Origin of the sequence: Micromonospora sp. NPDC003816 (genome assembly GCF_042874705.1) — a bacterium.
Taxonomy (GTDB): Bacteria; Actinomycetota; Actinomycetes; order Mycobacteriales; family Micromonosporaceae; genus Micromonospora.
Window position 1 is genome coordinate 341,110 of sequence record NZ_JBIANP010000002.1, and the last position, 55,530, is coordinate 396,639.

Below are 55,530 nucleotides of genomic sequence, written 5' to 3' on the forward strand. Positions count from 1 at the left end.
GGTGTTGCGTGCCTGAATTTGCGGAAGGAGCGGAAGTGACGCATGACGCGAAGCGGGCGGCACGGGTGACGCTGCTGGCCCGCCGTCGGGCGTACACCGCCGCCGAGCGGGAGAGCGCCGCCGGAGCCGTCCAGGCCGCACTCGTCGACCTGGTACGCCGACTACGGCCGACCCGGGTGGCCGCGTACGCGCCGGCGGGCGGTGAGCCGGGCGGCCCGGACCTGCCGGCGGTGCTCGCCGACGCGTTGCCGCCCGGCGCCGAGCTGCTGCTGCCGGTGCTCCGCGACGACCTGGACCTGGACTGGGCCCGCTGGGCGGGAGCCGACGCGATGGTCGCCGCCGGTCGGGGCATCCGCGAGCCGGACACCCCTCGGCTGGGTCTCGACGCGATCGCCACGGCCGAAGTGGTCGTGGTGCCCGCCCTGGCCGTCGACCGCCGGGGCGTACGCCTGGGTCGGGGTGGCGGCTCGTACGACCGGGCGCTGGCCCGGGTGCCGGCGACCGCCCTCACGGTGACGCCGCTGTACGACGGCGAGCTGCTCGACGAGGTCCCGGCCGAGCCCCACGACCGTCCGGTACGCGCGGCGCTCACCCCGAGCGGCGGCCTGCTCCCGCTCTCGGGTGTCGCGCCACACACTTCCGCTGGACGAACCGGCCCCCGATGACGCACCATTGGCACTCGAATACGTCGAGTGCCAACCGGCCGTGTCAGACCCGGAGGAGAACGTGCCCACGTACCAGTACGCCTGCACCACGTGCGGTCACCAGCTCGAGGCGGTGCAGTCCTTCTCCGACGAGCCGCTGACCGACTGCCCGGCGTGCGAGGGGCGGCTGCGGAAGGTCTTCAACTCCGTCGGCATCGTCTTCAAGGGCTCCGGTTTCTACCGCACCGACTCCCGCTCGAACGGCTCGGCGAGCACCGACACCACGTCGAGCCCGAGCAAGTCGGGTACGTCCGAGTCGTCGTCCTCCTCGACCGGCTCGACCTCCTCGTCGAGCAGCACGTCGGGTGGCAGCACCGGCTCGTCGGGCAACTCCTCCGGCGGCGGCACGAGCAAGGCTCCGGCGGCGGCCAGCACCCCCTGACCGGGCCCCGACCGGGTACGCGTCGCCCCGCCTCGTCGATCGCGACGGTCGCCGGGCGACGGCCCGGCGCGGTCCCGGCTCGGCAGGGCGTTTCAGTCCCAGTGCGGCGGGCGTTCGGCGAGCAGCCGGTCGTCGTTGCCGCCGGTCCGCTCGCCCCACCCGCGATCGGTGTCGTCGGCGCTCTGTTCCGGCAGCACCACGAAGTCGTCGTCGCTCAGGTCGACCGCGCGATCGTCGTCGCGCCGCCCACCGGGATTCCCACTCGTCACGAGCGCCAAGGCTAACGCAACCACCGGACCGCTCCCGAACCGCCGACCACGGACTGTGCGGGCTGACCGAGCACGGCGTACGGGGTCACGGCGCGGCCGACGGCGTGGCACACCGGTCGTTGGTAGCGTCGGACGGCGTGACGACGCCCCACCCCGGCCCGGCCTCCGACGATCCCTGGCGCCGGCCCGTCACCGGGGACGGGCCCACGCCCGACACCGGTGCGGAGTCCGCCACCCGTGCCCGGCCGGAGTCCCCGCCCGACCCCCGGCCGGAGTCCCCACCCGGTGCCGGCGGGTTGCCCGCACCGGGCGCCCCCGTGCCACGCCGACCCGCGTCCGACGATCCCTGGCGTCCGCCGACGGCCCCCGCCGACGACGTCGCGACCGGTCCGGGCGCCGGCTCCCCGGGTGGTCACCGACCGGCCGGGTACGGCGGGCCACCGCCCACCACCGCGCCGCCGCCCGGATGGCGTCCGCCGGTGCATCTCCAGGCGGCACCGCCACGGCGGCTACCGGCACAGGACATGACGGCGCTGGACACGCAGGAGCAGCGGGCGCAGCGGGTGACCTGGGTGATCGGCGGGATCGCGGGCGCCGTCCTCGTGGTGGTGGTCTGCCTGCTCTGCTCGCGGGCGTTCCTCTGAACGAGGCGGGCCGTCAGTCGAAGGTGTTGCCCCAGACCATCTCGGAACCCGAGTGACCGGTGAGCCAGACGTAGACGAGCGCGGCCACACCCGCCCCGATCACCAGCACCGACAGCACCGGCGTCGACCAGGTCGGCAGCTTCGGCGCCCGGGGGTGGCTGCTGGTCGCGACCAGCAGCAGGATCGTCACCACGGCGAGACCCAGCGTGATCAGGAACAGCACGTCACCGTAGGCGGCGTGCGCGTTCATCTGGTCGATGATCTCGCCGGAGAAGCCTCTGGCGATCTGCCGTTCCTGCAGGGCCTCGCCGGACTGCTTGCCGACGAACGCCGTGATCGGCGCGGCGATCGCGAGGACCGCCACCGCCCAGTCCAGGCGGGAACGGAATCTCGGCAGCGCGATGTACGCGGCGGCGAGCAACACCAGCAGTGGTACGAAGACCACGACCGCATGCACGACGAGCACGTGCATGGGCAGGCCCAGCGCCTTCTCGAACATCCGCACCTCCGGCGGTAGGTGATCGTGACCTGTCAGCGTACGGGCCGGGGTGGGCCCCGCCCAGTGCGCTTCTGCTTGACACGGCCCATCGGCGCCCAGGGTTCACCGACACGTCACCCGGAAGGGCTGGCTGTGGCCCGAGCCACCGAACCCGCCGGTCTGTTGTCCGGTCGGTGCGAGCGTGCTGTCATTGACACATGTCCAGGGGTGAGGATCTGCTGCGGTCGCACGGCCTGCGGGTCACCCGGCCACGCCTCGCCGTACTCGACGTCTTGGCGGACGGCGGTCACCTTGACGTCGACGAGATCACCCGACGGGTACGCGAGCGGATCGACTCGGTCTCCACACAGGCGGTCTACGACGTGCTGGGGGCGCTCTCCCGCGCCGGGCTGTCCCGCCGGATCGCACCGGCCGGCAGTCCCGCCCGTTACGAGGCCCGGGTCGGTGACAACCACCACCACATGGTGTGCCGTGGCTGCGGCGAGATCGCCGACGTGGACTGCGCCGTCGGCGAGGCCCCCTGCCTGGATCCGCGGGTCGCGGTCGGCTTCCACGTCGACGAGGCCGAAGTCACCTTCTGGGGGCTCTGTCCCGGTTGCCAGGCCCGCCGCTCCGCCGACTCCTGAACGTTTCGGCAGGCCGTGGCACCCTTGGTGGGTGGATTCCACTGACACCGGCCTGTTCGGTCCCGACTCGGTCACCTGGAAACTGCACGCGGAGCCGATCCTGCTCCTCGCCGGGCTGCGCTCGCTCTACCTCCAGGCACTGCACCCCCGGGCGATGGCCGGGGTCGCCCAGAACAGCAACTACCGCCGGGACGCCTGGGGCCGGCTGATCCGCACCGCCACCTACGTCGGCACCACCGTCTACGGCACCACGGCCGAGGCGGAGGAGGCCGGGCTACGGCTGCGTCGGCTGCACGCCCGGATGACGGCCGTCGACCCGGCCACCGGGGAGCGGTTCCGGGTCGACGAGCCGGACCTGCTGCGCTGGGTGCACGTCACCGAGGTGGAGTCGTTCCTCGACACCGCGCGCCGGGCCGGCGTACCACTGGACGACGCCGAGGTGGACGGCTACTACACCGAGCAGCGCCGGTCCGCCGCACTGGTCGGGCTGGATCCGGAGACGGTGCCGGGCACCGCCGCCGAGGTGGCCGAGTACTACCGCCGGGTTCGCCCGGAGTTGCGCATGACCAAGGAGGCCGCCGAGACGGCCCTGTTCCTGACCGCGCCGCCGCTGCCGTGGAAACTCAGCCTGCCCGCCCGGTTCGGGCTCAACCTCGGGCCGCTGAGGTGGGCGTACTTCGGCGTGGCCGGCACCGCGCTGGCGCTGCTGCCCGGCTGGGCCCGGCGACTGTACGGCGGGCTGGGCCTGCCGACCACCGCCCTGTCGGCGGACGTGACGGTACGCGCGCTCCGGCTCGCCCTCACCGCCCTGCCACGCGACTGGCGGGAAGGACCGATGCGGCGCGCCGCCGAGGAACGGGCGGCCCGGGTGGCAGCCCTGTCCGGCTGACCGGACGGCTGCTCCCCTGGCTCGCTCGGCGAGATCCTGGCGGGACGGCTCGGCGCGGCTCAGCCCGGCGCGGCTCCGGCTCAGCGCGGCTCAGTCAGGCTCAGCCCGGCTCGGCCGGCGGCGCGGTGGGACGGTCGACGGCCGCCCAGGGCTCCTTGCCCGGCTGCTCGGCACCGGCCGGGCAGGTACGCCGGAAGTCGCACCAGGAGCAGCGCGGGCCGGGCGTGGTCGGGAAGGCGGTGTCCGGGTCGCCGCCGTCGGTGACCGACCGCTCGGCGGCCATGATGTCCTGGGCGGTCTGCTCGGCCCGGGTCACCTGCCGGGCCAGCGAGTCGACGGTGTGCTTGTGCGCGGCGACCGTGCCACTGGGCAGGTGGTGCAGTTCGACCCGACGGCACGGGCGACGGAACACCCGCTCGGCCGCGTACGCGTAGAGCGCCAACGCCTGCGAGCCCCGGGCGTCGTCGGCGTCCAGCCCGGTGCGGCCGGTCTTGTAGTCGACGATGACCAGCTCGGGGCCGTCCGGGCCGGGTCGGGAGTCGATCCGGTCGGTGCGCCCGTTGAACGCCAGCACCCCGGTCTTGGTGGCCACCACCCGCTCCACGCCGAGCGGCTCGTCAGCCGGGTCGAGCCCGCCGACGTACGTCTCCAGCCAACCCAGTGCCCGCCGGTAGACGTCCCGTTCCTGCGCGTCGTCGCGGTAGCCGTCCCGCACCCAGGTGCCCTTGAGCAGGGTGGGCAGCACCTCCGGGCGGCGCCGGTCGACGGGCAGCGCATACCAGTTCTTCAGGGCGGTGTGCACGCTGGCGCCGAGGGAGTTGTGCGCCCACGGCGGCCCCTTGGGCGGGGCGGGACGGTCGACGTAGGAGTAGCGGTAGCGCCGGGGACAGTCCGCGTACGCACCGAGTTTGCTCGGGGTGCAGACGAACAGCCGCTCCGGCATGCCCTCGAATCCGAGCTGCTCGGGCTGCGCGTCGCGGGGCCGGGGGGCACGGCCACCGGCGGCGGGTCGTCCTGCGGGGGAGGCTCGTCGCACGTTACCGATCCTGCCATCCACCTCCGACAGTCGCAGCGGCGGCGCTCAGCGCGACCGGCGACAGGGTCGGCCGATCTCAACCGGCGCCGCTGTACTGGGCCACGAACGCGGCGATCGCGTCCGCGATGAGCTGCACGGCGATCGCGGCCAGCAGCAGGCCGGCGATCCGGGTGAGCACCTCGATGCCGCCCGGGCGTAGCACCTTGACGATCCCGCCGGAGAAGCGCAGCACCACCCAGACCGCGAGCATCACCGCGACGATCGCGGCGGCGATGGCGGTGTAGTCGGCCGTCCGGTCCGCCCGCTGGACGAAGAGCATGGTCGCCACGATCGCGCCGGGACCGGCCAGCAGCGGCGTACCCAGGGGCACCAGGGCGATGTTGGAGGTGGCCTGCTTGGTCGGGTCGTCGGTCTTGCCGGTGAGCAGCTCCAACGCCACCAGGATCAGCAGCAGCCCACCGGCCGCCTGCAACGCCGGCAGGTCGACGTGCAGGTAGGCGAGCAGGGTCTGGCCGGCGACCGCGAAGACCACGATCACGCCGAGCGCCAGCGCGACCGCCTGCCAGGCAGCCCGGTTGCGCTCGCGGGCCGACAGCGGACCGGTCAACGCCAGGAAGATCGGCATCATGCCGGGCGGGTCGACGATCACCAGCAGGGTCACGAAGACCTCGCCGAAGAGCTTGAGATCCACCCGGTCACCGTAGCGGCGGTCGGCGGGGCGGAACGCGAGGTCAGCCCGAAGCGACCTCGGTCACCCCGGACGCGGCGGCGACGAGACGCTCGTACGCCTCGGGCGCGGTGGTGAAGGCGCCGAGCCGGACGGTCTTGTGCGTGCCGTGGAAGTCCGACGACCCGGTCACCAGCAGGCCCAGGTCGGCGGCGAGTCCACGGACGTGGGCCCGCTCGGCGGGCGAGTGGTCCTCGTGGTCGGCCTCCAGACCGGCCAGGCCGATCGCCGCCAGTTCGGCGATCAGCGTGTCCGGCACGACCGGGCCACGTCGACTGGCGCGGGGGTGGGCGAAGACCGGCACCCCGCCGGCCGCCCGGACCAGCCGGACCGCGTGGAAGACGTCGATGTCCTCCTTCGGCAGGCGGTACCGCTCGCCCAGCCACTCCGGTCCGAACGCCGCACTGGTGGTGGCGACCAGCCCGGCCCGGATCAGCGCCTGGGCGATGTGTGGTCGCCCGACGGTCCCACCGCCCGCCGTGGCGAGGATCTCCGGCCATCGCACGTCGACACCGTCGGCACGCAGCAGTTCCACGGTCCGTTCGCCACGGGCCAGCCGGGCGGCCCGCATCCGGGTCAGCTCGGCGACCAGCTCCGGATGGTCCGGGTCGAACAGGTACGCCAGCAGATGCAGCGACATCGGTGGCTGCTCGCCGTACCACCGGCAGGACAGCTCCGCACCGCGGATCAGGCGCAGTCCGGGCGGCAGCGCCCGCAGGGCCGGCGCCCAGCCGGCGGTGGTGTCGTGGTCGGTGATCGCCACCACGTCCAGCCCGGCCTCGGCAGCGGCCCGGACCAGCTCGGCGGGAGCGAGCGTGCCGTCGCTGGCCGTGGAGTGCGTGTGCAGGTCGATCCGGTGGGTCATCGCCCGACGCTACCGGGCCGGCGGTCAGCCACCGGTCACCACCACCAGCGGCTCGTCGTCGCGCAGACCGGGGACGGTGACCCGGACGGCGGACCGACCGGCGCGGACCCGCTCGGCGTCCACCCGGACCAGGGCACCGGTCGCGTCGGCGTAGTGCGCCACGTCCGGCAGGTTCCAGGACACCGCTCCGGTCATCGCCGGTCCGGCCGGCCGGACCGGGACGGTCGGATCGAGTCGGGTCGAATCGAGTCGGGTCAGGTCGACCAGCAGCGCCCGGTCCTGCTCGCCGACGCGCCCGTTGACCAGCAGCCACCGCCCGTCCGGGGAGACCGCACCGAGGCCGGCTCCCTCGATCGTGGGGCCGCAGGCCGGCGGCTCGGGTGGGCGAAGGGCCACCGGATCGAGCAGGGTCAGGCAGGCGTCCTCGGGCGTCTCGGCGGACACCTCGCCGACCAGGCGTCCGTCCGGCAGTGCGCCGAAGATCCGCTGGCTGGTCCGGTCCGTGCCCTCGTCGAGTGGGCCCGGCCGCAGCGGCCAGAGCACGTGCCCGGGAAGGTCGGGGTCGAGTCGCACCAGCACCGCGCCGTCGACGAACCGCAGCGGTACGGCCGTGGTCGGCGCGTCGGCGCGTACGGTGCCGGCCAGTTCGCCGTCCACGATGCGGGCGGCGGCCAGCACCCGGTCCTGCTTCCAGGCGACCTGCCGGCCGTCCCGGTCGAGGACGATCTCGTCGGCGCCCGCCAGCAGCACCCGGGCGGTCCCGTCGGCCGCCACCGCCCAGAGCGATCGCCCGGCCAGCGACGGTTCGCCGACCGCCAGCCAGCCCCGCCCGTCGGTGAGACGGTGTGCGCGCTCCACCGCACCGATCCCGATCAGGGTCACCCGGCGGCCCTGCGCGGTGGCGATCGTCCGGTTCACCAGCAGATCGACCTCGGCCAGCGGAGTCTCGGTGCGCGGGCCGGGCGCCGGGAGGACGGTGCGGTACGTGTCCGGTGCCGGGTACGGATCCGCGATCACGACCGTGCCGCCGGGCGGCGGGTGGTCGTCGCGTAGGTGCATCGCACTGACGCTGACCAGCACGATCGCGGACGCGGCCAGGCTCATTCCGGCCACCGTGCGGCGACGTTGGATGCGGTGGGCCCGGCGGAGCACGGCACCCGCCGGGTCGTGCGGGGCGCGCGGGGTCGCCACCTGCCGGGAGAACGTCTCCCGGACGGCGCGCTCCAACTCGTCCTGCGACATGTTGACGAGACGTTCCGGCGCCCCGCTCTGGTTGTCACGACCTCCGGAAACGGTGTTCACCGGTGCTCTCCGACCAGGGCGTCGTCCGGCTGCCGCGGCGCCGCCGCCTCGGGCGGTGACCCGGGTCGTAGGGCCGGAACCTGCGGGTCTCCTCGGCCGGTAGAAGGCGGCGCGTCGGCCGGAGGTGGTACGTCGGACCCGGCGGCCGGGCGGAGCCTGGCGGTGGGCGTGGCCCTGGTGGTGGGCGTGGACCGGGTGGTCGGGCGACCGGCCCGGCGGGCCGCCGGCGTGGGTGTGGCCGCTGATGAGGCCGGGGGCGTCGGTGCGCCGGGGAGGGTGATCGCCTCCTCCGCGCCGAGTCGCCGTCGCAGGGTGGCCAGGGCGCGGGAGGACTGGCTCTTGACGGTGCCCGGCGAGATCTCCAGCAGGGCGGCGGTCTGCGCCTCGGACATGTCCTCGTAGTAGCGCAGCACCAGCACCGCGCGCTGCCGGGCGGGCAGTGCGCGCAGGTGCCGCCAGAGCACGTCACGGTCGAGTTGCTGCTCGATCGCGTCGGCGGCGGCGCGCTCCGGCAGCACCTCGGTCGGTCGCTCGCCGTGCCAGCGACGCCGCCACCAACTCGTCGACGTGTTGACCATGACGCGCCGGGCGTACGGCTCGATGGCCTCGATACCACCGAGGCGCTTCCAGGCCAGGTACGTCTTGGTCAGCGCGGTCTGGAGCAGGTCCTCGGCGGTGCCCCAGTCACCGGTGAGCAGGTACGCGGTGCGCAGCAGCGCGGCGGAACGGGCCGTGACGAAGTCGCGGAACTCGTCCTCCAACGGATTGCTACCGCCCACACGCCACCCCCGAACTGATCCTGCTCGGCAGCCTGCCACGGCCCGGGGTAGCGGGTCGAGGGCGAAAGGTGCGCAGTGGCTCCGATGTTCGGTCGGAAAGTTTCAGGCGCCGTCGTCGGCCTTGGCCTCGTCCTGCTCCTTGCCCAACCGCGCCTCGACTGCCTGCGGCTCGTACATCTCCTCGACCACACGCAGGTAGAGCTCGTTGGGGTTGGGCAGGTTCTTGACCTCGCGCAGCGCCTGCTCCTGACCGGCCGACTCCAGCACGAAGGTGCCGTAGTTGAGCGCCCGCCCGGCCGGCGTCTGCTCGTACTTCATGTCGGTGACCCGGACCAGCGGCATCATCGCGACCCGCCGGGTGATGATGCCGTTGACGACCATCACCCGTTTGTTGGTCAGGATGAACCTGTCGTACCACCAGTCGGCGACCTTCCAGGCCACCCAGCCCATCACACCGAACCAGAGGAGTACGGCGATCGTGGTGAGCGCGCCGACGTTCTGCCCGGCCAGGAAGCCGGAGAGGTAGCCGAGCACGAAGGTGGCGGCGATCCCGATCAGGATCGGGGTGACGAGATGGATCCAGTGCCGCTTCCACTCGCCCCGGTAACGCTCGGTCGGGAAGAGATAGCGGGCGACCAGCGAGCTGGGTTCGTCCTCCAGCGGCAGCACCCGTCGGGGTGTCATGCCGCTGGCGTCGGAGCGCAGCCCCGCCAGTTCCTCCTCGGAGATCTGCGGGGGCTGGTAGCCGCCCTCGGGATCGCGTACCCAGGCCCGCTCGGAGCGCGTCTCCCCGGAGTAGGCCGGGCCGTCGCCGTAGCCGGCGTCGTCGGAGAAGGCGGGCCCGTCGGAGAGCCGCGCACCGGACCCGAAGCCCGGACCGTCGTCAGGATCGATCCGGGGTATCGGCTCGGTGTCGCGTTCCCGGCGCGCCCGGTCCGGGTCGTCGGGGTCGAAGGGTGGGCCGGAGGGGCTTCCCATCGGAGGCTAGGCGACCAGGCTGGTGAAGAAGTCGCCGAAGCCCTGGGCGATGTCCATGATCCCGCCGCCCAGAGACTTGAACACGTCTGCGGCAGAATTTGGCCGGTAGGCTACGAAGAAGATCAAGAAAGCGATACCGGCCCAGGTGAGGACCTTCTTGACCATGGGGGCCATCCTCTCGCACGGCGCCGGGTTCCGATTACCTCAGCGGCACCCAGAGTATCAGCGTGGTGTCGTACCGTGAATATCTGCGTCCGTTCTCCGACATTCCGGGGGGCCGTCAGGCCTTCCCGTGCAGGTACGGAGATGGTGCGCCGTACACGAGTTCGGGCGGCGTCCACTCGACCAGATCGTGCAGGAGCACGTCCTCGGCGAGCAGATGCCCCGCACTCGCCGGCCAGGCTATCGCATACAGCCACATTCCCCGAGCTTCGCCGGCGTACGCGCTTCGATCTGTCAGGGAACTCACGAGCCACAGTGGAGTGGGATGACCGGCCACCCGAATCCCCGCGCGCCCGACATGACCGGGATGCCCGGGACCGGGCTCGGTCAACGCCTCGGCCAACTCCGGACCGGCGTCCGGGCCGGGGACTCCCGCGTACCGCGCGCCCAGCCCGACGCCCGGCTCCTCGGCCACGAAGACCAGATCGGCCGGTCCACCGCCGAGCGGCGCCGGGCCGGCACAGGCGACGGCGGTGGCACGTACCCCGATCCGGTCGTCGCCGGCCCACGCCACGCCGGTGGTGGTCCAGCCGGGAGGCAGCGGCCACGGGCACCACAGCGGGACCGGCGGTTGCGCCGGTTGTGCCGCCGACTGGATCCGCTCCACCACGCTGGCCACGATCTCCGCACCGATGTTCTCGGGTACGTGCAGCGGCGCCACCGGCCCGCAGTCCGGGCAGCGCGACTCGGCGTGCATCAGGTCCGGCGCCCGCACGGACCCCCCACATCTGGGACAACTCACCGCAACAGTCACCACTCCACCGTCGCCCCGTCCGGGCGAGCCGTCAAGCGGAGCGGCGCCTTTACCCCGGCGTGGCGGCAGTTCAGCCCGGCGGCGGACCGGCGTGCGCGCGGATCCAGGCGTGCATGGCGATCCCGCTGGCCACGCCCGCGTTGATCGACCGGGTCGAGCCGTACTGGGCGATGGAGAAGAGCTGGTCGCAGGCGGCCCGCGCGGCGTCGGAGAGGCCGGGACCCTCCTGACCGAACAGCAGCACGCAACGCCGGGGCAGCGTGGTGGTCTCCATCGGACGCGAGCCCGGCAGGTTGTCGATCCCGACCAGCGACAGGTCCTGCCCGGCCGCCCAGTCGGCGAACTGCTCGATCGTCTCGTGGTGCCGTACGTGCTGGTAGCGGTCGGTCACCATCGCCCCGCGCCGGTTCCACCGGCGGCGGCCGACGATGTGCACCTCGGCGGCGAGGAAGGCGTTCGCGTTGCGGACCACCGTGCCGATGTTGAAGTCGTGCTGCCAGTTCTCGATCGCCACGTGGAAGTCGTGTCGCCGCTCGTCCAGATCGGCGACCACCGCCTCGCGACGCCAGTACCGGTACCGGTCGACCACGTTGCGCCGGTCGCCCTCGGCAAGCAGTTCCGGGTCGTAGCGGGGGTCGTCCGGCGGGTGGCCGGGCCACGGGCCCACGCCGACGTCGAGCTGCTCACCGGTCACGACCACGCAGGGTACGCGCGCCGCCGCGCCAGTTTCGGCGCGCCCCTGGCGCCCGGCCGAGGAGCGGGGTTCAGCGCAGGGCGAGTGCGCCACCGAGCCGGTCGAGGAAACGACGGTCGGCCGGAGCCAGCTCCGCGCCCGGCACCACCGCCGACGCGGTACGGCACACCCGGGCACCCACCGACTGGACCCACTGCCGGTACGCCGCCGAGTCGGCCGGGTCGGCCCGCCGCTCCAGCACCCGCACCGCCGTCCGGCACGCCGCGAGCAGGTCCGCCGGATCGTCAGGCTCCGCGCCGGACTCCGACGCACCGTCGTGGCGCGCGTAGACGGTGGCCACCACCGCCCGGATGAGATCGCTGTCGAAGACCCGGCCGGCCGCGACCGCGTCCAGTCCGGCGAGACCGGCGGCCACCGACGAGTACGCGCGTCCCGGGCCGGGCCGGGCGGCGACCACGATCACGCGGCCGGGCAGCCCGGTGAGCAGTTCCCACTCGGTGGCGGAATAGCCCGCGACGATCGTGACCTGCGCACTGCGCTCGCTCATGGCGGGACCTCCGGCTCGAGCATATGTGCCGGGTCGGGCCGGAGGCGGAAAGAAGGGCCGTTCTGCGGTGGCCACACCGGTCGGACTCAGCGGTCACAACCGGGGCCGGACGCAATGAGCGGCGGGGCCCTCCCCGGCACCCGCCGCCCACGCTCTGATGCTTCAAGATTCTGCCGTACGACCCTTCGACTGCACAGAGACCGAGGTCACATTTATCTTTTCGTTACATTACCCAACGTGACCAAACATCCGCCCAGAAGCGATCTCCGCAGGTCGAATCGGTCCTCGTCAACGCCAAAGTTACCGTGTCGTAGCAGTTACTGGGCCTGATCTCCTTGGAACCGCTCCCATCACAACCGGTCACGCAATTGCGACGTGCATTTGCGATCTGCGGACGCACCACAAGACCGATGACGATCGATGTGGACAAAGGCTCCCAAGGCGACCTGGACCGGGTTTTGGTGGCACCCCGGCGGGAATGCGTCGGGGTACGGTCGGGTTCCACCAGGGGTAGACGTTCCGCGTGATCGGAGAGATAGACATGGCAACCGTCGAGCTGACCACGGCTAACTTCGACCAGGTGACCGAGAGCGACGGCATCGTGCTGGTCGACTTCTGGGCCGAATGGTGCGGTCCGTGCAAGCGGTTCGCCCCGGTCTACGAGCGCTCCTCGGACAAGCACACCGAGATCACCTTCGGCAAGGTGGACACCGAGGCGCAGCAGGGCCTCGCCGCCAAGTTCGACATCCGTTCGATCCCGACCATCATGGCCATCCGCGACGGCGTGATCGTCTTCTCACAGCCCGGCGCACTGCCCGAGTCGGCCCTGGAGAACCTCATCGAGCAGGTCCAGGCGCTCGACATGGACGACGTCCGCAAGAAGCTCGCCGAGCACAACCACTGACCTCCCCCACCGACGGCCGGGCCCGACAACCGGGGGCCCGGCCGTCGGTGCGTGTGCCCGCCACCACCGGCCCGGCCCGTCACACTTGCGACACAGGCCGGTCGACGGGAGCCGTACCAGGGCTTCCGTGCCGTATCTTCGGCATCCGATGGACGCGTTGACGAACCACGGCCGCGCGATCCGGGTGGCGGCCACCGCACTCGGCCTGACCCTCCTGCTCGCCGGGACGGCCTGGGGCGACGACGACCACTTCCCGTTCGGGCCCTTCCGGATGTACTCCACCTCGGACCCGGCCGACGCCGACGCCCCGGACACCCGGGTGGAGGGCGTGGACCAGACCGGCAGCGTGGTCGACCTCGGCGAACGGGCGACCGGCATCCGCCGCGCCGAGATCGAGGGCCAGCAGGCCCAGTTCGTCGCCGACCCGAGCCGACTGCGCGAGGTCGCCGAGGCGTACGCGCGGCGTCAGCCCGACGCGCCCCGGCTGACCGAGGTCCGGATCGTGATCCGCTGGCACGACATCACCGACCGCCGGCCCACCGGACTGTGGTCCGACGAGACGGTCGTGCGCTGGCAGGTGAACCCGTGATCCGCTGGCTGACCGAGGCGGTGCCCCGCGGCCGGGTCGCCGCCTTCCGCACCCTGATCTACCTCTTCGTCGCCGCCGACCTGGTCGTCTTCACTCCGTGGGTACGCGCCAAGGTGGACGTGCCCGGCGACATGTACCAACCACTGTTCGTCGGCCGCCTGCTGCCGCTGCCCACACCCGAGCCCGCGCTGGTCGGCGTCGTCTTCTGGGCCCTGCTGCTGCTCGCCCTGGCCGCCGCCAGCGGACGGGCGCCCCGGCTACTCGGGTGGACGGTCTTCGCCCTCTACTTCCAGTGGATGATCGTCGCGATGAGCTACGGGAAGGTGGACCACGACCGGTTCGCCCTGCTCGTCGCGCTCGCGGTGCTACCGACCGCAGGCCGCGCCCGACACGGGGACGCCACGCCCACCGAGGCCGGCGGCTGGGCCCTGCGGGTCACCCAGATCGCCGTGATCTGCACCTACTTCCTCGCCGCCCTGGCCAAGTTCCGCTTCGGCGGCCTGGACTGGGCGACCGGCTCGGTGCTGGCCAAGGCGATCATCCGCCGGGGCACCGACCTCGCCGACCTGCTCGCCCAGGTGCCCCACCTGCTGCTCGTCGCCCAGTTCGGCATCCTCGCCTTCGAGCTGCTCAGCCCGGCGATCTTCGTGATCCCGGCCCGGTGGCGGCACGCCACAGTCGGCTTCTTCTACTCGTTCCACCTGGTCACCATCGCGACCATCACCATCTCGTTCGCACCGCACCTGGTCGCCATGACCAGCTTCCTGCCGCTGGAGAAGGTCCGTCCGGTGGTCCTGGCCCGACGACTGCTGACCCGTCGGACCTCGGGCGACCGCGCCACACCGGACGTGGGGATCGGCGCTCAGCCCGCCGACGGACCGTAGAGGCGGTCGCGCGTCTCCTGCGGCAGCGAACAGGCGGCCGTACCGCCCGGCATCCGGTGCCGGTTGCGGGCCACCCAGCGGTACGCCGGCCAGGCGACGGCACGTACCGGCGGGAACCGCAGCCCGGCCCCGGCGATCCGCCAGAGTCGGCCGCTGCCGGCCAGCAGCGCGGCGATGGCGTCCGGACCGGCGGCCCGGTGCCCGTCGACGCCGACCCACTGCACCGCCTCCTCGCACTCGGCCTCGGTCAACCCGAGCCGGTCGAGGTCGGCGAACTGCCAGGGCAGCACCGTGGCGCCGGTCGGAATCCGGCGCTCGATGAACTCGGCGCAGCGGGTGCAGAACGCGCAGTCCCCGTCGTAGACGAAGGTCGACCTCTCCATACCTGCCATCCTCCCCCGCCACCGGCCCGTGCACACCACGGTGTCCGGCGTGCCACTTGCAGCGGTGTCGTACGTGTGTTCGAATAGCGGTCATGCGCTGGGAGAACCTCGCCGCTCCCCCGGACGAGGGAGATCCTGGAAGGGCAGCGCCAGCGACGCCACCCCTGCCGCTGGCGCTGCCCGACGCGATCGTGCGCACCTTCGACACCCCCGACTTCGCCGGCATGACCTTCTACGAGGTACGCGCCAAGTCCATCCTGAACAAGGTCCCGGGCACCTCCCGCGTCCCGTTCGAGTGGACGATCAATCCATACCGGGGATGCAGCCATGCCTGCGTCTATTGCCTCTCGGGCGACACCCCGATCCTGATGGCTGACGGACGCACCAGCGAGCTACGCGAGCTGGAGGTCGGCGATCACATCTACGGAACAGAACGAAGGGGCGCTTACCGCCGCTACGTGGTGACCACCGTGCTGGCCAAGTGGTCGACGACCAAGCCCGCGTACCGAGTCACTCTCGAGGACGGAACAACACTGATCGCGAGCGGTGACCACCGCTTTCTGACCGAACGGGGTTGGAAACACGTCATCGGCGCCATGAACGGTCACCGCCGACGTTCCTACCTGACGACGAACAACCGCCTGATCGGCACAGGCCACTTCGCGACCGGCCCGAAGGGAAACGATGGATATCGGCGTGGCTACCTCTGCGGGATGATCCGCGGCGACGGCAACCTGGGCACCTACCGATACCCGTACGGGGCAGTGCACCGGTTTCGGCTTGCTTTGGTCGATGAGGAAGCGCTGCGCCGGACGCACCGATACCTGTCTGCCTTCGGAGTGGAGACCACCTGGTTCTCCTTCGCGCCGGCACGGACGAACCGCAGAGCGATGAAGGCGATCCGCACTTCCAGAGCGGCCGATGTCGACGCCGTCAGAGCGCTAATCGTCTGGCCGGACCAGCCCGACGACGACTGGTACCGCGGTTTTCTCGCAGGCATCTTCGACGCCGAAGGTAGTTGCAGCCAGGGTGTGTTGCGGATCTCCAACAAGGATGACGACATCCTCAGCTGGACGGCGGCGGCGCTACGTCATCTGGGTCTCCACTTCGTTCTCGAAGATCACGGACTACCCAACCGGGTTCGCAACCTGCGGTTGACAGGAGGTCTGGCCAAACGGCTACGCTTCTTCCACCTGACCGATCCCGCAATCACCCGCAAGCGGTCGATGGATGGCACTGCGGTGAAATGCAGCGCGCGGCTCAAGGTCGCAACGATCGAAGCTCTTGGGCTCGACCTGCCGCTTTGGGACATCACCACGGGAACCGGCGATTTCATCGCCAACGGAGTGGTGAGCCACAACTGTTTCGCGCGGAAGACCCACACCTATCTCGACTTCGACGCCGGGGCGGACTTCGACCGGCAGGTGGTCGTCAAGGTCAACGCCGGGGAGCTGGTCCGGCGGGAGGTGGCGGCGCCGCGCTGGCGGGGCGCGCACCTGGCGATGGGCACCAACGTCGACTGCTACCAGCGGGCCGAGGGCCGCTACCGCCTCATGCCGCCGATCATCAAGGCGCTGCGCGACTTCGCGAACCCGTTCTCGATCCTCACCAAGGGCACGCTGATCCTGCGGGACCTGCCCTTGTTGCGGCAGGCGGCCGAGGTCACCCGGGTCGGCGTGTCGTTCTCGGTGGGTTTCGTCGACGAGCGGCTGTGGCGGTCGGCCGAGCCCGGCACGCCGAGCCCTCGGCGGCGGCTCGACGCCGTACGCCAGCTCGCCGACGCAGGCTTCGCGGTGGGCGTGCTGATGGCGCCGATCCTGCCCGGCCTCAGCGACTCCGACGAGTCGATCGACGCCACCGTGGCCGCGATCGCCGCCGCCGGTGCGGCCAGCGTGACGCCGCTCCCGCTGCACCTGCGTCCCGGTGCCCGCGAGTGGTACGCGCACTGGCTCGCCCGGGAGCATCCCGCCCTGGTGCCCCGCTACCGGGAGCTGTACCGGGCCGGCGCGTACGCCCCGCAGTCGTACCAACGGGAGCTGACCGCACGGGTGCGCATCGCCGCCCGGCGGCACGGGCTGTACCGGCCGGATCCGGGTGAGCACCGTCAGGTGACCACGCCCGCCCCGGCCGCCCCCGAACAGCTCAGCCTGCTCTGAGGGCCCTCCGGGCGCGGATAGAGTCGGCTGGTGCGTACCGCTCAGCAGATCCTCGCCGACTCCGCCGTGATCGCCGTCGTGGGCGCGTCCCGCGACCCGAGCAAGGCCGCGCACGCCATACCGGCCGAGATGCAGCGGTACGGGTGGCGGATCGTCCCGGTCAACCCGACCGCCGACGAGTTGTTCGGTGAACCGGTCTACCGCTCCCTGGCCGACATCCCGCACCCGGTCGACCTGGTCGACGTGTTCCGCCCGGCGGAGGACGCCGTCGAGGTGGTCCGCCAGGCGGTGGCGATCGGTGCCCCGGCGGTCTGGTTGCAGCTCGGCATCGTCTCCGCGCAGGCGCGGGAGATCGCGGAGCAGGCCGGCATCGACTACGTCGAGGACCGCTGCCTGGTCGTCGAGCGCGCCGCCGCCGGCCTGACCCGGCGCGACTGAACCGGCGCGACTGAACCGGCGCGACTGAACCGGCGCGACTGAACCGGCGCGGTCTTGCTGCCGCCGGTGCAGCTCAGCCGATACGGCCGGTCAGATGCGCCCGAGGGGTCCAATGCGGGCAGGGCGCCCCTCGGCGGAGCCGGGTGGCGATCCGGCGACCGGCGTGTCATACCTGCACGGGCCCTATCGAGCTGAGAGCGAAGACGGATCACGCTGCCCGCATCGTGTCGGCCGAGAGCAACGACGGCACAGACGGTTCAGCTCGACAGTCGCCCCGGAGCACACGGACGCCACCGACAGCCGGAGGCGACGACGGCGCAGACGGTTCAGCTCGACAGCCGCCGCCGAGGAGGGTCGGGCAGCTGGGCGGGGCCTTCCTGACAACCGTGGGGACAGGGTCCGTCACTGCGGGTAACGTCGAGGAACGTGAGCCAGCCACCGGAGCCGGATCAGCCGCCGTCGCCCTACGAGCCGCCGCCGGGCGGTCACCAGCCACCGCACGCACAGCCGTACGGCGACCGGTACGGCCCGACCGGTGATCAGTACGGCCTGCCCGAGGGTGACCCGTACGGTCGGCCCTCGGGAGAGCAGTACGGGCAGCCTGCGTACGGACAGCCGTCGTACGAGCATCCGGGGCAGCCGCCGCACGGGCAGCAGTGGGGTCAGCAGCCGCCGTACGCGCCGCAGGGCCCGTACGGGCAGTACGGGCCGCCGTCACCCCAGCCTGGCAGCGGAGGCGGCGGCACGAACGTACTCGCCATCCTGTCGCTGGTCTTCGCGTTCGTCTTCGCCCCGGCCGGCATCGCCCTCGGTCACCTGGCCAAGCGCCAGTTCCGCACCAGCGGCGAGGACGGCGCTCAGCTCGCCACCTGGGGGCTGGCGCTCAGCTACGTCTTCACCGGCCTCTACCTGGTGGCCTGCTGCGGCTGGTTGGCGCTGGTCGTCTGGGCCGGATCGAGCGGCACGAACACCTGACCACGGTCAGCGGAACTGCGACTCCCGCACGCTGTTGCCACCGTCGACCACCAGCATCTGCCCGGTGATGTACGACGCCGCCGGTGAGCAGAGGAAGGTGATCGCCGCGGCCACCTCGTCGGGGGTGCCGGGGCGGCCCACCGGAGTCCCCAGGCCCTGCTTGATCTCGGCCATCGTGGAGGCGGCGGTGTAGATGGTGCCGGGCGCGACCGCGTTGACGGTCACCCCGTCGGCGATCATCTCCATGGCCAGAGCCCGGGTCAGGCCCACCACCCCGGCCTTCGCCGCCGCGTACGCCGCCTCGGTGGGCAGGGCGTTGACCGGCCCGGCGGTGGCCGCCAGGTTGACGATGCGACCCCAGCCGCGTTCGGCCATCCCGCCGATGAAGGCCCGACTGCACAGGAACGCGGTGGTCAGGTTCCGGTCGATCTCGGCACGCCACTCCTCGTAGCTGAGCTGGGCGACCGGCCGGAGCACCTCCGGGCTCGCCCGGCTGGCCAGCCCGGCGTTGTTGACCAGGACCTCCACGTCGCCGAGCTGCTCGGCGACGGCGTCGGCCAGCGCGCCGACCTCCGACTCGTCGGTGAGGTCGGCGACGAACCCGGTGACCCCGAGTTCACCGGCCCGCTCGTGGATGCGGCGGGTGGTCGAGACGATCGCCACCCGGGCGCCGAGGTCGGTCAGTCGGCGGGCGGTGGCGTACCCGATCCCGTCCGCGCTACCTGCCCCCGTCACCAGGGCGACCTTGCCGTCCAGTCGCATGGTCACCGGCTCGGGCAACGATGCCGGGGCGTCGTCCTCCGCCGCGCTCGGTGTGGTCACCGGGCGGGGGCGGCGGGCCACTCCCGGGCGGCTGACGTCCCGCCTCGGTCTGCTGCCGGAACGGTCCGCCGCGCGCGCGTCAATCCCCATGCCGCGATCCTGCCTGCTGCCGCCGTGCCGGGCAACGCGCACCCGCTGCCGGGCGCGTCGCGCCCTACCCCGCGATGGCTACCCTGGCTGCCACCACATCGCGACGGAAGTGAGCCCGATGACACAGCCCCCACCGGCCGGTGGCTGGCCCGACCCCGCGTCGGCCGGTCAGCCTTCCAGTCCGCCGGCCGATCCGCTCCTGTCGGTCCCCTCCCAGCCCGCCGGGTACGACCCGTACCAGCCGGCCGATCCCTACCCGCCGATCGACTCGTACGCCGCGAAGTCTGATTTTCCGCCGGCTCCCGCGCCGTACCCGCCGCCCGGTTACCCGCCGCCGGTCCAACCCGGCTACGGCTACGGCTACGGCTACCCGCAGCGGAGCACCAACTCGCTGGCCCTGGTGGGCCTGATCCTCTCGTTGATCGGGATCGGCTCGTGCATCACCGCTCCGATCGGCGCGATCATGGGGCATGTCGCCATCCGCCAGATCCGGGAGACCGGCGAGGAGGGCGAGGGGATGGCGAAGGCGGCCATCATCGTCGGTTGGATCATCACCGCCTTCTTCGCGCTGGTGGTACTCGTCTACGTGGCGATCTTCGTCATCTGGGCCACCGCCGTGACCACCGTCTGAACAGGTGGGCCCGCCCCGGCCGGGATTCGGGGCGGGCGGCCGGTCCGGCGGTCGTCACGTCGGTGGGAAAGTCGAGGTTCGGCGGGACCGGCGATCACGGTAATCTCGTGCCGTGACCGGGGTGGATGGACCTGCGGATGACGTCACCGGCCGTCGACTCGTGCTGGTGACCGGAGCGAGTTCCGGCATCGGGCTGGCGGCGGCGATCGACCTGGCGCGCCGGGGTGACCGGCTCGTGCTCGTCGGGCGGGACCCGGCCCGGCTGCGGGCGGCCGCCGACGAGGTACGCGAGGCGTCCGGCGAGCGTCCCGAGACGTTCCGCGCCGACTTCGCGGCCCTGGACGACGTACGCCGGTTGGCCGAGCAGGTGCGGGCCGCGTACGACCGAATCGACGTGTTGGCCAACAACGCGGGTGCGATCGTGCTCCAGCCGATCACCACGGTCGACGGTTTCGAGCTGTCCATCCAGGCCAACCATCTGGCGCCGTTCCTGCTCAGCAACCTGTTGGCCGACCGGGTCGGGCGGATGGTGGTGACCGCCTCGGGCGCGCACCGTAGTGGTTCGTTGGATCCGGACGACCTGAACCGGCCGCTGCGGCGGTACCGCCCGATGGGCGCGTACGGGACCAGCAAGCAGGCCAACATCCTGTTCACGGCCGAGGCGGCCCGGCGGTGGCCGGCCGTCGACTCGTACTGCTTCCATCCCGGCGTGGTGCGAACCCGGTTCGGCAGCGACAGCCGGTTGGTGGCCCTGGGGATGCGGTTGTTGCCGCTGCGCGGCCCGGTGAAGGGGGCGCAGACGCTGGTGTGGCTGGCCAACCAGGATCGGGCCCGCCTGGTCGGCGGCGGTTACTACTTCGACTGCCGACCGCGTCGTCCGCTGCGCAAGGCGTCCGATCCGCAGCTCGCGGCCCGGCTCTGGGCGGCCAGCGCGGCGGCGGTCGGCCTCCCCTCCTAGCGGGTGACCCGGCGGGCGGACCGGGCGCTGGCCAGCACCACCACGGCGACACCGACCAACAGCAGCAGCAGGCCGGGCACGCTCGACGCGGCGGGCAACTGCCCCAGCCAGGCCCAGCCGATGAGGGCGGCGCCGGGTGCCTCCAGCAGGATCAGCACGCTGACCGTGGTGGCCGGGATCCGCCGCAGCGCGTAGCTGAACATCGAGTGACCGAGCAGTTGGGCCCCGGCGACAAGCGCGATCACGGCCAGCCAGGTGCCGGTGTCGAAGCCGCCCAACGGCACGCGGCCGACCAGGCAGATCACCAACAGGACGAGTCCGCACACCGCGTAGCAGATGGTGGTGTAGGTGGCGGTGCTGACGGTGACCCGGGCACGCTCGCCGAGCGCGGTGTAGACCGCTCCGAACAGGCCACCGGCGAGGGCGAGCAGGTCGCCGGCGAAGGCGGTGCCGGAGACGGTGAAGTCGGCGCCGGTGGCGAGGACCGCGCCGAGCACCGCCACTCCGATGCCGGCCCAGACGCCCAGCGGCAGTCGGCGGCCCTGGAGGCGGGCGATCAGCCCCTGCCAGACCGGTTGGGTGGCGACCAGTGCGGTCGCGGCGGCGACCGTGGTGAGCTTCGCGCTCGGCATCCAGGTGGCGAAGTGCGCGGCCAGAGCGACCCCGGAGAGTACGCAGAAGACGCCCTGACGCCGGTTCGCGCCGGTCAGCAGGGAGCGGAACTCGGCCCGCCGGCGGGTGAGCGCGTACGGGCTCAGCACGGCGACCGAGAGCACGTTGCGCCAGAAGGCGATGGCGAGTGCGGGCGCGGCGGCGAACGCGATCAGCGGCGCGGACGAGGAGACCGCCACCACGGCGACGGCGAGTGCGCCGGTGGTCAGCAGGTCGACCGGGGGACGGTGTGGTTCGGGTGGCACGAGACGCAATCCTCACACGACCGCGATGACCACTTTCCGTCAGCGGTCCGTTACGATCATGCGCAGCCCGTCGGGACCCCCCTCACCCCGTCCGGAGGCGCTCCCCCATGCCCAGGTTCCAGGCGGTGCTGTTCGACTTCTTCGGCACGCTGACCCGTCCGGTCCAGCGCGGTCCCGGTCACCGCGTCACCGCCCAGTTGCTCGGTTGTCCGCCGGACATCTTCGTCGAGCTGCTCGACCGCACGTTCTACGAGCGCGCCGCCGGGCGCTTCGGCAGTGCCGAGGCGACCCTGCGCTGGCTGTGCGAGCAGGCCGGCGTACGGCCGACCGAGGAGGCGCTGCGGGCGGCGGCCACGGCCCGGTTGGACGCCGTACGGGGCGACACCCGGTTGCGGGACGAGGCCGTCCCGACGTTGCGGGCGCTGCGGGACCGGGGCATCCGGACCGGTGTGATCAGCGACTGTACGCACGAACTGCCGGTGCTCCTGCCGGAGTTGGCCGTCGCGCCGCTGCTGGACGTGCGGATCTACTCGGTGCAGGTGGGGCGCTGCAAGCCGGACGCGGCGTTGTACCTGGCGGCGTGCGCGCGGCTGGGCCTGCGTCCGGAGGAGTGCCTGTACGTGGGCGACGGCGGCAGCCAGGAGCTGACGGGCGCGCGGCGGGCCGGGCTGAGCGCGGCCCGGCTGGCCGCCCCGGACCTGGTCGATCATCTGGTCTTCAACGTCGACACCGAGTGGACCGGTCGGGCGTTGGGCGCCCTCGGTGAGGTCGTCGAGTTGGTCGAGTCGACGGAGGTCGACCGGCGGCAGCGGCTACCAGCCGGGCGGGCCGCAGCGGTGACGGTGCCGTAGCAGGGCGGCGCCGCGGTCAGCGTCGCCGGACGCGGTGCAGCCGGAACGGCTTGCGGACGGCGCGGACGGCCGGCGTGGGTCTGGGCGGCTCGGCGAGCGAGTCGGCGGGCAGGTCGGCACCGTGGACGGGCGTACCGCCGGGGGAGAGCCGGACCAGGGCGCAGTCGTCGGCGGCCCAGCGGGCGACCAGGTCGGCGGTGCTGCCCGTGGCGTTCAGCCGCTTCGCTCCGACCAGCGGAGCCAGGGTGTCCCACTCGTCGGTGCCGGGCCGCACCCGGGTCACCCGGGCCGGCCAGGTGACGATCGCGCCGCCGTGGTCGCCCCGGAGCGTCACCCGGGCCTCGTCGACCTCGGCCAACCCGGGGGCGGACTGCTCCCCCGGCCCGCTGACCACGAACAGGGCGCTCTCCAGGGGTACGCACCACAGGGCGAGCGACGGTCCACCCGCCACCGCGACCCAGGCCACCGAGGCCTTCTTCATCGCCTCGTCGACCAGGGGGGTGCTCTCACGCTCGTCGGTCACCACCACATCCTCCCGTACGTGTGCCCGGTCGGTCAGCCGACGAACGGCGGCACCAGGATCTCGCCCCGGGCCACCGGCATGACGTGACCGGCCACGCTGGCGCCCAGCGCCGTGCCACCGGCGGCGGTCACCGTGCAGCTCAGCGTCGACGGGCGGCCCATCTCGACGCCCTGTCGGACGGTGTACGTGGAACGGCCCTCGCCGGGCAGCAGGCCACTGGCGACCAGCCACACGCCCAGGCCGAGAGCGGCCGACCCGGTCGCCGGGTCCTCGGGTACGCCGAGGCCGGGGACGAAGACGCGGGCCTGTGCGGTTTGCGCGTCGGCGTTCCAGGAGAAGACGCTCACGTGTTCGATTCCGTACCGCCGGGCCGCCACCGGATTGACCTCGGCCCTCGCCAGCGCGTCGGGGCGCACCGGCAGGAACGGGAACTCCAGCCCGCAGCCGGCCACCCGGGGTGCCGGGCCGAAGTGGTCGCCGGCCGCCAGTCCGGCCACCTCCAGCAGCGGCTCCGGGTCGAACTCGGGCCCGAGGGTGGGGGTGCCGCCGGTCAGCGTGGCGCCGCCGTCGGTCACCTCGATCGGGAGCACCCCGGCACCGCACTCCTGGCTGACCTGACCCGTTCCGAACAGGCCCCGCCGGCTGGCGGTCACCGCCGCTCCCACGCTGGGGTGGCCGGCGAACGGCAACTCCTCGGTCGGGGTGAAGATCCGGGCCCGGTAGGTGGCCCCGACCTGGGTCGCGGGCAGCACGAAGACCGTCTCGGAGAGGTTGAACTCCCGGGCCAGCGACTGCATCTGTTCGGTGGCCAACCCGTCGGCCCCGAAGACCACCGCGAGCGGGTTCCCCGCGTACGGACGGTCGGTGAAGACGTCCACGATCTCGTAAGCCAAGGTCGACATGTTGGTAAAGACTAGGCCCTCCGGGCTGTCCGGAAGTGACAGCCGGGCGCTGACTTCCGCGTACGCCCTAGGCTGGTGCCCGTGAGCACGCCGACTCGGGTCTACCTCGCCCGTCTCGCCGGAGTCGCCGTCTTCGATCCGAACGGTGACCAGGTGGGCCGGGTACGCGACGCGGTGGGACGCCTCCGCGCCGGTCAGCGACCGCCCGAGGTGGTGGGCCTGGTCGCCGAGATCCCGATGCGGCGGCGCATCTTCCTCTCCATCAACCGGATCATCTCGATCGACGCGGACGCGGTGGTGCTGGGCAGTGGCACGTTGAACCTGCGCCGCTTCGAGAAGCGCCCGAACGAGTTGCTGGTGCTCCAGGAGCTGCTCGACCGTCGGGTGCAGCTCGGCCCGGAGAACCGGGCGGCGACGGTGGTGGACGTGGCGATGGAGTGCAGCCGGGCCGGGGAATGGTCGCTGACCCGGGTGGCGGCCCGGGAGCAGACCGGCCGGCTGGCCCGCCGGGGCAACCTCCAGCAGGTCGAGTGGGAGAAGGTTCGCGGGCTCAGCGGCCTCGCCGAGCCCGGGGGGACCGCCAACCTGCTGGCGGTGCTGGAGGACATGCGCCCGGCGGACCTGGCCAACGCGTTGCAGGACCTGCCGGACGCCCGCCGCAACGAGGTCGCGGCGGCGCTGGACGACCCCCGGCTGGCCGACGTGCTGAGCGAGCTGCCCGAGCGCGACCAGGTGGAGATCCTCACCGCGCTGGGCCGGGAGCGCGCCGCCGACGTGCTGGAGGAGATGGATCCGGACGACGCCGCCGACCTGCTGGGTGAGCTGCCGCCGCCGGAGCAGGACGTGCTGCTCGACCTGATGGAGCCGGACGAGGCCGATCCGGTGCGGCAACTGCTCAAGTACACCCCGGGCACGGCCGGCAGCGTGATGACCTCGGAGCCGGTCATCCTGCCGCCGGATGCGACGGTGGCGGAGGCTTTGGCCCGGATCCGGGAGCCGCAGCTCTCCCCGGCGGTCGCCGCGCAGGTGTTCGTGTCCCGCGCGCCGATGGCCACACCGACCGGCCGCTACCTGGGCATGGTGCACTTCCAGCGGTTGCTCCGCGAGCCGCCGGCCGACCTGCTCGGCGGGGTGGTGGTCAACGACATCGACCCGTTGCGCCCGGCCACGCCGCTGCCGGAGATCACCCGCCGGATGGCCACCTACGACCTGGTCGCGATGCCGGTGATCGACCTGAACAACCGGCTGGTGGGTGCCGTCACGGTCGACGACGTGCTGGACCACCTGCTGCCTGCGGACTGGCGGGACCGGGACGCCGTGCCGAGCCCTGCACCGGATGCCGCGAACGGTGCGGCGTCCACCGACGTGAGCACGGAGCGAGTCGATGACTGAGCAGCGGCGGACCGAGCGGCTGGACCTGCCCCGGGAACCGCGCGGCCTGAGGTTGCCCCGGGTCGACCAGGAGACCTTCGGTCGCTGGTCGGAGGCGATCGCCCGGGGCATGGGTACGGCGAACTTCATCGTCTACATGACGCTCTTCATCACCCTGTGGTTCGTCTGGAACACGCTCGCCCCGACGACCCTGCGCTTCGACCCGTACACCTTCACGTTCCTCACCCTGGTCCTCTCCATCCAGGCGTCGTACGCGGCGCCGCTGATCCTGCTGGCCCAGAATCGCCAGGCCGACCGGGACCGGGTGGCGTTGGACGAGGATCGGCGCCGGGCGGGCATGCAGAAGGCCGACACGGAGTACCTGGCCCGGGAGATCGCGGCGTTGCGGATCGCGATGGGTGAGGTGGCGACCCGGGACTTCCTCCGTTCCGAGCTGGCCCGGATGGCCGAGGAACTGGACGAGGCGGCGCAGCGGCGCCTGCGGTTGGAGCGGCGGCTCCGGGAGGGTGCGGCGGCGCGGGGGGACGACGCCGACCCGCTGGACGAGCCCCGTGACGAGATGGACGGGGACCTCCCCGGGGACGGCCGGCGCGGCAGCGGCAGCCCCCGACACTCCTGACCCTGGTCATCGACTGGCTCACACCGTCGCCGCTGGCGCCGGTGGCGGATCACGACCGACGTAGCATTGCGGGCATGTCAGCTCCCGTCAGCACCGTCCACGACGCCGTCCAGGCCGCCCTGGCCACCGTCAACGACCCGGAGATCCGCCGGCCGATCACCGAACTCGGCATGGTCAAGTCCGCCGACATCGGCGACGACGGTGTGGTCCGGGTCGCGCTGCTGCTCACGGTGGCCGGGTGCCCGTTGAAGGACAAGCTGCGGGCGGACATCACCGCCGCGGTGAGCGCGGTGAGCGGGGTCACCGGCGTCGAGATCGACTTCGGTGTGATGAGCGCCGAGCAGCGCAAGGAGCTCCAGGCCACGCTGCGCGGCGGCGGGGCGTCCGAGGAGCCGGTCATCCCGTTCGCGCAGCCCGGCTCCCGCACCCGGGTGTACGCGGTGGCCAGCGGCAAGGGCGGCGTGGGCAAGTCCAGCGTGACGGTGAACCTGGCGGCGGCACTGGCCGCCCGGGGTCTCTCCGTCGGCGTGGTGGACGCGGACATCTACGGACACTCGGTGCCCCGGATGCTCGGCGCGGACGGCCGTCCCACCCGGGTCGAGGACATGATCATGCCGCCGGAGTCGCACGGCGTGAAGGTGATCTCGATCGGCATGTTCACCGCCGGCAACGCCGCGGTCGTGTGGCGCGGGCCGATGCTGCACCGCGCGTTGCAGCAGTTCCTCGCCGACGTGTACTGGGGCGACCTGGACGTGCTCCTGCTCGACCTGCCCCCGGGCACCGGCGATGTCGCCATCTCGCTGGCCCAGTTGCTGCCCAACGCCGAGATCCTGGTGGTCACCACGCCGCAGGCCGCTGCCGCCGAGGTGGCCGAGCGGGCCGGCGCGATCGCGTTGCAGACCCACCAGCGGGTGGTCGGTGTGATCGAGAACATGTCGTGGCTGGAGCTGCCGGACGGGTCCCGGATGGAGGTCTTCGGCGCCGGTGGCGGCCAGACCGTCGCCGACTCGCTGACCCAGACCATCGGCGCGCAGGTGCCGCTGCTGGGTCAGGTGCCGCTCGACACCCGGGTCCGCGAGGCCGGCGACGAGGGGAACCCGATCGTGCTGTCCGCGCCGGACTCTCCGGCGGCGAAGGCGTTGGGCCAGGTCGCCGACCGGCTCGCGCTACGCCGGGAGTCGCTGCTGGGCAAGCCGCTCGGTCTCACTCCGGCCGGTCGTTGACCGACTGTGAGGCGCGCCGTCAGGTGATCTCGTCGTAGCTGGCGGCGCGCGGGGCCGGTGGGGACGCCGCCGGGGCGGTGGCGCGGGCTGCCGACGGCGTGGCGGCGGGGGTTCGCGGGTCGGCGGAGGTGGCGACGTCCTTGAGGTCGTTGTGCACGCCGGTGACGTCCGCCCGGAGGTTGTCGTAGACGCCCTGCAACGGTTTGCGGATCGCCTGCTCGTCCTCTTCGCTGAGCAGATGCTTGCGGATGAACGCCTTGGGGTGCAGATCCTCGAGCTGGATGTCGGTGCCCAGTTCCTTGCTGAGGTCGGTGGTGGCGTTACGCGCCATGTTCCGCAGGTTGCGCACCATCCGCAGGCCGTCGCTGATCACCTGCGGCAGCCGGTCGCCGAAGATCAGCAGCGCCAGCAGCAGCAGCGCGCCGACCTCCCACACGTTCAGGTTCTCGAACACCCCGTCCTCCTCCCCCGGCTACCGCAGCCAGAGTACGCACGTCGGGGGCCCGGCCAGAAGGGGTTCTGCGAGGTCACTTCGCATCCGCCGCCAGCGTGACGGAGGCGTTCTGCCGGTCGCTTCCCCGCCGGTACTCGACGGTCACCACCGAGCCGGGGGCGTACTTGCGGACCAGGGCGATCAGGTCGGTCGGCTCGGTCATCGGTCGGCCGTCGAGCCGCAGGATCACGTCACCGGCCCGGAGTCCGGCGCCGGCCGCCGGCCCCGCCGGTTCCACCGCGGCGAGACGGACACCCGATCCGCCGGCGTTGGCGCCCGGTCCGCCCACCTGGGCGCCGATCACCGTACGCCGGGCCTTGCCGGTGCCGATGATCTCCTGGGTGATCCGCTTGGCCTGGTTGATCGGGATGGCGAAGGCGAGACCGATGTTGCCGGCCTCCTGGCCGTCCGCGACCAGGGACTTGATGGTCGAGTTGACGCCGATCACCCGCCCCGCCGCGTCGACCAGCGGGCCGCCCGAGTTGCCGTGGTTGACTGCGGCGTCGGTCTGGATCGCGGCGTAGTAGCGCGTCGGGCCGCCCGGCTCGCCGGCCTGCATGGTCCGGTCCAGCGCGCTGACGATGCCCGAGGTGACCGTGTTCGCCAGCGACAGGGGCGACCCGAAGGCCAGCACCGGGTCGCCGACCGCCAGGGCGTCGGAGTCGCCGAACTCGACCGGGCGCAGTCCGGTACGTGAGACCTTGATCACGGCGATGTCGGACTCCGGGTCCTGACCCACCACGGTCGCCGAGTCGGTGCTGCCGTCGTTGAAGACCACCGACGCCTTGCCGCTGCCGCCGGCCACGACGTGATCGTTGGTGATCACGTGGCCGTCGGTGCTGACGATGAACCCGGAGCCCTCGCTGGTGCCGCCCACCCCGGCCACCCGGACGGTGACCACGCTGGGCAGGACCCGCTCGGCCACCCCGGCCAGCGACTCCGGCGGGCGTTGGGCGAGCGTGGGGGCGGTCCCGGGGGCGGCGCCGAGCACCGGCCCGGCCGCGCCGCCACGGACCGCGAAGGCGTACCCGAGGGCACCGCCGAGCGTGCCGGCGAGCAACGCGGCGAGCAGGGGAACCAGCAGCATCTGGTGCAGTTTCGAGCGTCCGGGCGCGTCCGGGTCGGTGACCCGTTCCGGCTCGGCGCCGACGACCGGTGCCGCCGGCACCACCACCGCCGTCGGAGCGTACGGGTCCCGCCACGGGTCGCTCAGCGCGTCGGACCACCACGGCGAGGCACCCGGTGGGCCTCCCTCGCGCGCCGACGAGCCTGCCGGCGGAGTTCCGGGCACCGGCTGTCCCGCCGGTACGCCGCTCGCGCCGGGCTGGCGCCAGTCCCAGCCGTCGGTCACTCGGTGCCTCCCAGTCCGTCCCCCGGTGTCCCGCGATCCGGCGATCGGACGCCGCTCCGATGCCGTCGACGGGATACCGCTTCCAGGATTGCACGGATGTGCCGCGTGGGGTCAGCGGTTGTCACTGCGGGTGGACGCCCGGCTGCGCCGGTGGCGGGCCGCCTCTAGAGTCACAGTGCCCACCCGCCCTGCGCATCATGCTCGCCGCCCGGAGGTGTCCCATCGCCACCGTCGCCGGTTCCGGTAGTCCGACGAACCCGGCTCTCCAGTTCGCCGAGTCGTACGTCACCGAGGACCTCGTGCTGCGTACCGCCCGCAGCCTCGCCCGGGAGGTCGGACTCGACGCGGTCACCCCCGGAGCGGGCGCCGCGTTGCGCCTGCTCGCCGCCGCCGGGAATGCGCGGGCGGTGGTCGAGATCGGCACCGGCACCGGGGTCAGCGGGGTCTGGCTGCTGCGGGGCATGCGGGTCGACGGGGTGCTCACCACGATCGACGTCGAGGTGGAGCACCAGCGCATCGCCCGCCGGATCTTCACCGAGGCGGGCTTCGTCGCCGGCCGGACCCGCATCATCACCGGACGCGCGCTGGACGTGCTGCCGAGGCTCGCCGACGGGGCGTACGACCTGGTCTTCGTCGACGCCGAGGCGACCGGCTTCACCGCCTGCGTGGAGGCCGCGCTGCGGCTGCTCCGGCCCGGTGGCGTGCTGGTCCTCAACGGCACGCTGGCCGGGGGCCGGATCGGTGACCCGGCGGCCCGGGACGCGGAGACGGTGACCGTGCGCGAGACGATCAAGGCCATCCGCGAGTCGGAGAACTGGATCCCGGCGATGCTGCCGGTGGGCCACGGGCTACTGGCCGCGGTGCGCTGCTGAACCGGGCGCACCACGGCCGGGCCGCCGGTCAGGAGAGGGTCGCCAGCCAGCGCAGCAGGCCGCGTACGCCCCAGCCGGTGGCGCCCCGGGTCAGCTCCGCGTCGTCCCGGTCGCACCAGGACGGCGCCGACATGTCGATGTGCAGCCACTGCTGGCGCAGTTCGCCGGTGAACTCGCGCAGGTAGAGCGCGGCCAGCACGGATCCGGGCCCCTGCGTCGGTGCGCTGTGCAGGTCGGCTAAGTCGCTGCCGAGGTGCTCGACGTAGTCGGTGCCCAGCGGCATCCGCCAGGCGGACTCGCCGGCCGCGTCGATGGCCGCCAGCAGGTCCCCGGCCAACCGGTCGTTGTCGCTGTAGAGCGCGCCGATGCGGGTGCCGAGCGCGACCGCGTTCGCCCCGGTCAGCGTGGCCAGGTCGATCAGCAGGTCGGGCTTGAGCTCCTGCACGGCGTACGCCAGCGCGTCGGCGAGGACCAGCCGCCCCTCGGCGTCGGAGTTGGTGGTCTCGCTGGTCAGGCCGCCGTAGTGCCGGATGACGTCGCCGGGACGGAACGCCGAGCCGCTGACCATGTTCTCGGCCAGCGGGGCGAGCGTGGTGATCCGGACCGGCAGCTTCAGGGCTGCCGCGCCCAGGGTCGCCGCGACGACGGCCGCCGCCCCGGCCATGTCCTTGCGCATCAGCTTCATCGCCGGCACGGGCTTGATCGAGATGCCGCCGGTGTCGAAGGTGATGCCCTTGCCGACCAGCACCACGTGGGTCCGGGCGTCGGCCGGGTGCCAGTCCATCTCGACCAGGCGGGGACCGCTGGCCGAGCCGCCGCCCACCGCGACGATCCCGCCGAATCCCTCGGCGGCCAACTGCTCCGGCTCGCGTACCCGCACCCGGAGTCCGGGCAGGTCGGCGGCGGCGTCGGTGACCTGGGCGGCGAACCACTCCGGGTTCTTGACCGAGGAGGGGGTGTTGGTGAGGTCGCGGGCCAGCCGGGTCATCTCGGCGGTCGTCCGGGCCGTGGCGACGGCCTGTGCGTACGCGTCGGGTTCGGCGACCGCCAGGTCGACCCCGGTCAGCGTCGGGGCGTCCGGGTCGTCGCCGAGGCGGAACCGGTACGAACCGAGCAGCAGGCCCTCGACCAGCCCACGCACCGACTCGGGTGCCAACTCCGCCGGCAACGCCACTGTGACATGAGTCTCATCTCGCGTTGCCCGGACCAGTCCGGCACCCGCCGCCCGCCACGCCGCCTCGTCCGCCTCGCCCACACCGAGCAGCAGCAGCCGGGCGGGGGTGCCACCCGGTCGCACCTGGGCGTGCACCTGACCGGCGCGGCCGGTGACCCGGGCCGGCCCGACCAGCGCGGCGGCCTCGTCGGCGATCCCAGTGGGCAGCGTCGCCCCGGCGGGCACCGGCTCGGCCGACGTGGCGTCGCCGGGAGCGGGTCGGACGGGCAGGACCAGGACGTCGAGCCGGTCCGGCTCGGCGGTCAGACGGATGGCGAGCACGCGGAGCCGTACCTCCTGAGGACGATCGCGGGGCGGCTGCCCGGCGAGATGGTGTGAAGGCCCTGAGCCACCGGCTCAGCCGGTGGCTCAGGGTGTGACGAACCGTCCGCGGCGGCGAGCGTCGCCGACGCACCGGCCTCTTTCAGCCGGCGGCCGCCTTCAACGCGTCACCGAGCGCCGTCGCCTCGTCGGGAGTCATCTCGACGACGAGCCGGCCACCGCCCTCCAGCGGGACCCGCATGACGATGCCCCGGCCCTCCTTGGTGACTTCCAGCGGACCGTCGCCCGTCCGCGGCTTCATCGCCGCCATGTTGTCTCCCCTCAGACCTACACCAGGGTCGGTGGGTTGCCCCACAGCCACTTCGCCATGACCACCCGCGATGTGCACGGGAGGTGTCGACCAACGATTTTCCCTGATGAACACCGCCGGACCCAAACCGAAGCAGCATTGATGTAACAGCATCTAGCTTATCGCGAGATGGCCTGTCACAATGTGCGGTCATGCAGGCACGGTCGGCACTCTTCGACCTGTACGGCGACCACCTCCGGCCTCGGGGCGGCCGCGCACCCGTTGCCGCCCTGGTAAAGCTGCTGGCGCCGCTCGGGATCGCCCCACCCGCCGTACGGACGGCGGTCTCCCGCATGGTCCGTCAAGGCTGGCTCGAACCGGTCAAACTGACCTCCGGTCCGGGCTATTCGATCACACCCAAGGCGGCCCGACGACTGGACGAGGCGGCCTCCCGGATCTACCGCACCGGTCGGGTCACCTGGGACGGGCGGTTCGACCTGCTCGTGCTCGACGCGCCGACGGCCCGACGCGACCGCCAACGCCTCGCCGCCAACCTGCGGTACCTCGGCTACGGCACGCTCGACGAGCAGACCTGGGTGGCCACCCGTCCGGCCGAGGACGTCGACCTGCTGCTCAGCGAGGCGGGCGTCCGGTTCGAGCGGTTCAGCGCGGCGCACGCCGCCGGGACGCCGGGCGCGATGGGCCTGGTCCGTCGGGCCTGGGACCTCGCCGAGATCGGCCGGGCGTACGAGCAGTTCGTCACCGAGCAGCGAGCCCTGCTGAGCGGAGTCTCCGCACGTAGCGGCGACGAGGAGGCGTACGCGGCCCGGTTCCGGCTGGTGCACGCGTGGCGTACCTTCCTGTTCCGGGACCCGCAGCTGCCACCGGCGCTGCTCCCCGAACGCTGGCCCGGCACCGCCGCGGCCGGCTTCTTCGACCGGCACGCGGCCCGGCTCCGGCCGGCCGCCGACCGGTACGTCGAACAGTGCCTCGACGGAGGACACCGGATCGCCCGACAGAAGGGTCGCCACACGTGACAGAGCCGCTACTCGTCGACCGCACCGACGCCGTCGCCACGCTCACCCTGAACCGCCCGACGGCGATGAACGCGCTCGACGTGGCGCTCAAGGAGGCGCTCCGGGACACGCTCGCCGAGCTGGAGGCCGACCGCAGCATCCGGGCGGTGGTGCTCGCCGGGGCCGGCGGGAACTTCTGTGCCGGCCAGGACCTGCGCGAGCACGTGACCACCCTCGAAGAGGGCGCGGGGCGGCCGTTGGACACCGTGGCGGTGCACTACAACCCGATCGCCGCCCGGCTCGCCAACCTGACCAAGCCGGTCGTGGCGGCGGTACGCGGCATGGCTGCCGGCGCGGGCGCCTCGCTGACGTTCCTCGCCGACTTCCGTGTCGGCGGGCCGTCGACCAGCTTCCTGATGGCGTTCGCCAAGGTCGGGCTCGCCGCCGACACCGGCGCGTCCTGGACGCTGCCCCGGCTGGTCGGCCACGCCAAGGCCGTCGAGCTGCTGATGCTGGCCGAGCCGGTACGCGCCGACGAGGCAGCCCGGCTGGGCCTGCTCACCCGGCTGCTGGACGACGACGAGCAGGTGCTCCCCACCGCCCAGGAACTCGCCACCCGGCTCGCCGCCGGCCCGACCGTGGCCTACGCGGCGATCAAGCGCCAACTCTCCGTCGCCGACGCCGGCACCCTGACCGACGCGCTGGCCGCCGAGGCGAAGGCGCAGGCGATCTGCGGCGGCACCGCCGACCACCGGGCGGCCACCGTGGCGTTCGTCAACAAGCAGAAGCCGGTCTTCGAGGGACGCTGACCCGAGCGGGTCAGTCGTCCTCCTCCGGGTCCTGGTTCGCCTCGGCACCGAGCACGAAGGCCTGCATGGCCAACTCGTCACCGGAGGGCGAGACGAAGGCGGGCAGCTCCCGGGGGCCCAGCTCCTGCACGTACGCCCAGAACAGCCGGACCGCCTCGGCCGGCGAGTCCGCCTCGATCGGCAGGTCCAGGCTGACCAGCCAGGTCTGCCGCTGCGGCGCCGGGCCGAGCCGGTCGGCCAACTCGCGGAACGTGACCGGGTCGAGCGCGGTGACCGGCCCGTCGAGGGCCAGCGTCTCCGCCGGCACCGGCTCGTCGAAGGCCCGCCGGGTGTACGTGACCACCAGCGCGTCGGGCCCCCGGTCGGACTGCGGGTCCTCCGGGTCGTCGGGAACGGGACCGGTCGGCACCGCGACCCGACCCAGCGCCACCAGTCGGGGCGGCTCGTCGGCCAGCACCGCGACCTGGTCGCCCGGGCCGGGCAGGAGGCGGTCGTCCAGGCCGGTCAGCTCCAGCGTGTCGTGGTGCACGAGGCGCTCGGCGTCGTACCTGCCGGGCGGCAGCAGCACCGCCCAGGCTCCGGGGCCCTCCGCGTGGCTCGCGCCGCTGCGCCGGTGCGCGGTGTCGGTCGTCATGTCCTCATCTCATCACGTTCGCCCGGGTCGCCACGACGTGGCAGCCCGCCAGGTGATCGTCGACCATTCCGGTGGCCTGCATCAGCGCGTACGCCGTGGTCGGGCCGACGAACCGGAAGCCCCGCCGCTTGAGCGCCTTGGCCATGGCGGCGGAGGCGTCGGTCGACGCCGGCACCCCGGTCGACGCGGTGGGACGGTCCCGGTCGGCGGCCGGCGCGAACGACCAGAGCAGCGCGGACAACCCCTCCGGCAGGTCCAGCGCGGCCCGGGCGTTCGCGATCGCCGCCTCGATCTTGGCGCGGTTGCGGACGATGCCCGCGTCGGCCAACAGCCGCGCCACGTCGGCCTCGCCGTACCCGGCGACCGCCTCGATCCGGAAGTCGTCGAAGGCCGTCCGGAACGCCGGACGCTTCCGCAGGATCGTCAACCAGGACAGCCCGGACTGGAACGCCTCCAGCGTCATCCGTTCGAAGAGCGCATCGTCGCCACGCAGCGGGCGACCCCACTCCGTGTCGTGGTAGACCGCGTAGTCGGGCGTACTCGCCCCCCAGGCGCAGCGGGCCAGCCCGTCGGCACCGATCACCAGTTCAGTCACGGCCCCGAGGCTACGTCGCGGGTGTGACCGTCGCGGGTGTGACCGTCGCGGCCCGGAGGATCGGCCGCAGCGAGGTACTGATTGACCCTCGGGAGCAGGTAGCACATGTGCTACAGTGCCCGTATGCATGAGGTCGGGCTGCGGGAGATGCGGCAGAACGCCAGCGACCTGGTGCGTCGGGCGCAGGCGGGCGAACGTGTGACGATCACCGTCGCTGGCCGACCGGCAGCCGTGCTCGGCCCGGTCAGTCCTCGCACCTGGCGCGAGTGGGACGACCTCGCCGGCGTGTTCGACCAGCCCACGGACCCAGGGTGGGCGGGCGATCGGGACCTGCTCGACGACGCCATCACCGATCCATGGGTCGAGCGGTGAGTCGCGGCATCCTCGACACCAGCATCCTCATCGCCACCGACGTGACCCCGATTCCCGGCGAGCTGGCCATCAGCATCGCCAGCCTCGCCGAACTCCAGTTGGGTGTCCTGGTCGCGAAGACCGCCGAGGCGAGGGCGCTCCGGTTGGCACGGTTGAGTGCCATCCAACGTCGATTTGATCCACTTCCCATCGACGAAGTGATCGCCGATAGCTACGCGCGGCTGGCCGCACGTGTCGTCGAGACCGGCCGCCAGCCGCGAGCGAGGGTGATGAACCTGCTCATCGCGGCAACTGCACACGCCCATGACGCCGCCGTGTACACCCGCAACGCCGAGGATCTCGCAGGGCTCGAAGACCTCATCACGATCCACACGATCTGATCCACGCGCCGCCCACTGACGAGGAAGCTCGTGGTGCTCGCGGGTCTGCCCAAAACGGAACAGATCGAGCGCCCACCCCGCCGCCGGACACCGTGAGGCGGCTCAGCGTTCGGCGGGATGCACCGGGTCAGGGTATGCGGCCCTGCTCGACCTGACGGGCGAACCTGCGCAGCGCCTGGGTGAGGCTGAACTTCGAGCCGGGCCAGAGCACCGGCCAGGCCGCCCGACCGGCGGTGCCGCCGGGCAGGTGGAACCACTCGTGCCAGACCACCTGGGTCCGCCCGCCCGCCAACGGGGTGCAGCGCAGCACGCCGGGACCGCGCAGCAGGGTGCCGCAGTGCACCACGCCGATCTCGTACGGCGCGTCCACCCGGACGACCCGCATCTTGTCCCGCAGCACCGCCGGGCCGAGCGCGGTGACCGCCTCGACCAGGCTGCCCTCGCCGCCGTCGCCCTCGACCACCCGTACGCGGGTGAACGGGATCCAGTCGGACTGCCGTTCCCAGGCGAGCAGGGCCGCGAAGACCTTCTCGGCCGGGGCGTCGACGATCACGGTCGCGGTGACCTCACCTGCGCCCGGCTGGGCCGCCTGGCGCAGATCGTCCTGCCCCTCCGGATCGCTCACGCCGACTCCGAGCGGACCACGGGTCCGCGTGGCTCGGATTCCGGCGCGTCGTCGTCCGACGTGCGGCCCTCTGCCTCGACCGACGACGCGCCCTGACGGTCGCCGGTCGGCGTAGCGCCCTGGCCGTCGGTCGCGGCGTCGTCCCGGCCGTCGGTCGGCGCGGTCGCCGCTGCGGTGGTCGTCGGCGGCGCGGTAGGGGCGGTCGGCGCGGGGGCGGCCGGCGGCGCGTCCTCGGCGGTCGGTCCCGCGAAGGTGGCGGTGCGGGGCGCGGCGGTGCCGGACGTGGCGGCGGTGCCACCGGGTGAGGGGGCGCTCGCCGGAGTGACGGAGATGTCGGACGGTGCCGCCGAGACGGTGACGTCGGAGACGGGCGGGGTGGAGGTGTCGGAGACCGCCGAGCTGGTGTCGGCGGCCGGGCCGGTGGCCAGGCCTGCGGACTGCTCTCGGGCGCGCCGCAGGGCGTCGGCCTCGGCCGTCCGCCCGTCACGCAACGCGGTCACCTCTGCCTCCAGCACCCCGATCAGCTCGGTCTTGTAACCGATGTCGTACGCCGCCCGGCGCAGCGCCTGGTCGACCTGGGCCATTCGATATCCGCGCAACGCGGTGTCGAAACGCACCTCGCTCACATCCGACTCGCGCAGCGGACGGTCACCGGGCAGCGGCACCGCCCGCCCGTCCGCCTCGACCGGCACCAGGCCGGGATCCCGGCCGGTGACCAGCACCGTCACCCCGAACACCACCGCCGCGACGGCGACCGCCACGACCAGCAGGAGCAGAAGCTGACCCATACCACTGATCGTGGCATGTCGACGGCCCCGGAGCGACCCCACCCGGCGCGCCGTACCGGACGATGCCCGTGACCTGGCACCGGATAGCGTCGTGGAGGTCGGCCGGGTGACCCTCCGGCGGCGTGCGGCGATCAAGGAGGCGGCGTGGCCGGGGAGCTGCGGCTCGGTGGACGGACGTTCGGCCCCGACGAGCTGGTGGTGATGGCGATCGTCAACCGCACCCCGGACTCCTTCTTCGACCGGGGCGCGACGTTCGAGGCGGACAGTGCGCTGCGGGCGGTGGCCCGCGCCGTGGACGAGGGCGCGCAGATCGTCGACATCGGCGGGGTGAAGGCGGGGCCGGGTGCCGAGGTGGACGTGGCCGAGGAGATCCGGCGGACGGTGGACACCATCGCCGCCGTCCGGGCCGCCTTCCCGGACGTGGTGATCTCCATCGACACCTGGCGGGCCGAGGTGGCGGTGGAGGCGGTGGCCGCCGGGGCGGACCTGCTCAACGACACCTGGTCGGGTGCGGACCCGGCGCTGGCCCGGGTCGCCGCGGCGACCGGGGCCGGGCTGGTCTGCTCGCACGCCGGTGGGTTGAGTCCGCGGACCAGGCCGCACCGGGCGGCCTTCGACGACGTGGTGGTCGACGTCGTGTCGACGGTGACCGGGCTCGCCGAGCGGGCGGTGTCCCTCGGGGTACGCCCCGACGGCATCCTGATCGACCCGGCGCACGACTTCGGCAAGAACACCCGGCACTCGTTGGAGATCACCCGACGGCTCGGTGAGCTGGCCGAGACCGGGTGGCCGCTGCTGGTGGCCCTGTCGAACAAGGACTTCGTCGGCGAGACGCTGGACCTGCCGGTCGCCGAGCGGCTGGAGGGGACGCTCGCCGCCACGGCGGTCTCCGCCTGGCTGGGTGCCCGGGTATTCCGGGCCCACCAGGTCCTTCAGACCCGCCGCGTACTCGACATGGTGGCGTCCATCCGGGGTACCCGCCCGCCCACGCTCACCCGGCGTGGGCTGGCCTGACCGCGATCAGGTCCAGTCGAGGATCCGGCGACGCCAGGCGTAGAGCAGGCCGAGCGCGAGGACGGCCACGAAGATCGCCATCTCCACGACCGTGACCAGGCCGAAGCCGGGCCGGTCGAAGACCACCGCCCAGGGGAAGAGGAACACCGCCTCGACCGCGAAGAGCACGTACAGGTAGGCGTAGACGTAGTACCGGATCTGCATCTGCGCCCAGTCGCCGCCGACCGGGTCGACACCGCACTCGTAGTTGGCCCGTTTGCCGGGCGGGTCCGCCGGGCGGGCCGGGCGCAGCACCCGGTTGGCCGAGAAGGCGACGACGAGGAAGAGGACGCCGGCGAGCAGCAACAGCCCGAGCGTCGCGTACGAGCCCAGGTAACCGGTCACGATCGGTCAGCCTACCGGCGGGAGGCGTCGGCGGGCCGGGTCAATCCCTGGTGGTCCGCCCGGATTGGGCGGTGATCTGGATTACGGCGTGCCGGGCGAAACCCCCCAAGGGGTCGCATAAACCCCCACATTCCAGTCCCAGTCGGCGGACCTCCGGGGCAGGCGGGGGCTCGATCCGACGTAGGCTCTGGGTGAGGAATGACAGGCGGGCCGGACCTTCGCGGACGGCCGGTGCAGCGGCGCGTCAAGGAGGTCTCGTGGCCGGGCAAGGCGAGGTCACCATCCCACTCAGCCGAGCGGGCCACGCACGACGGAGCGGGGTACGGCCGTGAGCAAGCAGATACGCCAACTGGAGCGGGTGGTCATCCGGTTCGCCGGCGACTCCGGCGACGGCATGCAGCTGACCGGTGACCGGTTCACCTCGGAGACCGCGCAGTTGGGCAACGACATCTCCACGCTGCCCAACTTCCCGGCCGAGATCCGGGCACCCGCCGGCACCCTGCCGGGCGTGTCGAGCTTCCAGGTGCACTTCGCCGAGTACGACATCCTCACGCCCGGCGACGCGCCGAACGTGCTGGTGGCGATGAACCCGGCGGCGCTCAAGGCCAACCTCGCCGACCTGCCGCGCGGGGCCGACATCATCGTCAACACCGACGAGTTCACCAAGCGCAACCTGGCCAAGGTCGGGTACGCCAGCAGCCCGCTCGACGACGACAGCCTCGACGCGTACGCGGTGCACCCGGTGGCGTTGACCTCGATGACGATCGGCGCGCTGGCCGATCAGGACGTGTCCAAGAAGGACGCCGAGCGGGCCAAGAACATGTTCGCTCTCGGGCTGCTGAGCTGGATGTACTCCCGCCCGTACTCCTCGACGCTGCGGTTCCTGGAGCGCAAGTTCGCCAAGCGCCCCGAACTGGTCGCCGCCAACATCGCCGCCTTCAAGGCGGGCTGGAACTTCGGCGAGACCACCGAGGACTTCGCCGTCCGGTACGAGGTCAAGCCGGCCAAGATGCCGTCCGGGACGTACCGCAACATCACCGGCAACGCCGCGCTCTCGCTCGGTCTCGTCGCCGCCGGGGTCCGCTCCGGCCTGCCGGTGTTCCTGGGGGCGTATCCGATCACCCCGGCCTCGGACATCCTGCACGAGCTGAGCAAGCACAAGCGGTTCGGCGTCACCACCATGCAGGCCGAGGACGAGATCGCGGCGATCGGCGCGGCGCTGGGCGCCTCGTACGGCGGCGCGCTCGGGGTGACCACCACCAGCGGTCCCGGTGTCGCGCTGAAGGGCGAGACGATCTCGCTCGCGGTGGCACTGGAGCTGCCGCTGGTCATCGTCGACGTGCAGCGGGCCGGGCCGTCCACCGGTATGCCGACCAAGACCGAGCAGGCCGACCTGAACATGGCGTTGTTCGGACGCCACGGCGAGGCGCCGGTCGCGGTGATCGCGCCGAAGTCCCCGTCGGACTGCTTCCACGCGGCCCTGGAGGCGGCGCGGATCGCGTTGACCTACCGCACGCCGGTGATCCTGTTGTCGGACAACTACGTCGCCAACGGCTCCGAGCCGTGGCTGCTGCCCGAGGTGGATTCCCTGCCCGACCTGCGGGTCGAGTTCGCCACCGCGCCGAACGGTGAGGACGGCACCACCTTCCTGCCCTACCTCCGCGATCCGCAGACGCTGGCCCGCCCGTGGGCGGTGCCCGGCACCCCGGGCCTGGAGCACCGGATCGGCGGGCTGGAGAAGGCCGACAAGACCGGCGACATCTCGTACGACCCGACGAACCACGACTTCATGGTGCGGACCCGGGCGGCCCGGATCGAGACCATCCCGGTTCCGGACGTCGAGGTCGAGGACCCGGACGGCGACGCCCGGGTGCTGGTGCTCGGTTGGGGCTCCACGTACGGCCCGATCGGTGCCGCCTGCCGCGCGCTGCGTCAGCGCGGGCTGCCGGTGGCCCAGGCGCACCTGCGCCACCTCGCGCCGATGCCGGCGAACCTGGGCACGGTGCTCGGCGCGTACGACCGGGTGGTCATCCCCGAGATGAATCTCGGCCAGCTCGCCCACGTGATCCGGGCCCGCTACCTGGTCGACGCGATCGGCTACAACCAGGTCCGCGGCCTGCCGTTCACCGCCGCCGAGCTGGAGTCGATGCTGGAAGAGGTCCTGAAGAATGTCTGAGCCCGTCGCGCTGAAGCTCACCGCCAAGGACTTCAAGTCCGACCAGGAGGTGCGCTGGTGCCCCGGCTGCGGTGACTACGCGATCCTCGCGGCAGTCCAGCAGTTCATGCCGGAGCTGAACATCCCCCGGGAGAACATCGTCTTCGTCTCGGGCATCGGCTGCTCGTCGCGCTTCCCGTACTACATGAACACCTACGGGATGCACTCGATCCACGGGCGCGCCCCGGCGATCGCCAGTGGCCTGTCGGTCTCCCGTCCGGACCTGTCGGTCTGGGTGGTCACCGGTGACGGTGACGCGCTCTCCATCGGCGGCAACCACCTGATCCACGCGCTGCGCCGCAACGTCAACCTCAAGATCCTGCTGTTCAACAACCGGATCTACGGTCTGACCAAGGGGCAGTACTCGCCGACCTCCGAGGTCGGCAAGATCACGAAGTCGACGCCGGTCGGGTCGGCGGACGCGCCGTTCAACCCGCTGTCGCTGGCGCTCGGCGCGGAGGCGACCTTCGTCGGCCGCACCATCGACTCGGACCGCAAGCACCTCCAGTCGGTGCTGCGGGCTGCGGCCGAGCACGAGGGTTCGGCCTTCGTGGAGATCTACCAGAACTGCAACATCTTCAACGACGGCGCGTTCGAGCAGCTCAAGGACCCGGGCGTCCGGGACGACCACCTGATCCGGCTGGAGCACGGTCAGCCGATCACGTTCGGCAAGGACGGGCAGTTCTGCGTGGTGCACCCGCCGCGCGGCTTCGGCCTGGAGGTCCGCGAGACGGCGTCCACCCCGGCGGAGGACATCGTGGTGCACGACGCCACGGTCGACGACCCGGCGTACGCCTTCGCGCTGTCCCGGCTTCCCGGCTTCGACCTGCGCAACACCCCGATCGGGGTGTTCCGGTCGGTGCGCCGGCCGTCGTACGACAGCGTGGTCCAGGCGCAACTGGACGAGGCCCGTGCCTCGGTCACCGAGACTCCGGAGCAGCAGCTCGCCGGCCTGCTGGGCAGCGGCGACACCTGGACGATCCTCTGACCCACCGCTTCAGTCGAAACTGCCGGGCCGCTCCCTGAGGGGGCGGCCCGGCAGTTTTCCGTACCAGGTCAGACCGTGGCCGGTACCCAGAGCTCGTCGATGCTCCGCTGCGCCACCGCGAGGCTCTCCTCGTGCAGCGGGATCAGCTCGGACATGGCCGGGACGCTGGACGCCAGGGTCAGCTCGCAGCCGATGAACCTCGGCTCCAGGCCGGTCATCGACAGGCCGTGCGGCAGCCAGGGCGCGGCGTGGTCCCAGCCCTCGCGCGGGGTGCCGGAGCCGTAGCCGCCGCCCCGGGAGGCCAGCACGATGAACTCCCGGCCGCCGAGCAGCCCGGCGCCGGTGGCCGGATCGTACGACAGGCCGGGCGCGATCAGCAGGTCCACCCAGCTCTTCACGCTGCTCGGCGCGCCGTAGTTGTAGAGCGGCAGGCCGAGCAGCACGGTGTCGGCGGCCTGCACCTCGGCGACCACCTGCTCGGTCAGCTCCCAGATCCGGTGCTGCTCCGGGGTGCGCTGGTCGGGCGGCGTGTGCCGGGCCGTCTCGGCGGCCTCGTCGAGGTGCGGCAGCGGCTCCTTGCCGAGGTTGCGATAGGTGATCGTGCCGCCGGGATGCGCGGCCTGCCACGCGGCGGCGGCGCGGGCGGTGAGCCGGCGGCTGACCGACTGCTCTCCCCGGATGCTCGAGTCGATGTGCAACAGGTGCGGCATTGGCTAACCCCTCACAGATGGTTTGTGTAGCACCAACTATTTATAGCAGGCCAATGTTTCGCCGTGGGGGGTAAACTCGGTCACATGACTGCCGGGCCGGCCGAGCACAGGGAGCGCCGTTCCGGCGCCCTGCTCGAATTCCTGGCCCGCCGGATGCGGCTGCGCTCGGAGTCGGTGCTGGCACCGCTCGGTCTGCGCCCCCGGCACCTGGTCGCGCTCACCGTGCTGCGGGAGGCCGGCGAGATGAGTCAGCAGGCGTTGGCGGGCAGCCTGCAACTCGACGGCACGAACGTGGTGGGGCTGCTCAACGACCTGGAAACGGCGGAGCTCGTCGAGCGTCGCCGCTCCCCCGAGGACCGCCGTCGACACGTGGTCAGCCTCACCGAGCACGGGACCAGGCGGCTCAACGAGGCCGAGTGCGCCCTGGCCGGAGCCGAGGACGACGTGCTCGCCGCACTCGACCCCGCCGAGCGGGACACGCTCTACGACCTGCTGCGGCGGGCCAGCAGCGGCGGGCCGGCGACCTGCACGGAGGCCATCCGGGACAACCCCGACGTCCTCTGCTGACCCGGGTCGGCGATCAGGGCAGGGTGTTGGCGGTGGGACGGTCGTCGCGTACGTGGACCAGCATGTCGCCGGTCTCCACCACCGCACCCGCCTGGTCGGCCAGGGTGACCACCTTGCCGCGCCGCACCAGGGCGATCACCAGGGACTCCAGTTCGCGCGGGTTCCGGCCCACCTCGTTGCGCTCCGCCGACCGCATGGCCAGCGCCATCCCCTGACCGGGCGTCAGCAGGTCCTCGACCACGTCGATCAACGGCGGCGCGGAGGTCGACAGGCCCAGCAGACGCCCGGCGGTCGCCGACGAGACGATGACGTGGTGCGCCCCGCTCTGCTTGAGCAGCGGCGCGTTCTCCGCCTCCCGCGCGGCGGCGATGATCCGGACCTGACCGGCGGTGAGCTGCCGTACGGTCAGGGCCACCAGCACCGAGGCGTCGTCGCTGTCGGTCGCGATGATCACCGCCTTGGCGGTCCGCACATGCGCCTGGTTGAGCACCGAGGATCGGGTGGCGGAGCCCTCGATGGCGACCAGCCCGTTCGTGGTGGCCTGCCGCAGCGCCGCGCCGTTGCGTTCCACCACGACGATCCGGGACTTCTCGAACCCGTTCTCCAGCAGCGCCGAGACCGCACTACGGCCCTTGGTGCCGTAGCCGCAGATGATGACGTGATCCTTCACTTTTCTCTCCCACCGGTGCAGGCGGCGGCCGGTCCGGTACTGCTCGGTCAGGACTTCGAGGGTGGTGCCGACCAGGATGATCAGGAACAGCACCCGGGCCGGCGTGATGAACAGGACGTTGATCAGCCGCGCCGAGTCGCTGACCGGGGTGATGTCGCCGTACCCGGTGGTGGAGAGCGAGACGACCACGTAGTAGAAGCAGTCGAGGAGCGTGATGCCGTCCTCGTTGACGTCCCGGTACCCGTCGCGGTCGAGGTAGACCACCGTCACCACGGCGAGCACCAGTCCGACGGCGGCGGCCAGCCGCATACTCAACGCGCTGAGCGGGCCCCGCCGCTGCGCGGGAAAGTGGATCACCGCGGGGCCTGGCCAGACTCGGTCGACTGCACGCCCACAAGATAGCCCCTGCCCGCCGATTCGCACGGCGGGGTGGCGCAGCGAGGGGCGGCGCGGCGGGCGGCGGCCCGGCATGATGGGAACGGTCAGCGCAGACCGGCGAGAGTGAGGTCCCGGCATGACGTTGCTGCGACGGGTGATCGGTGCGGTCCTGCGCCGCCAGCGCCAACGACAGCGCCGCACGCTGCGCGAGGTGGCCGAGGCCGCCGGCGTGTCGGTGCCCTATCTCTCCGAGGTCGAGCGGGGGCGCAAGGAAGCCTCCTCCGAGGTGCTCGGCGCCGTCTCCCGGGCGCTCGGCCTTCCGCTCTCCGACCTGCTCGGAGAGGTACGCGACGAGCTGCGCCGGGTCGAGCGGCCCGCCCCGACCACCCCCCAGGGCAGTTACGTCCCGGCCGTCCGGGGTGGCGGCCCCACCGCCTCCGTCCCGCGCGGCACGGACGGCTTCGCCCACCCGGTCGCGCAGTTCGGCGGCATCGGGTTCGGCAGCACCCTGATCGACACCGCGTCCCTCGGCACCGGCCTGGCCGGCGGGTTCCAGGGCAGCGGCGGGTCGGCGACGGTCGGCGGGTACACGCGGCTGGGCGGCGACTTCGCCCCCGGTGGCGCCGCCGGTGGCGGTGTCGTTGCTGGCGGTGTCGTCGCCGGTGGTGTCGCTGCCGGACCGGCCGGCGGATTCGGCTTCAATGGCGGTCTTCGCATCATCGTTTTCGGCGACACCGCCGAGGCCGACGCGGGAGCCGACGGCCCTGACCAGGCCACGGCCGAACCGGCAGGACGTCACCTGCAACCACTGTCGAGCTGATCCGCCCACGCCCTCAGGCTCGTCGGCGCGGCACCGACGAGGTCGCCGTCTGTCCCGCCCCGGCTGCTCGCCGGGGACCTGGTGGCGGCCGGGGCGTGGTCACGGCCGGGCCGACCAGCAGGACGGTGACCGCCGGAGCCGTTCTGCCGTGGGCGGATCTGCCCCGGGCAGAAGTGCTGGGGAACGGCCACCCGACCGGCGCACGCTGGACGGGCCGGTTCCCGGGCGGCGGAGGTCGCCACCGGCGGGTGGAGGTGGACGAGATGGTCACGATGCTGGACGACGGTCAGCGGTCCTTCGGCGACCAGGTGTACGAGCGGCTGCTGCGGGAGCGGATCGTCTTTCTCGGCAGCGAGGTGACCGACGAGGTCGCCAACCGGATCAACGCCCAGATGCTGCTGCTCGCGGCGGAGGACCCGGACCGGGACATCCAGCTGTACATCAACTCGCCGGGCGGCTCGGTGAGCGCGGGACTGGCGATCTACGACACAATGCGCTTCGTCCGCAACGACGTGGCGACGCTGGCGCTGGGCCTGGCCGCCTCGATGGGCCAGTTCCTGCTCTGCGCGGGTGCCGCCGGCAAGCGGTACGCGCTGCCGCACACCCGGGTGGTGATGCATCAGCCGCACGGCGGCTTCGGCGGCACGGTCAGCGACATCACCATCCAGGCGGAGAACATGCTGCACGTCAAGCGGACCATGCTGGAGTTGATCGCCCAGCACAGCGGGCGTCCGCTGGACGAGATCCAACGTGACTGGGACCGGGACCGCTGGTTCACCGCCGACGAGGCCCGCGAGTACGGCCTGATCGACCAGGTGGTCCGCGCCGCCACCGACCTCCCGACGCCGCTGACCGCCGGCTAGCGACCACGCCGACCGGCGGAAAGGGTGACTACGCCTGCTGGCGGGCGTCGTAGCGGGCGCGGGCGGCCTCCACCTCGGCGAGGTGGTCCGTCGCCCAGGATTCCAGGCCGGCGACCAGTGACCGCAGGTCCCGCCCCAGGTCGGTGAGCTCGTAGTCGACGCGGGGCGGGACGGTGGCGTGCACGGTGCGGGTGACCAGGCCGTCGCGTTCCAGGCCGCGCAGGGTCTGGGTGAGCATCTTCTGGCTCACCCCGTCGATCCGCTGGGCCAGCTTGCCGTACCGTTTGGGGCCGTTCGCGAGGGTCAGCACCACCAGGACGCTCCACCGGTCCCCGATCCGGTCGAGGACCTGTCGGCTGCCGCACTTCCGGTCGTACAGGTCGGGTTTCACGCTATTACTCTCCATCAGGATGTGGCGCACTTCAAGGTGCCTACTCTCCAACGGGAAGTGGTCGGGCGATCTTCCGGTTGCCTCCGACGTCAGGCAGTTTCCGTGGAGGGAGCAGGATCCATGTCCATCGTCGTCACCGGTGCCACCGGGCACCTCGGCCGGCTCATCGTCACCTCGCTGCTGGATCGGGGCGTACCGGCCGGGCAGATCGTGGCGCTCGGCCGGGAGACCGCCCGCCTCGCCGACCTGGCCGGGCGTGGCGTCACCGTCCGGCAGGCGGACTACGACGATCCCGAGTCGCTGCGGACCGCGTTCGCCGGTGCCGAGAAGCTGATGTTCGTCTCCGGCAGCGAGGTGGGCCGACGGGTGGCGCAGCACCGCAACGTGGTCACCGCTGCCAGGGAGGCCGAGGTCGGGCTGGTCGTCTACACCAGCATCCCGAAGGCCGACACGTCCAGCCTGATCCTCGCCACCGAGCACCGCGCCACCGAGCAGGAGATCGTCGCCTCCGGGCTGCCGTACGTCCTGCTGCGCAACAGCTGGTACCTGGAGAACTATCTCCCGCAGGTGCCGACGTACCTGGAGCACGGGGTGGCGGGTGCGGCGGGTGAGGGCCGGATCAGCGCCGCCGCCCGCGCGGACTTCGCGGAGGCCGCCGCCGTGGTGCTGACCGGCGAGGGACACACCAACCGGGTGTACGAGCTGGGTGGTCCGGCGTTCACCCTGGGCGAGCTGGCCGCCGAGGTGTCCCGGCAGAGCGGCCGGGAGGTGGGTTACCTGGACCTGCCGGTGGAGAAGTACGTGGAGGTGCTGGTCGGCGCCGGACTGCCGCAGGGGTTCGCGGAGGTGCTGGCCGACGGCGACCGGGGTGCCGCCGAGGGTGAGCTGTACGTCGAGGGCGACGACCTGGCCAGGCTGATCGGACGGCCGCCGGTGACCCTCGCCGAGGCGATCCGCACCGCGCTCTGACCCACGGACGGCCCGTCGCCGCCGTCGGTGGCGGCGGGCCGCCGACCTTCAGTGGCCCGTCGTGGCAGCGGGCGTTGTCACAGGGGCGGGTTAGCGTCCACGGTATGACGCAGGCAACGGGGGAACGAGTGACGTCGGGTCGGACGGTGGCGCAGAAGATGGGCGTCAAGCCGGGCAGCCGGGCCTATCTGGACGCGGCGCCCGCCTCGGCGGTCGAGGCGCTGCGGCTGCCCGAGCTGGCGGTCGCCGACATCCTGGCCGGGGAGTTCGACTACCTGCACCTCTTCGTCACCACGCAGGAGGAGATGCGGCACCGTTTCCCGGTGCTGCGGGAGCACCTGCGCCGGGGCGGAATGCTCTGGCTCTCCTGGCCGAAGGGCGGCCGACTCGGCTCCGACCTGGAGCTCAAGAGCGTGATCCGGATCGGCTACGACTTCGGGCTGGTCGAGAGCACCTGCCTGCGGGTGGACGAGGTGTGGGCGGGCCTGAAGTTCACCCACCCCAAGCCGGGCAAGGTCTACCGCAACAGTTACGGCACCCCGCCCGGCTCCTGACGGCGCTCAACAGTTGGCCAAGGTGTAGGTCAGCACCACCAGTAGTGCCGCGTGGTGTGGCGCCGGGCCGTCCACGTGGCCCGGAATGCCGTTCGCGCCGACCTCCCCGAGGAGTTCGTCGAGTCTGTCCACCCAGTACATGCGGTGCGTGGGGTTGGCCTCGCAGCAGGCCACGTCCTCCAGGGCATTTCTCCAAGCGTCGACGAAGCCAGGCTCCCGGGCTTCCTGTGGGGTCATCCCCAGCACGATGGAAACGGCACCGAACACGGTGGCGTTCCAGCGTCCGTCGTCGACCTGGTCCGGTTGTTCGCCGACGATGCCGGCGGCCAGTGCAGCGGCCAGTTCGCGGGCCCTACCGTCGGTGTACATCAGGCGAAGCAGGCGGTCGTCCCAGGGTTTGCGGTGCAACGGCTTCGGCTTCGGTTCGAGGTAGTCGAGGGCGAAGGAGACCGTCATCGGGCCCCGCACGGTGGTGCGGGGCTCCATCTCGAACGTCTGGATCGGTTCGGTCGGCTGATAGCGGGACTCGGTCGGGTCGATCGCCCCGTTCGCCGCCTCGACCAGTTCGAGCACCGCCTTGTGGGCGGAAAGCAGTCGGTTGTCCGGGTCCCGCGCCTGGAGGTGAGCGAGCTCGTCGGCGACGTACGGGTGCCGCAGGTCTGCGACGTTCTCGCGGAGGTACTCCTCGGCGGTGGGCCAGTCGGGCTGCCCCAGCCACTTGGAGAGGATCACCGATCCGGACCGCGCGACCGGGCCTGTGGTGATCTGACCGGCGGTGGTGAGAAGCGTCGGGACGAACGCCGACGTCGACCAGGGTTGCGCACCGTCCGGCCCGGTGACCTGCCAACCGGCGTCCGCGGCGGTGCTCTCTGGACTGATCAGCGCAAGGTCGTAGCGGTTCACCAGTGCGGTCAGGGCCGCGGCGGGCGCGGTGGCGACCACGATCGGCTGGAGTTGCCGTTCACCGAGCTTGATCAGCGTCATGCCGAGCACGGTCAGCACGGCGCTTCGTTCGTCGACTCGGGCACCGACCTCGACCACCACCACCGGACGCCGCACCGCGCGGGCCGCCCGCGCCACCGCCTCGGCGACCGGTCGCTGCCGCCACCTGTCGACGTCGCCCACGACCAGCAATCCACCGTCGTACGCGGCACCCCGGGGTGCGTCGATCCGTGGCGGTCCGAACGGCACCGGGTGCCGCTGTGGCGCATCGTGCACGCCCGACGGGTAGCCGATCACCAGCAGCGCCATCATCGACGCGTCGGCCGACGCGTCGAGCAACTCCGGCGGAGGCTTGGGTTCCGACTCCCTCCCCGGCTCCGGCTGCCGGAACCGGACGAACGCACCCGCAGGCTCGACCATGGGAGCACCGACGACGTCGGCGGTGAGCGTGCCCAACCGCACGTCCCCGTCTCCGGGCAGGATGTGGGCGGTCCCGACCGACACCGTCACGTCGGTGCGGCGCGCCTCCTGCACTCGCTCCCCGAAGCGGGACAGGGCCTTGAGCTCCGCTTCGGTGCCCTCCGCGTCGCCGGGCAGGAAGAGCACCAACAGCAACGCGCCCTCGTACCTGGCGTTGCTGCGCGCCAACTCGCGGGTGAAGTTCCGGGGGCCGTACCGTCCGTTGCGGGTGACCACCTCGCCCGTCTGTGGATCCAGCGTGGCGTAGACCGACCACACCCCTGGCCGGAAGTCGGGCATCCGCCGCACCGCGTGGTACGTGTCCAGGGTGTCCGCAGGGTGCGGGTAGTAGATCTTCGAGTCGAACTCGTACCGTGACTCGATCCGTCCCCGGCTGCTGTACACGCTCGACCTGACCGGTTCGCGCACCTGGTCGGCGATGAGCCGGGCCACATCGCGCAACCACCGGTCCAGATGATCAAGCGGGCCGAGACGGCCTGACGAGTACCGGCCGGAGAGACCGTCCAACGCCCAGGTGCCGGTCTGCGGATCCCGACGCAGGTTCCCGGCCACCCCGGCCCGGGTCAGTCTCGCGGTGCCGTCGCCCTCGAACCGCGCGGCCAGCGAGGGATGTCCGGGACCGTCGAGCATGTCCCGGACATCGGCCAGGGTGACGGTCGGGTCGACCTTCCGCATCGACGTGAGCAGGTCGTCGAGCTGCGCCGGCGACATCGCGTCGGTCGCGGTCTCCGAGCCGACGAACACCAGGAGGTCGCGGGCGTCCTCACCCTCCTGGGCCTCGGCGTACGACCCGCGTTCCAGGACGAGGAAGAGCCAGTCGTGGTCCGGACGCCCGGCCCAGACCTCGGGTGTGAAGTCGGCCAGCGGCATCCACAACGGGTTGAGCCGGACGTCGAGCCCGTCCGTTTTCTCGCCCCGCACCACACTGCTCTGCGGCGCCTGCTCGATCTCCGGCACCACGCCGGCTCCGACGTTCTCCGGCCGGTCGTACCACCGTGAGGCGGTCGGATCGACGGGTCCGTCGGTGGGAAGCACCACCGGCGCCGGGTCCGCCGCGCGGTGCTGCACGAGGAACCAGCCGTCGCCCGCCTCCTCGACGAACCGGGCCCAGGACAGTCGCTCGGTCGACGTGTCGCCGCGAGCAGGCCGATAGACGAGCAGGTCACCGTTGCGTAGTCGGGTGGCTGCCTGCGCCTGCCCGGAGACACCGACGAAGATGACGCCGTCGCCTCGTTGCAACGCGCGAAGTCTGTCGTCCACCGTGGTCGCCCGTGGCGAATCGGCGGCGAGCAGCGAGCGCAGCCGGTAGGGCACGTCCATCATCACCATCTGATGCTCGTGCAGCTGGGTGGCGTGTTCGGCAGCGACCTGGAGGTCCGGCTGCCCCAGGGCCGACGGATCGATCCCGTCGACCGGTCCGCCGGCCATCAGCCAGCGCAGGGCGAGCAGCGGCGACGCGTCGCCGAGCGGCCACCAGCCCTCCGGAGGCGAGGCGAAACGACCGAGCCGGACCGCGCCGTCGCCGTCCACGAACAGGCTCGGGGGCGGCAGGTCGTCGCCAGGAGGAGGTACGGGCCGCAGCGCCAGCGCGGTGCGTCCCCCGCCCGAGGGCGGCAGGTCCGCCACGAGCCGCAGGCCGACCGTGGCCGCACCCGACACCAGGTCAGCGCCGAGCGGTACCGCGGTGCCGCCGGTGGCGGGGAAGTACCAGAACTCCGAGGGCTGCGCCTCGTGGAGATCGACCGTGCCGTCGGGGCGTCGATCCGCCCGCACCGCCGACACCCGTCCCTGCGGGTCGAGTGCGATGTCGTCGAGGGGCGCGATCACCGGCTGCCGCAACCGGTCGCGGACGCGAGCGGCCAGCAGGCCGTGCGTGCCGTCGCCACGGGCGGCTCCCCCCACCAGCAGGACCAGCGGTGCCGAGGTGTCGGCGGCCTGCGACGCCCAGCGGTCGATCAGGTCGGTTCCGGTGAACCGGGCGGTCACGTCCCGGGGGCGCCGACCGTCGAGCACCACCGGGACACGCGCCACGTCCGTGGTCGGGTCGTACTCGGCGAGCAGTGCCGGCGACGAGCCGAAGGCCGCCGGCTGACCCCACGAGCCGGTCGGTCGGTACGACTGGAAGACGTCGCCGTCGACCCGGCGCACGAACAGTGTCGCGCCGCCGCCCGGGTACGTGCGGGCGTCCTCGTCGCCCAGCACGACCAGGTCGACTCCCAGTGCGACGGCGAATACCGCGACGACCTCGTCGAGGATGGCGGAGTTCCACATCCGGGGCGCACCGATCGCCGCGACCAGCAGCGCGGCGGCATCCCGGGCCGGGTTCGCCCCGGGCGAGCCCGCGCGCACCAGCGCCCCCGCCGCGTCGGAGTCCGGGGTGAGCAGGGTGAGGAACCGGTACAGGCGGGCCGTGTCCTCGTCGGCCATCGCGACCAACCGGGTGCGCAGCGACGGCTCGCCGAGGGACGGCTCGTTCAGGCCCAGTGCCCCGGCGAGCAGCGCGACCGCCTCGTCCGCCAGGCTGCCGATGATCAGCTCGCCGATGGACCGGATCGTGAACCGGTGCGGATCGGCGCGGACGACCTGTCCGGCGTGCTGGAGCAGGGTGGCTTCGTCCCGTACGTGCGCCGGCAGCTCCAGGCCCTGGGCGCGGGCGCTGTCGAGCACCGCCCGGGTCAGACTGCCGGGCTCGGTGCCCAGGTCCCGGGCACCCAGGTGGTATTCCCACTCGTCGACGACGGTGGGTTCGCCGTCGGCCAGCAGCCTGGTCGTGAGCGGCTCCACGCGACTCGCGGGCACGAGAGACGCGGACTGCCGTTCCCGCCAGATGACCGCCATCATGATCACGGCGCGTAGCGACGGATCCGCCACCCGCGCGAAGGAAGCGAGGGGCAGCGGTGGCACCGCGCTGACCCGGCGGTCCAGCCGGCTGCGGTCGTAGGGGGCGAACTCGTATCCGAGGTGGGCCAGCAGATCGGGATGACGAGCCAGCCCGCCCGGCAGCCCGTGGATCGCGGCCAACGCGCCGAAGACCGGTCCTGCGGTGTCCACCTCCGCCACCCGGACGACGTCGCCGGCCGGGTTCTGGAAGGCCACGGAGACCATCGTGGTCCCGGCGCCGTGCAGTCGGCTCAGTTCGGCGTTGACGGACCGCCGGTCGGGCTCGCGTTCCAGATCCCAGCCGCGGGACTCCGGCTCCGCACCGGTGGCCCCGGGCAGGTCGACGTCGATCCGGACCCCGGTCAGTGCGACGTCCGTCCACATGAGGTTCCGCTGGTCGAACCGGCTGTCGGCGGCGTACTCGACGAGTTCTTTCAGCCGACTGAACATCGCCCCGACGTCGCGGCCGTACCCGACGGTGATGCTCCGGAACTCGACGTCCAGTTTGAGGGCCATCGACAGGGCCGTGAGCACCCGCTCCGCGTCGTCGACCGACAGCGCCGAGAGGTCTTCGAGGGTCCAGCCGGCGTCCCGCGCGCCCCAGAGGACCTCAGCGACGTCGCCGTCGAAGTCCTGGATGCCGTCCAACCGGGCGACCCACTCCCGGAGCCGGGTCGCCGTCACCTCGGGCGTTTCAGGGGCCGACGGTAGCTCGGCGGTACCGCGTGCCGCCGCACCGTCCGCGCCGGACTGGAGGTGGCCCGCCGCCATGGTGATGAACTCCAGCGCCACGTCCAGCGTGACCTCGGCCAGTTCCGCGACCGTGAGGGCGTCCTCGATGGGCGTACCCACGAGCTGGTACTGCTCCCTGAGGTGGAGCAACTTGAGTTCCTCCGCGTCGCTGACGCCCAGCAGACGACGGGTGAGCGAGTCGCGCGGCGGCACCCCGCCCACGTGCTCACGCAGCAGGGCGGCCAGTTCGTTCAGCACCACGTGCCGAGGACCACCACGGTCGACGTGGACCGCGATCTCGCCACGGATCGGTGCCAGGTCGCGCGCGTCCACCCGACCCCGGTTCGCGAGCAGGAACACCCAGGACCCGTACGGGTCGTCCGACAGCTCCACCGGCACCCGGCCGACCCGTACGCTGTGTCCCAGCACCAGCAGGTAGCTCAGGTCGAGCGCGTCCGCCAGGGATTCGATCTCGTGTCGGCCCCAGGAACCGCCGGGCGTCCTCCCGTCGTGGTAGTCACGGATCTTCTCGACGACCCGCGCGAGGTCGTCGAACCTCGCCGTGCCGATCCCGTCCAGGTCCGACGGGTCCATGCCCAGCACGTCGGCGGTCCACTGCCGGTCCGCAGAGTCCAGTTCGCGCCCGGTCACCGGCTGGTTGGCGTCGAAACCGAGGTCGGTCATGAAGGCCAGGTGCCGGCTCGGCTCCTCGATGACCGTTCCTGCCCGTTGCGCCATGTCACTGAGAACGCCCCGGATCCAGGCCGCATCGGAATGCGCCGCCACCCCACCTGCCCGCAGGAAGGGTTGCAACAGCCGCACCGGCACCTGCAGATCCAGGGCCGACTGGTAGACCGCCTCGTACGGCGGCTGCACACCCCATGCCCGGAGCCGGTCCGGGGTCCGCTCGGACAGATGTTCCTGCGCCCTGGCCTGCCGGTAGACCAGCCCCGACGGCACCTGCTCCTCGACTGCCAGCGAGTACACCATCTCGGGGTCCAGCCACGAACGCTCGCGTCGGTCACCCTCGATGTCGTGCTGATGGACAGCGAACAGCGTGGCCCAGGACGCGGCCAGCAGGTTGTCCACGAACTGCGCGGGCGGGAGATCGTCGGCACCGGGCGGAGCTTCCGCCGTCGCCGACACCTCCGCTGCCGACATACCGCCGGTCAATCGGTCCCACGTCCGCATCGCCGTGGCGAGTTGTCGAGCCGCCTCGACCACCTGGTCTGCCACCGCGGCCGTGATCAGCGACGCCGACGGCGACGCGGCGGCACCGGCCGCCACCAGCAGTCGGGTGACGTGCACCGCCGCCGTACGGATCACCAGGTCGGCGTTGCGGTGGATGTGCCAGGTGGAGCTGGGTCGGCTCAGCGGTTCGAGTCGGGTGTGCATCTCGGCCAGCATCTGCCCGGCCGCGTCCCGTCGCCCGCCCGGCTTCGGCCCGGGTAGCGCAGCCGCCAGCTCGGCGAGACCAGCCGGCGTGGTCGTCTCGTCCACGCCGGGTATCGATCGGTCGGCGTGGTGCTCCGTCCACCACCGGACGGCGGCGGTCAGGGCACCGGCCGCACGGGTGGCTGCCTGGATCACGTCGCCCGGGTCGGCGACGGGGTGGTGGAGCGTCAGCGTCACGGAGCGGGCCGTACCGACGATGATCGCCGCCTGCCGGGTCAACGCTCCGACGAACGGATCGTCCGCGACCGCGTCGACCTCCTGCCACACCGCGCTCGGGTCGGCCACGGCGACATCCCGCGACCGGCGCAACTGCTCGACATCGCGGGTCAGTTCCGCCACGTGTACGGCCCGGAGGCGATCGGCGAGGTGCAGTCCCCCGCCCTGCGGACCGGCGCCGACCTCGGCGAACCGCAGGAGTTCCCGGACGTACCGTGACCGCTGATCGTCGGGGGCGGACTCGCTGATGATCGACGCGTCGCTCCGGACCGGCCACTCCTGCGCGTCACCACCGCCGTCGCCACGCGGTGCCGGCCGGCCGAGCGCGGCCCACCGGGTGACGAGTTCCTCGATCTGTCCCGGGGAGGGCCGCACCTCGGGGGGCATCTCCCGGATCCGGTCGAACAGCGGGCGCAACGACAGCAGCCCGCGCGGGTCCGTCTCCCAGGTGGCCGCCAGCCAGACCACCACGTACGGGAGCCGCATCAGGCCGAGCCGGTAGGCGATCCAGGGCAGCTCGACCGGTACCCGACCGGTCACCTCCACCAGTCGTACCAACGCCGGTGCCTGCGTGGCCGACAGCCCGAGACGGTCGGCCAACTCCGACAGGCGCGCGCCGTCGACTCCCGGCAGTGCCGTCACCCGACGGAGATAGGCGACCCGCACACCGAGTTGTTCCGCCCACTGCGCCAGGTCGGTCGGGGCGGACGCGGGAACGTCCCGCTTCCGGGCGAGCGCCCGGGTCAGCTCGGCCGTGGTCGCCGGCTCGGGTGCCACCGGCACGAGGGCATCGGCCACCCGCTCGCTCGGCACATCGCCCAGGGCGGCCCAGACCGACTCCGCGATCGCCGGGGAGTCCACCAGCGGACGGAGGTGCTCGACGGGGAACCCGAGGCGCGCGGTCCACCGCACCCATCTGACGACGTCGGCGTCCGCCGGCAGCAGCGCCGACACCGCTTCGGCGACCCGCTGCCCCTGACGGCGCAGCTCCTCCGGGTCGTCCGGACTGGCGACGGGCACCGATGCGGCGGCCGCCCGGAGCTGGTCCCCCAGGGCCAGCGCCAGGTCGACGGGGGGTACGCCGAACTGCTCGGCCGCCGCTTCCAGAGCCACCGGGCCGGCGAGGCCCGACTCCGTGGCCAACGTCGCCAGGCTCCCGGCCGCCCGGCTTCGGCCGGTCAGCGCCGCGCGCACGTGGGCCGTCGGCAGCTCGTACAGCAGTTCCAGCGGTACGCCGAGTTCGCGCAGCTCCCCCAGCGCGGACCGGTCGGCGGGCGACAGCTTCGACCGGCGGACCAGTCGCATCAACCACACCAGGTCGCTGTCGGTGCGGACGCCCTCCCCGGCCAGCTCCGTGCGCAGCAGGTCGACCCAGGAGCCCTCGTCCGGCTCGATCTCGCGGGAGTCCC

General features: G+C 72.3%; 58 protein-coding genes and 2 pseudogenes (1 of these 60 only partly in view). 30 read left to right on the forward strand and 30 right to left on the reverse strand.

Annotated features, from left to right (window positions below; all coding sequences use genetic code 11):
• Positions 1–35: 35 nt before the first annotated feature.
• Positions 36–665, forward strand: coding sequence for a 5-formyltetrahydrofolate cyclo-ligase (locus ACFYTT_RS07810; protein WP_236145678.1), 630 nt, complete (start codon positions 36–38; stop codon positions 663–665).
• 61 nt (positions 666–726) lie between these two features.
• Entirely contained in the window at positions 727–1,086 is a 360-nt protein-coding gene (locus ACFYTT_RS07815) for an FmdB family zinc ribbon protein (RefSeq protein WP_131052640.1), read from the forward strand.
• 92 nt (positions 1,087–1,178) lie between these two features.
• Here ACFYTT_RS07815 and ACFYTT_RS07820 read toward each other — a convergent pair whose 3' ends face one another.
• Complete coding sequence (locus tag ACFYTT_RS07820) at positions 1,179–1,355, reverse strand: hypothetical protein (RefSeq protein WP_162854344.1); 177 nt, start codon at positions 1,353–1,355, stop codon at positions 1,179–1,181.
• Positions 1,356–1,492: 137 nt separating this feature from the next.
• Here ACFYTT_RS07820 and ACFYTT_RS07825 point away from each other — a divergent pair, with 137 nt between their 5' ends.
• Positions 1,493–1,999 (forward strand): hypothetical protein, encoded by a 507-nt coding sequence (locus tag ACFYTT_RS07825; protein ID WP_131052639.1) that lies wholly within the window; start codon positions 1,493–1,495, stop codon positions 1,997–1,999.
• A gap of 13 nt (positions 2,000–2,012) precedes the next feature.
• On the opposite strand, the gene ACFYTT_RS07830 is transcribed toward ACFYTT_RS07825, so the two are convergent.
• Positions 2,013–2,498: a DUF2231 domain-containing protein gene (locus ACFYTT_RS07830; protein WP_131052638.1), complete on the reverse strand. Its 486-nt coding sequence runs from the start codon at positions 2,496–2,498 to the stop codon at positions 2,013–2,015.
• A gap of 197 nt (positions 2,499–2,695) precedes the next feature.
• Here ACFYTT_RS07830 and ACFYTT_RS07835 point away from each other — a divergent pair, with 197 nt between their 5' ends.
• A complete protein-coding gene (locus ACFYTT_RS07835; protein ID WP_176092492.1) occupies positions 2,696–3,124 on the forward strand; it encodes a Fur family transcriptional regulator in 429 nt (142 codons plus the stop codon).
• Positions 3,125–3,155: 31 nt separating this feature from the next.
• A complete protein-coding gene (locus ACFYTT_RS07840) occupies positions 3,156–4,013 on the forward strand; it encodes an oxygenase MpaB family protein (RefSeq protein ID WP_387258077.1) in 858 nt (285 codons plus the stop codon).
• A gap of 100 nt (positions 4,014–4,113) precedes the next feature.
• Here ACFYTT_RS07840 and ACFYTT_RS07845 read toward each other — a convergent pair whose 3' ends face one another.
• The 10 genes from ACFYTT_RS07845 to ACFYTT_RS07890 all read right to left on the reverse strand — a co-directional run bounded on the left by ACFYTT_RS07845 (position 4,114) and on the right by ACFYTT_RS07890 (position 11,917).
• On the reverse strand, positions 4,114–4,956 hold the full coding sequence (locus ACFYTT_RS07845; RefSeq protein WP_387258651.1) for a RecB family exonuclease: 843 nt from the start codon (positions 4,954–4,956) through the stop codon (positions 4,114–4,116).
• Between the two features lie 169 nt (positions 4,957–5,125).
• Positions 5,126–5,740 carry a MarC family protein gene (locus ACFYTT_RS07850; RefSeq protein ID WP_131052634.1) on the reverse strand — a complete coding sequence of 205 codons (615 nt, stop codon included), beginning with the start codon at positions 5,738–5,740 and terminating at the stop codon, positions 5,126–5,128.
• Positions 5,741–5,780: 40 nt separating this feature from the next.
• A complete protein-coding gene (locus tag ACFYTT_RS07855; protein ID WP_131052633.1) occupies positions 5,781–6,641 on the reverse strand; it encodes a PHP domain-containing protein in 861 nt (286 codons plus the stop codon).
• 24 nt (positions 6,642–6,665) lie between these two features.
• A complete protein-coding gene (locus ACFYTT_RS07860) occupies positions 6,666–7,943 on the reverse strand; it encodes a hypothetical protein (protein ID WP_387258078.1) in 1,278 nt (425 codons plus the stop codon).
• Positions 7,940–8,722 (reverse strand): SigE family RNA polymerase sigma factor, encoded by a 783-nt coding sequence (locus ACFYTT_RS07865; protein WP_131052631.1) that lies wholly within the window; start codon positions 8,720–8,722, stop codon positions 7,940–7,942. The genes ACFYTT_RS07860 and ACFYTT_RS07865 overlap by 4 nt, the downstream gene beginning before the upstream one ends.
• A 102-nt stretch (positions 8,723–8,824) precedes the next feature.
• A complete protein-coding gene (locus tag ACFYTT_RS07870) occupies positions 8,825–9,700 on the reverse strand; it encodes a PH domain-containing protein (RefSeq protein WP_131052630.1) in 876 nt (291 codons plus the stop codon).
• Between the two features lie 6 nt (positions 9,701–9,706).
• Positions 9,707–9,865 carry a hypothetical protein gene (locus tag ACFYTT_RS07875; RefSeq protein ID WP_007455302.1) on the reverse strand — a complete coding sequence of 53 codons (159 nt, stop codon included), beginning with the start codon at positions 9,863–9,865 and terminating at the stop codon, positions 9,707–9,709.
• 115 nt (positions 9,866–9,980) lie between these two features.
• Entirely contained in the window at positions 9,981–10,679 is a 699-nt protein-coding gene (locus tag ACFYTT_RS07880; protein ID WP_387258079.1) for a DUF6758 family protein, read from the reverse strand.
• 67 nt (positions 10,680–10,746) lie between these two features.
• The gene (locus ACFYTT_RS07885; RefSeq protein WP_357211577.1) at positions 10,747–11,370 is read right to left on the reverse strand and encodes an RNA methyltransferase; all 624 of its coding nucleotides are present in this window, start codon (positions 11,368–11,370) and stop codon (positions 10,747–10,749) included.
• 70 nt (positions 11,371–11,440) lie between these two features.
• The gene (locus ACFYTT_RS07890; RefSeq protein ID WP_176092487.1) at positions 11,441–11,917 is read right to left on the reverse strand and encodes a hypothetical protein; all 477 of its coding nucleotides are present in this window, start codon (positions 11,915–11,917) and stop codon (positions 11,441–11,443) included.
• Between the two features lie 541 nt (positions 11,918–12,458).
• On the opposite strand from ACFYTT_RS07890, the gene trxA reads away from it, so the two are divergent.
• From trxA to ACFYTT_RS07905, 3 genes are all read left to right on the forward strand, one after another.
• On the forward strand, positions 12,459–12,821 hold the full coding sequence (trxA, locus tag ACFYTT_RS07895; RefSeq protein WP_131052627.1) for a thioredoxin: 363 nt from the start codon (positions 12,459–12,461) through the stop codon (positions 12,819–12,821).
• Positions 12,822–12,969: 148 nt separating this feature from the next.
• Complete coding sequence (locus ACFYTT_RS07900; protein ID WP_131052626.1) at positions 12,970–13,410, forward strand: hypothetical protein; 441 nt, start codon at positions 12,970–12,972, stop codon at positions 13,408–13,410.
• A complete protein-coding gene (locus ACFYTT_RS07905) occupies positions 13,407–14,294 on the forward strand; it encodes an HTTM domain-containing protein (protein ID WP_176092485.1) in 888 nt (295 codons plus the stop codon). The genes ACFYTT_RS07900 and ACFYTT_RS07905 overlap by 4 nt, the downstream gene beginning before the upstream one ends.
• On the opposite strand, the gene ACFYTT_RS07910 is transcribed toward ACFYTT_RS07905, so the two are convergent.
• Complete coding sequence (locus tag ACFYTT_RS07910; protein WP_176092484.1) at positions 14,273–14,677, reverse strand: thiol-disulfide oxidoreductase DCC family protein; 405 nt, start codon at positions 14,675–14,677, stop codon at positions 14,273–14,275. The two genes, ACFYTT_RS07905 and ACFYTT_RS07910, sit on opposite strands and share 22 nt — an antisense overlap.
• 92 nt (positions 14,678–14,769) lie before the next feature.
• On the opposite strand from ACFYTT_RS07910, the gene ACFYTT_RS07915 reads away from it, so the two are divergent.
• The 3 genes from ACFYTT_RS07915 to ACFYTT_RS07925 all read left to right on the forward strand — a co-directional run bounded on the left by ACFYTT_RS07915 (position 14,770) and on the right by ACFYTT_RS07925 (position 18,246).
• A complete protein-coding gene (locus tag ACFYTT_RS07915) occupies positions 14,770–16,833 on the forward strand; it encodes an intein-containing Rv2578c family radical SAM protein (RefSeq protein WP_387258080.1) in 2,064 nt (687 codons plus the stop codon).
• A 30-nt stretch (positions 16,834–16,863) separates the two neighbouring features.
• A complete protein-coding gene (locus ACFYTT_RS07920; RefSeq protein ID WP_387258081.1) occupies positions 16,864–17,271 on the forward strand; it encodes a CoA-binding protein in 408 nt (135 codons plus the stop codon).
• Between the two features lie 426 nt (positions 17,272–17,697).
• Positions 17,698–18,246, forward strand: a complete 549-nt coding sequence (locus ACFYTT_RS07925) for a DUF4190 domain-containing protein (RefSeq protein ID WP_387258082.1) — start codon at positions 17,698–17,700, stop codon at positions 18,244–18,246.
• 6 nt (positions 18,247–18,252) lie between these two features.
• On the opposite strand, the gene ACFYTT_RS07930 is transcribed toward ACFYTT_RS07925, so the two are convergent.
• Complete coding sequence (locus ACFYTT_RS07930; protein ID WP_131053961.1) at positions 18,253–19,158, reverse strand: SDR family NAD(P)-dependent oxidoreductase; 906 nt, start codon at positions 19,156–19,158, stop codon at positions 18,253–18,255.
• A 118-nt stretch (positions 19,159–19,276) separates the two neighbouring features.
• On the opposite strand from ACFYTT_RS07930, the gene ACFYTT_RS07935 reads away from it, so the two are divergent.
• Both ACFYTT_RS07935 and ACFYTT_RS07940 read left to right on the forward strand, forming a co-directional pair.
• Positions 19,277–19,789 carry a DUF4190 domain-containing protein gene (locus ACFYTT_RS07935; protein WP_357211560.1) on the forward strand — a complete coding sequence of 171 codons (513 nt, stop codon included), beginning with the start codon at positions 19,277–19,279 and terminating at the stop codon, positions 19,787–19,789.
• 112 nt (positions 19,790–19,901) lie between these two features.
• Positions 19,902–20,747, forward strand: coding sequence for an SDR family NAD(P)-dependent oxidoreductase (locus ACFYTT_RS07940; protein ID WP_201272402.1), 846 nt, complete (start codon positions 19,902–19,904; stop codon positions 20,745–20,747).
• Here the strand turns inward: ACFYTT_RS07940 and ACFYTT_RS07945 are convergent.
• The gene (locus tag ACFYTT_RS07945) at positions 20,744–21,664 is read right to left on the reverse strand and encodes a DMT family transporter (protein ID WP_176092478.1); all 921 of its coding nucleotides are present in this window, start codon (positions 21,662–21,664) and stop codon (positions 20,744–20,746) included. The two genes, ACFYTT_RS07940 and ACFYTT_RS07945, sit on opposite strands and share 4 nt — an antisense overlap.
• Before the next feature lie 107 nt (positions 21,665–21,771).
• Here ACFYTT_RS07945 and ACFYTT_RS07950 point away from each other — a divergent pair, with 107 nt between their 5' ends.
• Positions 21,772–22,515 carry an HAD family hydrolase gene (locus tag ACFYTT_RS07950; RefSeq protein WP_387258083.1) on the forward strand — a complete coding sequence of 248 codons (744 nt, stop codon included), beginning with the start codon at positions 21,772–21,774 and terminating at the stop codon, positions 22,513–22,515.
• Positions 22,516–22,531: 16 nt separating this feature from the next.
• Here the strand turns inward: ACFYTT_RS07950 and ACFYTT_RS07955 are convergent, their stop codons facing one another.
• Complete coding sequence (locus ACFYTT_RS07955) at positions 22,532–22,996, reverse strand: hypothetical protein (RefSeq protein ID WP_387258653.1); 465 nt, start codon at positions 22,994–22,996, stop codon at positions 22,532–22,534.
• Positions 22,997–23,070: 74 nt separating this feature from the next.
• Positions 23,071–23,940: a PhzF family phenazine biosynthesis protein gene (locus ACFYTT_RS07960; protein ID WP_131053965.1), complete on the reverse strand. Its 870-nt coding sequence runs from the start codon at positions 23,938–23,940 to the stop codon at positions 23,071–23,073.
• A gap of 81 nt (positions 23,941–24,021) precedes the next feature.
• Between ACFYTT_RS07960 and ACFYTT_RS07965 the strand changes: the two genes are divergently transcribed.
• The 3 genes from ACFYTT_RS07965 (at position 24,022) to ACFYTT_RS07975 (ending at position 27,174) form a co-directional block, all read left to right on the forward strand.
• Complete coding sequence (locus ACFYTT_RS07965) at positions 24,022–25,332, forward strand: magnesium transporter MgtE N-terminal domain-containing protein (protein WP_176092474.1); 1,311 nt, start codon at positions 24,022–24,024, stop codon at positions 25,330–25,332.
• Entirely contained in the window at positions 25,325–25,951 is a 627-nt protein-coding gene (locus tag ACFYTT_RS07970) for a DUF1003 domain-containing protein (RefSeq protein WP_131053967.1), read from the forward strand. Before ACFYTT_RS07965 ends, ACFYTT_RS07970 begins: the two co-directional genes overlap by 8 nt.
• Before the next feature lie 74 nt (positions 25,952–26,025).
• Positions 26,026–27,174 carry an Mrp/NBP35 family ATP-binding protein gene (locus ACFYTT_RS07975; protein ID WP_387258084.1) on the forward strand — a complete coding sequence of 383 codons (1,149 nt, stop codon included), beginning with the start codon at positions 26,026–26,028 and terminating at the stop codon, positions 27,172–27,174.
• A 19-nt stretch (positions 27,175–27,193) separates the two neighbouring features.
• Here the strand turns inward: ACFYTT_RS07975 and ACFYTT_RS07980 are convergent, their stop codons facing one another.
• Both ACFYTT_RS07980 and ACFYTT_RS07985 read right to left on the reverse strand, forming a co-directional pair.
• Entirely contained in the window at positions 27,194–27,628 is a 435-nt protein-coding gene (locus ACFYTT_RS07980) for a preprotein translocase subunit TatB (RefSeq protein WP_387258085.1), read from the reverse strand.
• Between the two features lie 73 nt (positions 27,629–27,701).
• Positions 27,702–28,958, reverse strand: a complete 1,257-nt coding sequence (locus ACFYTT_RS07985; RefSeq protein ID WP_254877026.1) for a S1C family serine protease — start codon at positions 28,956–28,958, stop codon at positions 27,702–27,704.
• A 359-nt stretch (positions 28,959–29,317) separates the two neighbouring features.
• Here ACFYTT_RS07985 and ACFYTT_RS07990 point away from each other — a divergent pair, with 359 nt between their 5' ends.
• Complete coding sequence (locus tag ACFYTT_RS07990) at positions 29,318–29,890, forward strand: O-methyltransferase (protein WP_131056891.1); 573 nt, start codon at positions 29,318–29,320, stop codon at positions 29,888–29,890.
• 28 nt (positions 29,891–29,918) lie between these two features.
• Here the strand turns inward: ACFYTT_RS07990 and ACFYTT_RS07995 are convergent, their stop codons facing one another.
• A complete protein-coding gene (locus tag ACFYTT_RS07995; protein WP_387258086.1) occupies positions 29,919–31,385 on the reverse strand; it encodes a leucyl aminopeptidase family protein in 1,467 nt (488 codons plus the stop codon).
• 142 nt (positions 31,386–31,527) lie between these two features.
• Positions 31,528–31,695, reverse strand: coding sequence for a DUF3117 domain-containing protein (locus ACFYTT_RS08000; protein ID WP_013283866.1), 168 nt, complete (start codon positions 31,693–31,695; stop codon positions 31,528–31,530).
• Between the two features lie 191 nt (positions 31,696–31,886).
• Here ACFYTT_RS08000 and ACFYTT_RS08005 point away from each other — a divergent pair, with 191 nt between their 5' ends.
• Positions 31,887–32,711, forward strand: coding sequence for a PaaX family transcriptional regulator C-terminal domain-containing protein (locus ACFYTT_RS08005; protein WP_131056292.1), 825 nt, complete (start codon positions 31,887–31,889; stop codon positions 32,709–32,711).
• Positions 32,708–33,499, forward strand: a complete 792-nt coding sequence (locus tag ACFYTT_RS08010; protein ID WP_131056290.1) for an enoyl-CoA hydratase/isomerase family protein — start codon at positions 32,708–32,710, stop codon at positions 33,497–33,499. Before ACFYTT_RS08005 ends, ACFYTT_RS08010 begins: the two co-directional genes overlap by 4 nt.
• A gap of 10 nt (positions 33,500–33,509) precedes the next feature.
• Here the strand turns inward: ACFYTT_RS08010 and ACFYTT_RS08015 are convergent, their stop codons facing one another.
• Both ACFYTT_RS08015 and ACFYTT_RS08020 read right to left on the reverse strand, forming a co-directional pair.
• A complete protein-coding gene (locus tag ACFYTT_RS08015; protein WP_131056288.1) occupies positions 33,510–34,133 on the reverse strand; it encodes a hypothetical protein in 624 nt (207 codons plus the stop codon).
• A gap of 4 nt (positions 34,134–34,137) precedes the next feature.
• The gene (locus ACFYTT_RS08020) at positions 34,138–34,728 is read right to left on the reverse strand and encodes a DNA-3-methyladenine glycosylase I (protein WP_387258089.1); all 591 of its coding nucleotides are present in this window, start codon (positions 34,726–34,728) and stop codon (positions 34,138–34,140) included.
• Between the two features lie 123 nt (positions 34,729–34,851).
• Between ACFYTT_RS08020 and ACFYTT_RS08025 the strand changes: the two genes are divergently transcribed.
• Both ACFYTT_RS08025 and ACFYTT_RS08030 read left to right on the forward strand, forming a co-directional pair.
• The gene (locus ACFYTT_RS08025) at positions 34,852–35,100 is read left to right on the forward strand and encodes a type II toxin-antitoxin system Phd/YefM family antitoxin (RefSeq protein WP_131056284.1); all 249 of its coding nucleotides are present in this window, start codon (positions 34,852–34,854) and stop codon (positions 35,098–35,100) included.
• Complete coding sequence (locus ACFYTT_RS08030; RefSeq protein WP_387258091.1) at positions 35,097–35,480, forward strand: PIN domain-containing protein; 384 nt, start codon at positions 35,097–35,099, stop codon at positions 35,478–35,480. Before ACFYTT_RS08025 ends, ACFYTT_RS08030 begins: the two co-directional genes overlap by 4 nt.
• 127 nt (positions 35,481–35,607) lie before the next feature.
• Here the strand turns inward: ACFYTT_RS08030 and ACFYTT_RS08035 are convergent, their stop codons facing one another.
• Positions 35,608–36,105 (reverse strand): SRPBCC family protein, encoded by a 498-nt coding sequence (locus tag ACFYTT_RS08035; RefSeq protein WP_176092467.1) that lies wholly within the window; start codon positions 36,103–36,105, stop codon positions 35,608–35,610.
• A 299-nt stretch (positions 36,106–36,404) separates the two neighbouring features.
• Positions 36,405–36,893, reverse strand: a pseudogene (locus tag ACFYTT_RS08040) (DivIVA domain-containing protein); the annotation flags it as partial.
• Between the two features lie 144 nt (positions 36,894–37,037).
• On the opposite strand from ACFYTT_RS08040, the gene folP reads away from it, so the two are divergent.
• Positions 37,038–37,907: a dihydropteroate synthase gene (gene folP, locus ACFYTT_RS08045; protein ID WP_176092466.1), complete on the forward strand. Its 870-nt coding sequence runs from the start codon at positions 37,038–37,040 to the stop codon at positions 37,905–37,907.
• A 6-nt stretch (positions 37,908–37,913) separates the two neighbouring features.
• Here the strand turns inward: folP and ACFYTT_RS08050 are convergent, their stop codons facing one another.
• Positions 37,914–38,291 (reverse strand): NADH-quinone oxidoreductase subunit A, encoded by a 378-nt coding sequence (locus ACFYTT_RS08050; RefSeq protein ID WP_131052015.1) that lies wholly within the window; start codon positions 38,289–38,291, stop codon positions 37,914–37,916.
• A gap of 328 nt (positions 38,292–38,619) precedes the next feature.
• Between ACFYTT_RS08050 and ACFYTT_RS08055 the strand changes: the two genes are divergently transcribed.
• Both ACFYTT_RS08055 and ACFYTT_RS08060 read left to right on the forward strand, forming a co-directional pair.
• On the forward strand, positions 38,620–40,467 hold the full coding sequence (locus tag ACFYTT_RS08055) for a 2-oxoacid:acceptor oxidoreductase subunit alpha (protein WP_131052014.1): 1,848 nt from the start codon (positions 38,620–38,622) through the stop codon (positions 40,465–40,467).
• Entirely contained in the window at positions 40,460–41,494 is a 1,035-nt protein-coding gene (locus ACFYTT_RS08060) for a 2-oxoacid:ferredoxin oxidoreductase subunit beta (protein WP_131052013.1), read from the forward strand. Before ACFYTT_RS08055 ends, ACFYTT_RS08060 begins: the two co-directional genes overlap by 8 nt.
• Before the next feature lie 68 nt (positions 41,495–41,562).
• Here ACFYTT_RS08060 and ACFYTT_RS08065 read toward each other — a convergent pair whose 3' ends face one another.
• Positions 41,563–42,204 (reverse strand): FMN-dependent NADH-azoreductase, encoded by a 642-nt coding sequence (locus tag ACFYTT_RS08065; protein WP_176092465.1) that lies wholly within the window; start codon positions 42,202–42,204, stop codon positions 41,563–41,565.
• An 84-nt stretch (positions 42,205–42,288) separates the two neighbouring features.
• On the opposite strand from ACFYTT_RS08065, the gene ACFYTT_RS08070 reads away from it, so the two are divergent.
• Positions 42,289–42,771 carry a MarR family winged helix-turn-helix transcriptional regulator gene (locus ACFYTT_RS08070; protein ID WP_131052011.1) on the forward strand — a complete coding sequence of 161 codons (483 nt, stop codon included), beginning with the start codon at positions 42,289–42,291 and terminating at the stop codon, positions 42,769–42,771.
• Between the two features lie 13 nt (positions 42,772–42,784).
• On the opposite strand, the gene ACFYTT_RS08075 is transcribed toward ACFYTT_RS08070, so the two are convergent.
• Positions 42,785–43,798 (reverse strand): TrkA family potassium uptake protein, encoded by a 1,014-nt coding sequence (locus tag ACFYTT_RS08075; protein WP_131052010.1) that lies wholly within the window; start codon positions 43,796–43,798, stop codon positions 42,785–42,787.
• Positions 43,799–43,955: 157 nt separating this feature from the next.
• Between ACFYTT_RS08075 and ACFYTT_RS08080 the strand changes: the two are divergent.
• Positions 43,956–44,587: pseudogene (locus ACFYTT_RS08080) on the forward strand (helix-turn-helix domain-containing protein).
• 315 nt (positions 44,588–44,902) lie between these two features.
• Entirely contained in the window at positions 44,903–45,502 is a 600-nt protein-coding gene (locus ACFYTT_RS08085; protein WP_387258096.1) for a ClpP family protease, read from the forward strand.
• Positions 45,503–45,530: 28 nt separating this feature from the next.
• Here ACFYTT_RS08085 and ACFYTT_RS08090 read toward each other — a convergent pair whose 3' ends face one another.
• Positions 45,531–45,908: a winged helix-turn-helix transcriptional regulator gene (locus ACFYTT_RS08090; RefSeq protein ID WP_387258099.1), complete on the reverse strand. Its 378-nt coding sequence runs from the start codon at positions 45,906–45,908 to the stop codon at positions 45,531–45,533.
• Positions 45,909–46,013: 105 nt separating this feature from the next.
• Between ACFYTT_RS08090 and ACFYTT_RS08095 the strand changes: the two genes are divergently transcribed.
• Together ACFYTT_RS08095 and ACFYTT_RS08100 are read left to right on the forward strand one after the other, a co-directional pair.
• Positions 46,014–46,862: an SDR family oxidoreductase gene (locus tag ACFYTT_RS08095; RefSeq protein ID WP_387258101.1), complete on the forward strand. Its 849-nt coding sequence runs from the start codon at positions 46,014–46,016 to the stop codon at positions 46,860–46,862.
• A gap of 104 nt (positions 46,863–46,966) precedes the next feature.
• The gene (locus ACFYTT_RS08100; RefSeq protein ID WP_387258103.1) at positions 46,967–47,416 is read left to right on the forward strand and encodes a hypothetical protein; all 450 of its coding nucleotides are present in this window, start codon (positions 46,967–46,969) and stop codon (positions 47,414–47,416) included.
• Between the two features lie 6 nt (positions 47,417–47,422).
• Here the strand turns inward: ACFYTT_RS08100 and ACFYTT_RS08105 are convergent, their stop codons facing one another.
• Positions 47,423–55,530, reverse strand: the 3' portion of a protein-coding gene (locus ACFYTT_RS08105; RefSeq protein ID WP_387258105.1) for a hypothetical protein. The gene runs 27,220 nt beyond the window's last position; only the last 8,108 of its 35,328 coding nucleotides appear in the window; the start codon falls outside the window, past its right edge; it ends in the stop codon at positions 47,423–47,425.

Coding starts and splice junctions, on each gene's coding strand:
- ACFYTT_RS07935 (WP_357211560.1), top strand. CDS start 19,277: ATGACACAGCCCCCACCGGCCGGTGGCTGGCCCGACCCCGCGTCGGCC.
- ACFYTT_RS07970 (WP_131053967.1), top strand. CDS start 25,325: ATGACTGAGCAGCGGCGGACCGAGCGGCTGGACCTGCCCCGGGAACCG.
- ACFYTT_RS08000 (WP_013283866.1), bottom strand. CDS start 31,695: ATGGCGGCGATGAAGCCGCGGACGGGCGACGGTCCGCTGGAAGTCACC.
- trxA (WP_131052627.1), top strand. CDS start 12,459: ATGGCAACCGTCGAGCTGACCACGGCTAACTTCGACCAGGTGACCGAG.
- ACFYTT_RS07915 (WP_387258080.1), top strand. CDS start 14,770: ATGCGCTGGGAGAACCTCGCCGCTCCCCCGGACGAGGGAGATCCTGGA.
- ACFYTT_RS08025 (WP_131056284.1), top strand. CDS start 34,852: ATGCATGAGGTCGGGCTGCGGGAGATGCGGCAGAACGCCAGCGACCTG.
- ACFYTT_RS07910 (WP_176092484.1), bottom strand. CDS start 14,677: ATGGAGAGGTCGACCTTCGTCTACGACGGGGACTGCGCGTTCTGCACC.
- ACFYTT_RS07830 (WP_131052638.1), bottom strand. CDS start 2,498: ATGTTCGAGAAGGCGCTGGGCCTGCCCATGCACGTGCTCGTCGTGCAT.
- ACFYTT_RS07960 (WP_131053965.1), bottom strand. CDS start 23,940: ATGTCGACCTTGGCTTACGAGATCGTGGACGTCTTCACCGACCGTCCG.
- ACFYTT_RS07835 (WP_176092492.1), top strand. CDS start 2,696: ATGTCCAGGGGTGAGGATCTGCTGCGGTCGCACGGCCTGCGGGTCACC.
- ACFYTT_RS07890 (WP_176092487.1), bottom strand. CDS start 11,917: ATGAGCGAGCGCAGTGCGCAGGTCACGATCGTCGCGGGCTATTCCGCC.
- ACFYTT_RS07975 (WP_387258084.1), top strand. CDS start 26,026: ATGTCAGCTCCCGTCAGCACCGTCCACGACGCCGTCCAGGCCGCCCTG.
- ACFYTT_RS08085 (WP_387258096.1), top strand. CDS start 44,903: ATGGTCACGATGCTGGACGACGGTCAGCGGTCCTTCGGCGACCAGGTG.
- ACFYTT_RS08100 (WP_387258103.1), top strand. CDS start 46,967: ATGACGCAGGCAACGGGGGAACGAGTGACGTCGGGTCGGACGGTGGCG.
- ACFYTT_RS08015 (WP_131056288.1), bottom strand. CDS start 34,133: ATGACGACCGACACCGCGCACCGGCGCAGCGGCGCGAGCCACGCGGAG.
- ACFYTT_RS07930 (WP_131053961.1), bottom strand. CDS start 19,158: ATGGGGATTGACGCGCGCGCGGCGGACCGTTCCGGCAGCAGACCGAGG.
- ACFYTT_RS07875 (WP_007455302.1), bottom strand. CDS start 9,865: ATGGTCAAGAAGGTCCTCACCTGGGCCGGTATCGCTTTCTTGATCTTC.
- ACFYTT_RS07900 (WP_131052626.1), top strand. CDS start 12,970: ATGGACGCGTTGACGAACCACGGCCGCGCGATCCGGGTGGCGGCCACC.
- ACFYTT_RS08090 (WP_387258099.1), bottom strand. CDS start 45,908: ATGGAGAGTAATAGCGTGAAACCCGACCTGTACGACCGGAAGTGCGGC.
- ACFYTT_RS07955 (WP_387258653.1), bottom strand. CDS start 22,996: ATGAAGAAGGCCTCGGTGGCCTGGGTCGCGGTGGCGGGTGGACCGTCG.
- ACFYTT_RS07950 (WP_387258083.1), top strand. CDS start 21,772: ATGCCCAGGTTCCAGGCGGTGCTGTTCGACTTCTTCGGCACGCTGACC.
- ACFYTT_RS08005 (WP_131056292.1), top strand. CDS start 31,887: ATGCAGGCACGGTCGGCACTCTTCGACCTGTACGGCGACCACCTCCGG.
- ACFYTT_RS08060 (WP_131052013.1), top strand. CDS start 40,460: ATGTCTGAGCCCGTCGCGCTGAAGCTCACCGCCAAGGACTTCAAGTCC.
- ACFYTT_RS08070 (WP_131052011.1), top strand. CDS start 42,289: ATGACTGCCGGGCCGGCCGAGCACAGGGAGCGCCGTTCCGGCGCCCTG.
- ACFYTT_RS08065 (WP_176092465.1), bottom strand. CDS start 42,204: ATGCCGCACCTGTTGCACATCGACTCGAGCATCCGGGGAGAGCAGTCG.
- ACFYTT_RS07870 (WP_131052630.1), bottom strand. CDS start 9,700: ATGGGAAGCCCCTCCGGCCCACCCTTCGACCCCGACGACCCGGACCGG.
- ACFYTT_RS07845 (WP_387258651.1), bottom strand. CDS start 4,956: ATGCCGGAGCGGCTGTTCGTCTGCACCCCGAGCAAACTCGGTGCGTAC.
- ACFYTT_RS07855 (WP_131052633.1), bottom strand. CDS start 6,641: ATGACCCACCGGATCGACCTGCACACGCACTCCACGGCCAGCGACGGC.
- ACFYTT_RS08095 (WP_387258101.1), top strand. CDS start 46,014: ATGTCCATCGTCGTCACCGGTGCCACCGGGCACCTCGGCCGGCTCATC.